The organism is Lysinibacillus sp. FSL L8-0126, from assembly GCF_038630385.1.
Taxonomy (GTDB): domain Bacteria; phylum Bacillota; class Bacilli; order Bacillales_A; family Planococcaceae; genus Lysinibacillus; species Lysinibacillus fusiformis_D.
This window is the reverse complement of record NZ_CP152028.1, coordinates 3,228,318-3,285,988: the sequence shown is the minus strand read 5'-3', so window position 1 is coordinate 3,285,988 and position 57,671 is coordinate 3,228,318. Positions and strand designations below refer to the sequence as shown.

Sequence of the window (57,671 nt, the reverse complement as noted above, 5' to 3'; positions counted from 1 at the left end):
ATCAAAAAAATTTGTGTATATGCGTATATGGCACCATATGAATATAGATAGTTTCCCTGTATTAAATCAACTTCTGGATACCCTTATTCATCAATTTGAGTTCATTAGGCATTCATCAGTTCTCATTCCCACCTTTTCAAGAATTCCCCACTAACATTTTCTGAGTTCAACAAGCCCGCAGAATAATTCTCAACCATTTCTGTTCTTTCATCATCAGAAATTGATATAAATACTGTCATATCATCTTTTTTATGTCCAAACAAGCCTTCATTCCGTAATATAAGTAATGTTTCAGTCATTGTTTCATAAAATTTCTCTTCAAACTCCTTAAAACTACTATCTTTAATGGTTTCTCTCTTCTCAGCTAAATAGTCTGATACTAATTCTATTTCACTCTGTTCAAGGTCGCTATCATCATACTCCCATTCAGTAGGAACCCACTTGACAGTTTTGTATAAGATTTCACCCTTTATATTAAATGACTTCCCTTGAGAATACATATGATATTTTTTTCCATTATTTCATAGGTATTTATCGCTAAAAAATACTGTCATACATTACTGTCAGTTACCAAACAAGTAGCATAAATTCTCTCCTCTCCCATATGTTTAATTCATTTAAAACTTGTTTCATTGGTATACCTGCTAGTCGCATCTCAATAGCTTTCATTTTTAGTTCATATGGATAACTCACTCTTGTACTTATAGAAAAAGCACCTCCTAATTGAAGTTTAGGTTGCTAAACCCGAATTCAATCGAAGATGCTTTTTTTATTTGTCTATACTGTTGGGGTCAGTCCCATGAGAGTACGAAACACTTTCTTTACATATGTTTATAAATTAAATATTGATTAAATACTTTTTAATCTCAATTTTACTTTTAACTGAAATTTTAAAATCTTTAAGAACAGTACTTGCCTAATTTTTTAATGGACTAATTTAACAAAAGAAAACACATGTTGAGAGGATTAGTATCCTTTTAACATGTGTTTTGACTCATGCTAATTAAAAATTTTCCAATAAAAATCAGGAACGCCGTATATTAGCGATCATATGAAGAAAAGTAATGTGGAATATCTTCCAATTCGATAAATCGAATTCCTTTCATATGCCTTTCCTCACAAAGTTGCTTAAACCTTTCTGAACAAAATAGATATCTTGCTAATTTTAAGTCATTCAAACAAAACACGTCTCTATCATTTTCTTTTAATACAATTTTTTGATATTTTTCAACCAAATAATTTAAGTCAAGAATCTTATTTTCAGGAACTCTCCTTTTTGTAAATTCCGACTTCTCGTAATCAACAAAATCCTCTCTATTATAGTACTTAATAAAATAATAAGGTTTTTTTACCTTAGATTTCCCTTTAGAACTAACTACTTGGAGATTCGATATAACATACTTTTGCAAAGTATTTACTTGATTCATCAAAGTAAGAAAATCACAACTGACGATGTGACCATTAAAACTCTCATAATAGTCGAATTCAATTTTATTATTAGTAATTAACCATAAATCTTTTGGCATATCTTGTTTTACGAAAAAAATCTTGTTCCATTCGTATCCCATTCCCTCATTATATTTTGTTTCGTCAAAAGATTCGTGAATAACGCCTTCCAAAAAAATAGGCGATTTTATATTATCCTTAACAATCATATAGTAACTCATTATATCACCCTAATCTTTGACACTTAGGATATTTCCTAGATTGCACAGTATCAAAGTATCCTTCCTGTATTTTGTTTTTTAATTCTATTTGCAGTTTGCGAATATCTGTCCTAGCATCTTTTTCATTTATTAGACCAAGAGAGTATTGATCGGAGATATCAGTCACCCTACTCATGACATAATCACTATACATAGAATGACTAGTATTATGAATCATGCTAAAAGAACTTCCTTTTAATGTGGTAGGGTTGCTAGGCATCATAATACCATTAAATGCTTCGTCTCTTAATCCCCCCCGATAGAATCAAAGAAGGATTGATGTGTTTTCCATGTATTAGTTGTAATAACATGGTGAGCTTGAAATCCTGATATTTTATCTCCAGCCTTTTTTCTGTTTCCAGCAAGAACTTGGCTAGGTGCTCTCGCTAAACCGAATGGATCATTCTCCATGTTTGGATCTTGCACATACCCATAAAGCGTAGGATTCCCACCCGCAAGTCCAATCGGGTCAATTTGAATATAGTTCCCTTGCTCTGGGTCATAGTATCGGAATCGGTTATAATACAATCCAATTTCTACATCTTCATACTGCCCTTGATAACGGAATGGAATGAAATCTTTCTCACCTGTAAATTCTTTCATTCGTCCATAAACATCAAGCTCAGCCGACCAAACCTTATGACCTTGCTCATCATAGGCTTCGACAGGTGTTCCAAGATAATAACTAATAATACTGTAGCTACCTTTATTCGTGATTTTTGCTGAAGGGACAAAGCTATCATTGAATACCCATGTCGCTAGATTATCTGCGATATCGGCATCTGTCTGCGAGGCATTCTCCACTGAATTTTCCAATGTATCAGAATTATCCTGTGACAAATACTTATGCAGAATCGTATTTCCTTCCCATACGAATTCGTCAAAGCTCGACAGATATTATCCATAAAATTGTTTATTTAAATTAACTGTATTATCCAATATTCATATGGTAAAATTAAACAAAAAATATTGGAGGAATAATAAAATGATGCCTTTTGAAGAGAACATGAGAATTCGGAATGACACCTTAGAGGAAATTAGTCATCCTATTTATAAATCTATTTAAATAACTTTCATACGGATATGATTCAAGAAATTTCCTTTAACATCAAAGCTGGTATTGTTCAAAAGGATTTCGATTCAATTATGAATTATTCATTAAAATACATTTTACAATCTCTTTTCATTCAAATTAAAAAGTCAAAAGAATTCGAATTAATGGAATTATTTTTTGGAGATAAAGTATGTGATGAGTTTGAAAAGCTACTTCTTATGGATGCTATTGATATTTCTTACCATATAGATGATTTTATTACTGAGAAAGAAATGGAGGAAGAAGGTATTAGTGTGGACGACTTAGATAACTTTCTTAATATCATTGTGAATTTTAATGAAAAGCAGTTTGCAATATTAAAACTTACTAACTCTGTCTGTGAGCTAGGAGAATTAGCTTTTCTAAATCTAGACACTTCAGATACATTCATTAATGGTAACCATTATAGTGACTATGAAGAGAAATAATTCTCTTCATAGCACTGAGGAAATTCATATTATGAAATAAGAGTATGTTTAAAATATGCTATTCATTTATTAGAGTCAAAGTCCTGTCCCTACTTTCATAAAACGCAATCCATTAATTCCATTTTTTTCAATAAAATCTTTAAAATTTTGTGTACAGAAATAAAAGTTGTTAATTCTAATATCTCTAAAAATAGTTTCATTTTCTATTTTTTCTAAATTAAATCTAATGTTTTCACCTCGCAACATTGCAAGAGATTCTTGCATATCTAAACCATCAAAATTAATTGCTGTTAAAACATTTGTTATATTTATATATGTATAATCCTCTGAAATACCTTTGATTTTTATGGGGAGGGTTTCTATAATTTCTGAAAATTCATCGATAAAAAACTTTTCAAATTTCTTTTTTACTATTAATGTAGCTCCATAACAACGTGAATCAAAATCTAACAATTTTCCTCTATTCAGTTTATCTTCTGAAATACCAAATATCTCTGCGTTCCAATCCAGAGTAATTTTTTGCCCTGTAAAAGTTGAAAAAAGACGAACATAGTCCTTATTTAAAAAGGTTAAATCTTTAAAATCATCATCATTTACAAATCTATATACATTCATTTACAAAACTCCCTTTACCAAATTTTAACGTTAAATAATAAATCCGTCCTAATATTTTCCGGATCAGCTAATACTGCTTCTTTTGCTTTTGCTCCACCAAAACGTTCTGCAGACTCCAACCTATCAGCAACATTTCTAAAATAATCATTAGTATGGATTATTCTATGATAAGCACCAGGTTATATACTATTTGGATCCATGTTTTAAATAAATCCCATTATCTGCACTATTGACATCAATCTTATGCCTTTCTAGAATATCCCTAGCTCTTTGAGCATTTGGATTTGAATGGTCCCCCGCTACAATATGATGAGCTGCTGAACTTTTATACTTATGCCAAGCACGTTTCATGTACCCTTCATTCTTTCTTAACTCACGATTAGCTTTGTTCATATTTTTCTTTAACTCTTTAGTACAAGAAAGACCAAAAATATCTATTGAGTTATTTGTATCTTGTACATAGCCATATAAGACCAAACCTCCATTAAGCCTAATTGGATCCTTTTGCGTATACATACCCTCAATTGGTGAATAATATCTAAATCTGTTGTAGTAAAGGCCAGTTTCTTCATCCTCGTATTGCCCTTGATATCGGAATGGTATAAAATTCTTGTCACAGGTAAACTCTTTTGACTGACCACAAATATCTAACTCATTGGACCAAACCTTATTACCATCAGTATCGTAGGCTTCAGAAGGTGTACCTAGATAATCACTAATAAGGCTTCTTCAACTAATCAATCGATCTAATAAATTCCTTAAATTGATATATTATTTACACCACACTCATCAATTTAAAGTCTTTCCATACAAAGTTCACATAACTAATTCTTTTTTAGCGTCGGCCTTTTATTCATATATCTTACCTACATATAGCATAATAGATAATAGTTTCCAGTCAATATTTTTGGGAGTATCTAAACCAGAATTTTCATAAAATCCTTCCATATCTTCCATCCATCCCTCAATGGCTTGAAGAAATAAATCTATAGATTTATTCTCCCATTCATCTATATTTTTTTTATAATCCGCTGATAATAAATTTACAAATTCTAAGAATTGTTGCTTGTTTGATACGTTTTCAATTTTGTTATACCAATCCATATTATTCACACCTCTCTATTTCAACTATTGACTCTATTTTTTCCTACAAATCACCTGTCTAGATCCATCTTCCCTCTTTAAAACAATTGATGTTCCACCATTTTTTGTTGACATTTTAAACCATTGATTCTTCACTTGTTTTTTACTTGCCCAGTTTACTGGAATTTCATCAATACCTGCGAGCCTTCTATGATCCAACGTCCATATTTTACCGTCTGTATCCTTCCAAACATTAACTGTAGGTAAGTCACTTACTTTAAGTGAACCATTCTTTAATGATTCAGCATTTTCTAAAACTGTAAATGCACCCGTACTATTCTTGATATTACTCTGCATAAAATGAATTTCATTTGGATCTAACGAAAGAGGTTTATTTCCTGATAACTCAGCACAATTAAATTCAGGTTTTGGCTTTAATCCAAATGGATCATTTATAGCATTCGTATCACTAACATACCCATAAAGCGTAGGATTCCCACCCGCAAGTCCAATCGGATCTATTTGAGTATAATTCCCTTGTTCTGGGTCGTAGTATCGGAATCGGTTATAATACAATCCAATTTCAACATCCTCATACTGCCCTTGATATCTAAATGGAATAAAGTCTTTCTCACCTGTAACTTCTTTCACTCGTCCATAAACATCAAGTTCAGCTGTCCAAACCCTATTCCCTTTTTCATCATAGGCTTCAACAGGTGTTCCAAGATAATCACTAATAATACTATAATGACCTTCACTCGTAATCTTTGCAGAAGGGACAAACCCTTCATTAAATACCCATGTAACTAGATTATCTGCTATAGCAGTATCGGTTTGTGAAGATTTTAGATTGTCTAAAGTATCTGCAGCATTCTGCGTGGAATACTCATGCAGAATCGTATTACCATCCCATACAAAATGCGTTGCCTTATCCTCAGAACGCTTCTCTATTCGCCTACCTAATGAATCATACTTGAAAGTAACTTCCGTATTATCTGGCCTAATGACCTTCGCCATCATTCCATTGCCACAGTACTCATACTTCCACGTATCACCATTCTTTTCGACTTTCTCTATGAGATTGCCTTCTTCGTCATAGGAGAATCTGGCATCTTTCGTTTCTAGTAATCTACTACCAGCGCCATAAACACGATCTTTTTTGTCTTTTGTTTCATACAAATTCCCGACATCGTCCACGCTACGGTATAAGAAATCAAATTGACCGCCTTGATTAGACCATACGAGGTTACTAAATTCGTCGTAACCATACGTCACTTTTATACCCGTTAGCTCCTTGACCATGCTGCGTAATTGGTGATTCACATCCCAATTGTACACGCGTCTTCGCGTACTCGCGGTTTTGACTACTTACGCGATGGTGTGTCGGTCTACCAGTTATATCATATTGCCATTTACTAATGACATCGCCTGGCAGGATACGCTCAATCTCTTGCCCAAGTTCATTGTACTGCATCGAGGCTGTCCACTGGCCTTGCTCGGAGCGAGAGGCTGTCATTTGCAAGACATTGCCCAGCTCATTACGCGTGACATCGATTTTAGCACCGAGGCTACTTGTTATTTGGGAGCGATTGCCTAATTCGTCATAGCTACTGGCAATCCAATGGTCATTTTGCCACTCTTTGATAACTTGGCCGGATAGGTCTCGCTCTAGCAGTTACATGCTCGTTTTCCGTTTCTAGTAGCGAACCGTTTTTGTCATAGGCAAACGTTTCCCAGGTGCCATCGTAGTAATCTGATTGAATGACATTCCCTAGATTGTCATGCTGATACGCTGTCCAGCGATTTCCTGGACGTTGAATGCGCTGAACCAATCCTGCCAGACTACGCTCATACATTTTTTCCATGTCATCAAAGCCAATTTCCTTGATGATATGGCCTTTTGTATCACGTTCAAACGTATACGCTTCGCCTTTTTCATTGATAACAGCGGTTAATTGCTCCTCTGTATCATAGGTGAATTGTACTTTCTTGCCACCTTGTTTTCGAGACGTTAGGCTGCCTAGAATCGTATAATCAAAGACAACTTGCGTATGACTATCTTTTGCAAAAATAATATCGTCATAGGCATTGTACTTTAATTGAACATCGTTACCATCGGAAAGGTTGGCTCGTACAAGGCGATTCAAGTTATCATAACGAAACTAAATCCGCCACTTAACCCAATCGGATCTATCTGTGTGTACGTGCCAGTGCATGGGTCATAATAGCAGAAGCGATTATAATACAAGCCACTGCTCAAATCGTGATACTACCCTTGATAACGGAATAGAATAAAGTCTTTCGTCCCTGTGAATTCTTTCTATTAGCTTTTCTCCTGTATAACCACCATGACATAGACAGAAAAAGCAGTCCCTGACTTAAAAAACCTACGTAAAAAGGGGTTTTATACCTCTTCATACGTAGGTTCTAAAATTATATTTTCTCTGCAATATTACAATTAATTACTAATTATTATTTGAAGTTCACCGAATACTACTCACTAAGATTTCCCTCACACCTTTAGGTTTTGATAAATTCACCCCAGCCATAACTAATCACCTCATCTTCAGTTGGAAAATCATATTTTGCATATGTGTTAAATGGCAAACATTGTTCCTGAGTTATTTCATATGGACTTTTCCATTCAGATTCACATTCTTTACAACACAAATACAGATTTAATGTTTGAATATCTTTTACAATTATGACCCAGCCTTGATCACACAATGGGCACCAATCAACTTTATCTCACATTCATTTAATCCAAAAGGATCGGTCATTCTGTTTGGATCTTTTACATAGCCATACAAAGTGGGATTCCCACCCGCAAGTCCAATCGGGTCAACTTGCGTATATTCCCTTGTTCTGGGTCGTAGTATCGGAATCGGTTATAATACAATCCAATCGCTACATCTTCATACTGCCCTTGATAACGGAATGGAATGAAATCTTTCTCACCTGTAAATTCCTTCACTCGTCCATAAACATCAAGCTCAGCCGACCAAACCTTATTTCCTTGCTCATCATAGGCTTCAACAGGCGTTCCAAGATAATCATTTATAATACTGTAATGACCTTCACTCGTAATCTTTGCAGAAGGGACAAAACCATCATTGAACACCCATGTCACTAGATTATCAGCTATAGCAGTATCAGCCTGTGAAGATTTCAGATTTTCTAAAGTATCCGCAACATTCTGGGTGGAATACTCATGCAGAATCGTATTGCCATCCCATACAAAATGGGTAGCCTTTCCTTCCGAACACTTCTCTATCCGTCTACCTAGTGCGTCATACTTGAACGTAATCTCTGTCTTATCTGGCTTCATGACCTTCGCCATCATGCCATTGCCATAGAACTCGTACTTCCATGTATCTCCGTTATGTTCGACTTTCTCTACGAGATTGCCTTCTTCATCATAAGAGAATCTGGCATCTTTCGTTTCTAGTAATCTACTACCAGCGCTATAGACACGGTCTTTTTTCTCTTTTGTTTCATATAAATTGCCGACATCATCGACACTACGATATAAGGAATCAAATTGGCGACTGACAATAGACATCATGTTTTTTCTCTGATAACTTAAATGACCTTTAATATTATGAGAATTTGTAAAATTAACCAAACAGAAAGAGTAGCAAAAAATCCCTCAAATAGGGATTCTTGCCACTCTTTATTTTTCCTGATACATAATCACTCTTCAAATTTGAAACCTCGATTTTAAATGAAACTATAGTTAATAATAGGATTTACATTCTCTATCCTTTCTTCACTTCTTTCAAGAATATACATTGGAATTAATTCATTTCCGAGTTCACCTGACCAAGTACATAAAGAAAGATCAATTTTTTCACCAGTACCCTCCAAACGAATGATTGGCCATTTTTTTTCAAGACATGCAGGCCATGTAAGTAATTCGTCACCAGGAATTACAGATAACTCCTTTATCTCATTTTTTATTTTGTAGGTTCCTCTAACTATGCATTCATCAAGTAGAATTGAATTATTCATTGCTTGAATATAATAATGCCAAGGCTTAATCCCCCAAGTAATAATTAATATTCCCTCTTCAAAACATTTATCAACTAAATTGGTTGTAGTAAATAACTCAACAAGATTTAATGGCTCATCGCCAACTTCAGTTCTTATTAATTCACTAAAAAGTTTTAAATCCACCATAAAAAACCCCAGACTTCCCAAACTTCCATAAACTGAAGAATCAAAAACTTTATTGTTCTTTTTAATATCAGTTGTGTTTTTGAATATTAGCACATAGACAGTGACTGTTTCAATTTTTTGTTCATAATCCGTTAGAAACGGTGGAGATTCCGAGGATAAAAATTCAGGCTTATGAACTCCATGTCTAAAAACTTGAATTTTAATATTGTATTCCCCATATAATTCTATACAATCCTTTCGATAAGAAATTTTTTTAAGTAATACATTATCTCTAAGAGCTTGTTGAATAGTCTCATTTTTATTTTTTTTTATTAATTCCAAATTATTTTCATGTGTATAACAAATAAAATCTTGTTCAAAGAAAGATACATCTTTATATATTTTTTCTGTTATTTTTTTACCTAATATAGCAGAATCCAACAATAGCTGATCTTCATTTTTCACTTCTTCAACAATTAGTTTAAATCTACAAATATCGTATTCGCTTATAGTTTCATTAATAGGGATTTCTAGTGCTAAATTTTTAGTTTTCAAATGTGCATCTTTTATATGGCTAGTACAATAACCTTCTTCAAACCATAAAGCTGTATTTTTCATTAATTTCACCCCTGACAATTTATTGGATATCCTTTTTGAGACGCCCATTCCTTTGTTTCTTCCCAAGCTAGTGCAGGTGTGACATCCGCCTTTAATAACTTCCCTTTTGTGCCATCTGAATTAATAACATGCAAATCTCCTTTAAATTTCTGAATTTCTGAATTATTATAGTGATTTTGCAGACTATCTATCCATTCTTGATTTGTTAAACCTGACTTTTTAAATTGATTTTCTGTAAGTACAGGTTTTGTTCCTGCACCAAGCTCATTATAGCCATGCATCGCAGAATGATTAAGTCCTTCACCTTCTAACCATTGCTCTGATGAGAAATATAAAGCAGGCACACCTGTTTGAGAATTAAATGGTTGGATGCCTAATTTAGTGGCAAGTGTATGTGGAACCATGTGATGTCCTTGATTTACAGGGTTCGATAAAGGCATTAACCCAAAAACATCTATCTGTCTATTCGTGTCACTAACATACCCATACAATGTTGGATTATTTCCTGCCAGTCCAATCGGATCAGATTGGGTATATATCCCCTCACTTGCCGAGTAATAACGGAATCGATTATAGTAGAGTCCTGTTTCTTCATCTTCATACTGTCCTTGATAACGGAATGGAATAAAATCTTTTTCCCCAATGAACTTCTTAACTCGTCCATAAATATCAAGCTCACAAGTCCAAATTTTCTTTCCTTGTGTATCATATGCTTCAACAGGGGTACCAAGGTAATCTCTGATAATACTAAAAACACCTTCTCTTGTGATTTTAGCTATTGGATTAAATGATTTATTATCGTATACCCATGTTATCAAGGATTCATGTATATTTGATAAGTCTTCTGAACAATTGTTCCACTCATGCAGAGTCGTATTCCCATCCCATACAAAATGAGTAACCTTATCTTCAGAACGCTTCTCTATCCGCCTACCTAGCGAATCATACTTGAACGTAACTTCTACCTTATCTGGCTTCATGACCTTCGCCATCATTCCATTGCCATAGTACTCATACTTCCACGTATCCCCATTCTTTTCGACTTTCTCTACGAGATTTCCTTCTTCGTCATAGGAGAATTTGGCATCTTTTGTTTCTAATAATCTACTGCCTGCGCCATAGATACGATCTTTTTTGTCTTTTGTTTCATACAAATTCCCGACATCGTCCACGCTACGGTATAAGAAATCAAATTGACCGCCTTGATTAGACCATACGAGGTTACTAAATTCGTCGTAACCATACGTCACTTTTATACCCGTTAGCTCATTGACCATGCTGCGTAATTGGTGATTCACATCCCAATTATACACGCGTCTTCGCGTATCGCGGTTTTGACTACTTACGCGATGGTGTGTCGGTCTACCAGTTATATCATATTGCCATTTACTAATAACATCCCCTGGTAGGATTCTTTCAATCTCTTGACCAAGTTCATTGTACTGCATCGAGGCTGTCCACTGGGCTTGCTCGGAGCGAGAGGCAGTCATTTGTAAGATATTGCCCAGCTCATTACGCGTGACATCGATTTTGGCACCGAGGCTACTTGTTATTTGGGAGCGATTGCCTAATTCGTCATAGCTACTGGCAATCCAATGGTCATTTTGCCACTCTTTGATTACTTGACAAGATGGGTCTCGCTATAGCTTTTGGTTATATCCTCATTTTCCATCTCTAGTAACGAACCATTTTTAGGCAAATGTTTCCCAAGTACCGTCATAGTAGTCTGATTGAATGACATTCCCTAGATTATCATGCTGATACGCTGTCCAGGGATTACCTAGACCTTGAATTCGCTGAACCAATCCTGCCAGACTACGCTCATACGTTTTTTCCATGTCATCAAAGCCAATTTCCTTGATGATATGGCCTTTTGTATCACGTTAAAACGTATACGCTTCGCCTTTCTCATTGATCACAGCGGTGAATTGCTCCTCTGTATCATAGGTGAATTGGACTTTCTTGCCACCTTGTTTGCGGGAGATTAGGCTGCCTAGAATCGTGTAATCAAAGGCAACTTGCGTATGGTTATCTTTCGCAAAAATAATATCGTCATAGGCATTGTACTTTAATTGAACGTCGTTACCATCGGAAAGGTTGGCTCGTACAAGGCGATTCAAGTTATCATAACGAAACTAAATCCGCCACTTAACCCAATCGGATCTATCTGTGTGTACGTGCCAGTGCATGGGTCATAATAGCAGAAACGATTATAATACAAGCCACTGCTCAAATCGTGATACTGCCCTTGATAACGGAATGGAATGAAATCTTGTCCACCTGATAATTCTTTTACTCTGCCATAAATATCAAGCTTAGCCGACCAAACCTTTTTACCTTCTTAATCATAGGCTTCTACAGGCGTTCCAAGATAATCACTAACAATACTGTAGTTACCTTCACTCGTGATTTTAGCTGAAGGTACGAACCCATCATTGAACACCCATGTAACTAGATTATCATTTTCTAGTTCAGTTGAATCATTCTCTGAGAAACACTCATGTAAGATAGTATTCCCATCCCAAACGAAACTTGTTGTCTTTTCTTCAGAACACTTCTCTATCCGTCTACCTAGCGAGTCATACTTGAAAGTAACTTCTGTGATGTCTGGTCGGATGACCTTCGCCATCATGCCATTGCCGTTATATTCGTACTTCCACGTATCATCGTTCTTCTCAACTTTCTGAATCAGATTACCTTCATCATAAGAGAATGTTGCCTCTCTCGTTTCAAGCAATCTACTTCCGGCACCATAGACACGATCGGTCTTTTCTTTCGTTTCATACAAATTTCCGACATCATCGACATTGCGGTGTAAGAAGTCAAATTGATCGCCTTGATTGGACCAGACGAGGTTACTAAACTCATCATAACCATAGGTAACTTTTACACCTGTTAACTCGTTTACCATGCTCCGTAAGCGATGATTGACGTCCCAATTATACACGCGTCTTCGTGTATCTCGGTTTTGACTACTTATTCGATGGTGTGTAGGTCTACCTGTCACATCATACTGCCATTTACTGATGACATCTCCTGGTAGGATTCTTTCAATCTCTTGACCGAGTTCATTGTACTGCATTGATGCTGTCCAATGCGCTTGCTCTGAGCTAGAGGCTGTGATTTGTGATACATCTCCCATTTCATTGCGAGCGACATCGATTTTTGCACCTAAGCTACTTGTAATCTGGGAACGGTTGCCTAATTCATCATAACTACTCGCAATCCAATGGTCATTCTGCCACTCTTTGATCACTTGTCCAGATGAATCTCGCTCAAACTTTACTGTCACATGCTCATTTTCAGTTTGAATTAACGACCCATTTTTGTCATAGCCAAACGTTTCCCAAGTATCATCATAATAATCAGCACGGATGACATTCCCTAGACCATCATGCTGATATGTTGTCCAACGATCGCCTGGACGTTGAATTCTTTGAACCAATCCCCAAGACTTCGCTCATACTAGGTCGGCACCCTATATTAAACCTAAAAATGTGGCGTTTATTTCACATGCCGTGCACTTAAAAAGCCCTTCTGTCACAGAGGACAAAAGGGCATACAAAACAAAAATATTATTAGCCTTAAAATATCACGTAACCCTTTTCAGCCTTTGTAAACTATATTCTTGAAGGCTAATCTCTTCTTCGGTTTTCTCGCTTTTGACGATTGAAAGTCGAGCGTTCTCTATAATGCAAATACAATTGATTTAGTCACCTTTTTTATATGGGATATTTTCTGGATCAAGAAGCATTCGGTGCTTATCTCTATAGTCTTTAATTGAAGAATGATTTACAGAACTAATACGCTCTATATCATTTTCCGATCCGCCATCATCCTCCCACATACAGACGCGGCACACTTCATATTCGCCTCGAGTTGAAAGAGTAAGATACCCACAGCATGGACATTTATATAAAACTTCCTCATCTCCAATTATATTTACTTCGTCTTTAAAACAATCTTCAAGAAATTTTTTTAAAAAGTTATTTGATATTCCAACAAGAATAGTAGTAGTAAAATGGCCAACTAAAAAGTTTTGAACATTTGGAGAGTAAACACTATCATATTCTTTTGTTTCACCTTCCTCATCCAAATAATCGGAACAAAGGATATTATCGATTTCGTTTTTGGATAAAGAAGAGATTTTGTATATCGCGTAACTTGTTAACGCAAGTTCCCTACTAAATATTAACATTTGTACTTAACCTCTGACTTTGATAGTTTTGTTTTTTCAAGCGCGTAATTAACTGCATCTGTAAAAGGATCCTCTACAACGAATTCAGGAAGTGCTATATAAAACGAAAGAATCTTTCCATCTTTAGCATGTCCCGCAAGTACTCGATTAGTAGCTGGATCAACTTTTATAAGTTGGTTTCCAACTTTAGCTTGTTTCATACCCGGAGATTCATCTGCTAGAAATTGCTCCATAAGATCATGATATTCATTCTGAGAAATATCACCAAATTCGCCTTGTTTTACTACATGTTTGTTATAATGAGTACCTAATTCCCCGCTTTTCCATTTATTTTTTCCTTTTTTCCACTTTACATCACTAAAAAACAATCCAAGCGGATCGATACTAATGTTGGGATCACCAACATAACCATACAAAGTCGGATTTCCACCCGCTAGTCCAATCGGGTCTGACTGTGTATAAATTCCCTCAGTAGGCGAGTAGTATCTGAATCGGTTATAATACAATCCTGTTTCAATATCTTCATACTGCCCTTGATAACGGAATGGAATAAAGTCTTTCTCACCTGTGAATTCTTTCATTCGTCCATAAATATCAAGTTCTGCTGACCAAACACTGTTGCCTTGTTCATCATAGGCTTCAACAGGCGTTCCTAGATAGTCACTAACTATACTATAATTACCTTCATTCGTGATTTTAGCTGAAGGAATGAATCCTTCATTAAACACCCATGTCACTAGATTATCTGGTATTTGAGACTTATTTTGTGAAGAATACTCATCTAGATTTTCAAATATATCTGAATTATCCTGCGAGTAATACTCATGCAGGATATTATTCCCATCCCATACGAATCTCGTTGTTTTTTCGTCAAAGCTCTTCTCTATACGTCTACCTAGCGAGTCATACTTGAATGTAACTACTGTCTTGTCTGGGCGCACGACTTTCGACATCATGCCATTGCCGTTATATTCGTACTTCCACGTATCGCCGTTCTTCTCAACCTTCTGAATCAGATTACCTTCTTCATCATAAGAGAAGGTTGCTTCTCTCGTTTCAAGCAATCTACTTCCGGCACCATAGACACGATCGGTCTTTTCTTTCGTTTCATACAAATTTCCGACATCATCGACATTGCGGTGTAAGAAGTCAAATTGATCGCCTTGATTGGACCAGACGAGGTTACTAAACTCATCATAACCATAGGTAACTTTTACACCTGTTAACTCGTTTACCATGCTTCGTAAGCGATGATTGACGTCCCAATTATACACGCGTCTTCGTGTATCTCGGTTTTGACTACTTATTCGATGGTGTGTAGGTCTACCTGTCACATCATACTGCCATTTACTGATGACATCTCCTGGTAGGATTCTTTCAATCTCTTGACCGAGTTCATTGTACTGCATTGATGCTGTCCAATGCGCTTGCTCTGAGCTAGAGGCTGTGATTTGTGATACATCTCCCATTTCATTGCGAGCGACATCGATTTTTGCACCTAAGCTACTTGTAATCTGGGAACGGTTGCCTAATTCATCATAACTACTCGCAATCCAATGGTCATTCTGCCACTCTTTGATCACTTGTCCAGATGAATCTCGCTCGAACTTTACTGTCACATGCTCATTTTCAGTTTGAATTAACGACCCATTTTTGTCATAGCCAAACGTTTCCCAAGTATCATCATAATAATCAGCACGGATGACATTCCCTAGACCATCATGCTGATATGTTGTCCAACGATCACCCGGTCGTTGAATTCTCTGAACCAATCCGGCTAGACTTCGCTCATACGTTCTTTCAATCTCATCAAAGCCGATTTCCTTGATGATATTCCCTTTCGTATCGCGTTCAAACTGATACGCTTCGCCTTTTTCATTGATGACAGCGGTTAACTGCTCCTCTGTGTCATAGTTGAATTTGACTTTCTTTCCACCTTGTTCTCGGGATATTAAACTGCCCAGAATGGTGTAGTCAAAGGCTACTTGCCTATGATTATCTTTCGCAAAAACAATATTTTCATAGGCATTGTACTTTAATTTAACATCGTTACCATCTGATAGATTTGCCCGTACAAGGCGATTCAAGCTATCATAATGGTATTTTTCTGTGGCCCCTAGCGGATTGGTCGTTGTTGTGCAATTACCACGGTGGTCATATAACCATGTTGAACTTGTCCCGTCTGGCAATGTCACTTGACTCAAATTCAGATCAGCATCATAAGCTAAGCTTACCATATGACCTTGCGCATTTGTCACTGTTTCAATCAAACGATGCTCATTATAGGAAAATTCCGTCTTTGTACCATCCTCTAAAATAGTTGCCTGTAATGTACTGTCCTCATTATAGATCCATTGACGACTTCCACCCTCTGCATTCACTGCCTGAATCAATCGATCCTTGTCATCATGCTGCGAGGATAATGTACTACCATCTGCAAAAGTCACCTTTATCGGGTTTGCCCATTCATCATAGCTGAATGTTGTTGTGCGGCCATCTTCATCTACTTCTTGCAGTAATTCAAAGTCCTCATTATAGTCATAGCTAATCTCACTGCCATCTGGATGAACAATTTTTGTACAGAGATTATCTTCATTAAAATAATAATAACTTTTATGGCCTAAGCTATTTGTAATTTCGTTATAGCCCTCGTGATATGTAAGCTCACCTGCAAGAACATTGCCATCTCCCCATGTTTTGACTACTCGTGCCCCTGTCGTTGGACCATCATAGCGCCAGAAGAAGCTATTTTTATTGCGATCTGTTTTTTGCATCATTAAGTGATTAACATATTTAATATGCGTACTTTGCCCTAACGCATCTTGGATTTCGATTAAATCTTGGCCATCATTGTAAACGTAACGAACTAAGACTTCACGGCTCATCTGGTTGCGTAAAGCAACCTCTGTCATTCTGCCTACCTCATTGGTCGTAACCTCAAGCACTCTACCAGCACTGTCGGTTACTTGGAATAGGAAGCCTTTCAGGTTATAGGCAAATTGAATATGATGCGCTTGCTCATTTCTTACTTCTTTTAATCGGTATGTTGTTTCTGTTACTTGTTCAAATACATAAATCAATCGTGTATCATGCTCAAATAGATGATACTCCTCACCTGTATTTGTTAAGGTCATTCTTTCACGTTTGTTAAAATACGGCAAGTTTATTGGTAAAATTGGAAATCCAACAGCGCGACCATCCGTCACAACAATCCCAATCAGGTCATCTTCTTCAAATATCTCTAAGGCTAGATCGTATGTAAAGTGCATACCATGACCTGTTAAGCCAATCCGACTGCTATCACTGTACCAAGCGCGTTCCCATGACAGTGGGATAGGTCCAGGTAGTTCGAAATCGACACCTTCATAAATCATACGCCCTGTGATTAAATCAACAGGTTCAAAGCCTCTTTTACAGAACTTTTTACTTAAGCCTTGTGTACAATTAAATTTCTTTAATACTCCATGATTAAATTTCGTTAGCCCAGCTTTCGCCATAGCTTTCATACCGTCTACTGCCTTCGACGCAGCGAGCAATTCATCCATCGAAGAAATGACTTTATCTGCGGCCGTCTTCACAGCTTTAGAACTCATGCCGTGCTCATTAAAGCAGCCCTTCTGTCACAGAGGACAAAAGGGCATACCATAACAAGGACTTATTAACATTCAAATATTACGCGTAGCTCTTTTCAGCCTCTCTGGATCGTATTAAGGGAAATTTGTTTCATGATATCAATATCCGCTGTATTCGTGCTTATACATACGAAATTTCGCAAAGACATGTTACTAATCTACTAATCCTTTGTATTTGAATCCCCAATCATAGGAAACGCTCCTTTTTTCACTCCTCAATGTTGTTAGAATGAAATCTCTCAAGATTTTCAAGTAAATAAAAATCTACTAGATTGGTACCATCATATCCAGTTTCTATCAATACTTTTTGTAATTGATGCAATAGCTTGAGCCACTCTTTTATAAATAATTCAGTTTTCATCATGATACTTCTATAGTTTTCACGACTATCCCAATTAATTTTAATATCACATTTTTCAATTTTACATATCCATGTCTCGAAAAATGCTTGACTTGGGAAAGTTACGACAAACCGTTCCTCTCTTCTTTTTATTGCCTCTAACATTTTAATTACATCGCTTATACCATCAGCTATTTGTGTTCCATAATTGATTCTTAATGACGTATCACACCATTTCATTGTGAAATATTGGTTATTAACATGCCTATTATCCAGTGCTTCAGATATCGTTGTATCTTCTGGATCACGTATTCCAATCTTAAAATTTGGATTGATTATTATTTTAAATTCCACTTTACTCACCTCAATGACATTTAACTTTTGCATGACTATCGTTTCTAATTTCTTCTGCTGTATGATCAATAGGGAATCCATGGAAAGTTCCGTTTCCATTATTTCTTAATCTATAATGTGTTGGTGGATGTGCTTTTGGTGCATTAGAATCACCATTAGGATGAAATACAACACTCTTGCTGTCCGGATTTACCGGGAAGTCCTTGAATCCTCCTGGTTCTAATGTGTCCGCTAATTCACCCGCATATGCTAAATCCTTTTTATTTCCCCATTTTCCATGTGGAAGTTTATCATTATTTGAAGTTATTTGAGCATCCTTGTCTGATAGCTTCAATCCATGCCTTTTCCCTCTTAAATAACCAGGTTCTGGCTTCAAAATTAATCCAAATGGATCAATCTGAATATTTGTATCATACACATACCCATACAATGTTGGATTATTTCCACTTAAACCAATCGGATCCTTCTGTGTATACATCACTTCAGTTGGAGAGTAGTATCGGAATCGATTATAATACAATCCTATTTCTACATCTTCATACTGCCCTTGATAACGGAATGGAATAAAGTCTTTATCACCTGTGAACTTCTGCGTTGTCTGGTTTGATGACCTTCGACATCATGCCATTGCCATAGTACTCGTACTCCCACGTATCACCGTTCTTCTCAACTTTCTGAATCAGATTACCTTCATCATCATAAGAGAATGTTGCTTCTCTCGTTTCAAGCAATCTACTTCCGGAACCATAGACACGATCTGTCTTTTCTTTTGTTTCATACAAATTCCCGACATCGTCGACACTGCGGTGTAAAAAGTCAAATTGACCGCCTTGATTGGACCAGACGAGATTACTGAATTCATCGTAACCATAGGTAACTTTTATACCCGTTAACTCGTTGACCATGCTTCGTAAGCGATGATTGACGTCCCAATTATACACGCGTCTTCGTGTATCTCGGTTTTGACTACTTATTCGATGGTGTGTAGGTCTACCTGTCACAACATACTGCCATTTACTGATGACATCTCCTGGTAGGATTCTTTCAATCTCTTGACCGAGTTCATTGTACTGCATCGAGGCTGTCCACTGGGCTTGCTCGGAGCGAGAGGCAGTCATTTGTAAGATATTGCCCAGCTCATTACGCATAACATCGATTTTGGCACCAAGGCTGCTTGTTAATTGGGAGCGATTGCCTAAGTCGTCATAGCTACTGGCAATCCAATGGTCATTTTGCCACTCTTTGATGACTTGCTCAGATGGGTCTCGTTCTAGCTTGACGGTTACATGCTCATTTTCCATTTCTTGTAATGAGCCATTTTTGTCATAGCTAAAAGTTTCCCACGTACCATCATAGTAGTCAGAGCGAATAATATTTCCTAGCGCATCGTGCTGATACGCTGTCCAACGATTTCCTGGCCGTTGCATCCGTTGCACGAATCCTGCGAGGCTTCGCTCATACACTTTTTCCATGTTATCAAAGCCGTTTTCCTTGATAATATTGCCTTTGGTATCGCGTTCAAAGGTGTATGCTTCACCTTTTTCATTGATAACAGCGGTGAATTGCTCCTCTGTATCATAGGTGAATTGGACTTTCTTGCCACCTTGTTTGCGGGATGTTAAGCTGCCTGCCAAGAATCGTATAGTCAAAGACGACTTACGTATACTGAGTCTTCGAAAAAACAACAAAAAATTAAAAGGCCTGATTCAGGAATATTATCCGAATTCAGACCTTAGCTTCCTTCTTGATTCATTTTTGCTGAACTTGAGTGTTACCCTATTCCCTTTTTGATAAAATAAATTCCTCTATATTTTAGTTTCTAAAGAAGACAATATAATGGTTTATTTCTGCTCAATTCTTACTTTTGCACCTAAAGAAATAAAATATTCAGCTAAAACTAAAGTATTTTCCCCATATCCCTCAGCTATTAGAAAACCATTATTATTTAATCGGTTTCGTATTTCAACAAGTGATAGTCCTGTTTCTTTTTTTAATGCTAGGATCACTTTTGATTTATTTTCACCTGGATCTTCAAGATACACAAAAATTTTTTTCACTTTTTCTATAATTCTTTGTTCAGTTGGAGCAAAATTCTCTTTTGATTTCTCAATAGGGAGAAACTCGCATATGTTCTTAATTTCTCCATCACTTAACTTTGCTTTCCACTCTTTCTCCATTAAATCAAAAAAGTTTGATTGATATTCACCGCTTTTATAGTATCTATCATCATGTTTATCAAGCCAAACAGATAAAAAATAGTCAAATTTTTCTAGTGAATCTACTAATAGTTTTGGTGAAAAATCTCCTCCAACATAATCGTAATAAATTGGAGTTTCAACTTTACTTATATCGGCAATCACTGGATTTCCACTCCAACTGGAAATAATAATCCAATTTTCATTCCATTTCATTGTCTTTGAAACATCTATCCAACCTTTATCTTCTCTAATATACCTGTAACCTTCTAAAGCAACTAATAGATTTTCCATACCAAATATATAGAAATCGTTAGTCCAATAAAACATTATGTCTTTAGATTTTGGTAAATCACTATACCATTTTAAAAGTCCTGGGCTTAAAATTGGGAGTTTGAAAATTTTTCTTAATTCCTGTTTTGTTTCTGTAGATGTTCCTAAACATTTTATCTTATTGGCATTTTCCAGCTTAGAAATTGAACGAGCTAGGTACTTCATCGTTTTTTACAGCTCCCTTCACTGTTATATCTATCTATCATTGCTTGGCGATCAATTAGTCTACCAGTAGTAGCATTGGTATAACTTCCTCTATGTCCTCTCTCTCCATATAAATGTTCATTGTATCCTCCACCATGTTTAGCATTAGGTAAAAATCTAATATTTCTTGGATCCCCCTTCCAAGCATTCCCTAAAGCACCGTTTTTATGATTAGTAATATGATGCCCTGTATAACCACTCACTTTTCCACGGCTTTTTAGTTCTTCTATTTCTGCTTCATTCCAAGGGTGAGTTCCATGCCCTGTTTTTCCAACCAAATCTTTTTCTAATTCCCAAGCACGTTCTATCCCTTGATAATACGATCCATTTATCGGTGTTACTTTTGTAGGTTTATACATAATTAAGTTCAATTCTGATAAATTCACACCTGGTAGCATTGGAAATTTTGGGGCTAAACCAAATGTATCAATTGAATTATTTGGGTTCCCGACATATCCATACAAAGTAGGATTCCCACCCGCAAGCCCAATCGGGTCAACCTGCGTATAATTCCCTTGCTCTGGGTCATAGTATCGGAATCGGTTATAATACAAGCCAATTTCTACATCTTCATACTGTCCTTGATAACGGAATTGAATAAAGTCTTTCTCACCTGTAAATTCTTTCACTCTACCATATACATCAAGTTCAGCTGACCAAACCTTTTTACCCTCTTCATCATAGGCTTCAACAGGTGTTCCTAGATAATCACTAATAATACTATAATGACCTTCACTTGTTATTTTTGCAGAAGGGACAAAGCCATCATTAAATACCCATGTGACTAAATTTTCACTGTCTAGTTCAGCCAAATCATTCTGCGAATCAAACTCATGTAGAATCGTATTCCCGTCCCACACGAATCTTATCGTTTTTTCGTCAGAACTTTTCTCTATTCTTCTACCTAGCGAATCATACTTGAAAGAAATTTCTCTCTCGTCTGGACGAACGACCTTCGCCATCATTCCATTGCCATAGTACTCATACTTCCACGTATCACCATTCTTTTCGACTTTCTCTACGAGATTTCCTTCTTCATCATAAGAGAATTGGGCATCTTTTGTTTCTAGTAATCTACTGCCAGCGCCATAGACACGATCTTTTTTGTCTTTTGTTTCATATAGATTGCCGACATCATCGACGCTACGGTATAAGAAATCAAATGGACCACCTTGATTAGACCATACGAGGTTACTAAATTCATCATAACCGTACGTCACTTTTATACCCGTTAGCTCATTGACCATGCTGCGTAATTGATGATTTACATCCCAATTGTACACGCGTCTTCGCGTATCGCGGTTTTGACTACTTACGCGATGGTGTGTCGGTCTACCAGTTATATCATATTGCCATTTACTAATGACATCCCCTGGCAGGATTCGCTCTATCTCTTGCCCAAGTTCATTGTACTGCATCGAGGCTGTCCACTGAGCTTGCTCAGAGCGAGAAGCTGTCATTTGCAAGACATTGCCCAGCTCATTACGCGTGACATCGATTTTGGCACCGAGGCTACTTGTTATTTGGGAGCGATTGCCTAATTCGTCATAGCTACTGGCAATCCAATGGTCATTTTGCCACTCTTTGATGACTTGCCCAGATGGGTCTCGCTCTAGCTTGACGGTTACATGCTCGTTTTCCGTTTCTAGTAGCGAACCGTTTTTGTCATAGGCAAACGTTTCCCAGGTGCCATCGTAGTAATCTGATCGAATGACATTCCCTAGATTGTCATGCTGATACGCTGTCCAGCGATTTCCTGGACGTTGAATGCGCTGAACCAATCCTGCCAGACTACGCTCATACGTTTTTTCCATGTCATCAAAGCCAATTTCCTTGATGATATGGCCTTTCGTATCACGTTCAAACGTATACGCTTCGCCTTTTTCATTGATCACAGCGGTTAATTGCTCCTCTGTATCATAGGTGAATTGGACTTTCTTGCCACCTTGTTTTCGAGACGTTAGGCTACCTAGAATCGTGTAATCGAAGGCAACTTGCGTATGGTTATCCTTCGCAAAAATAATATCGTCATAGGCATTATACTTTAATTGAACGTCGTTACCATCGGAAAGATTGGCTCGTACAAGGCGATTTAAGTGGTCATAACGGAACTTCTCTGTGGCCCCTAGAGGATTGGTTGTGCTAATGCAGTTACCTCGACGATCATATGTCCAGGTTGAGCTTGTCCCGTCTGGCAATGTCACTTGGCTCAAGTTCAGATCAGCATCATAAGCTAAGCTTACCATATGACCTTGCGCATTTGTCACTGTTTCAATCAAACGATGCTCATTATAGGAAAATTCCGTCTTTGTACCATCCTCTAAAATAGTTGCCTGTAATGTACTGTCCTCATTATAGATCCATTGACGACTTCCACCCTCTGCATTCACTGCCTGAATCAATCGATCCTTGTCATCATGCTGCGAGGATAATGTACTGCCATCTGCAAAAGTCACCTTTATCGGGTTTGCCCATTCATCATAGCTGAATGTTGTTGTGCGGCCATCTTCATCCACTTCTTGCAGTAATTCAAAGTCCTCATTATAGTCATAGCTGATCTCACCGCCATCTGGATGAACAATTTTTGTACAGAGATTATCTTCATTAAAATAATAATAACTTTTATGGCCTAAGCTATTTGTAATTTCGTTATAGCCCTCGTGATATGTAAGCTCACCTGCAAGAACATTGCCATCTCCCCATGTTTTGACTACTCGTGCCCCTGTCGTTGGACCATCATAGCGCCAGAAGAAGCTATTTTTATTGCGATCTATTTTTTGCATCATGAGATGATTCACATATTGTATATGCGTACTTTGCCCTAATGCATCTTGGACTTCGATTAAATCTTGGCCATCGTTGTAAACATAGCGAACTAAAACTTCACAACTCATCTGGTTACGTAGGGCGACTTCTGTCATTCTGCCCGCTTCATTGGTCGTAACGTCTAATACTCGCCCTACACTATCCGTTACTTGAGATAAGAAGCCTTTCAGGTTATATGCAAATTGAATATGATGCTCTTGCTCATTTCTTACTTCTTTTAATCGGTATGTTGTCTCTGTTGTTTGTTCAAATACATAAGTCAGCCGTGTGTCATGCTCAAATAAATGATATTCCTCACCTGTATTTTTCAGGGTCATTCTATCTTTTTTATTAAAATATGACAAATTTATTGGTAAAATTGGAAATCCTACTGCGCGACCATCTGTCATAACAATCCCAATCAGGTCTTCTTCCTCAAATATCTCTAAGGCTAAATCATATATAAAGTGCATACCATGACCTGACAAGCCAACACGACTACTATCACTGTACCAAGCACGTTCCCATGATAGTGGGATAGGTCCAGGTAGTTCAAAATCGACACCTTCATAAATCATACGCCCTGTGATTAAATCAACAGGTTCAAAGCCCTTTTTACAGAATTTATCACTTAATCCTTTTGTACAATTAAACTTCTTTAATACCCCATGATTAAATTTCGTCAGCTCTGTTTTGGCCATAGCCTTCATACCGTCTACTGCCTTCGAAACGGCAAGTACTTCATCCATCGAGGCGATAACTTTATCCGCGGCTGTCTTCACACCTTTAGAGCCTTTGTTGGCTAATGCCGAAACTGTATCTAGCGTTTGTGATACTTTTGTATAGGCCGCTTTCATCCCTTTTACTGCTTTTGAGGCATCCACTGCCTTATCCGCAGCCTTGGCGGTTTTACTTGCTGCCTCTGCCACTTTTGCGGCTTTATTGACCTTGTAAGCAGTTTTTGCTGCATCGCCCACTATTGGAACTGCGCCCACTAAGTTCATGGCTGCTCCCATATAGTCTCCTCTTGCCAAGCTAATACCTGCATTCGCAATATCTGCAATGGTCCCGATACCCGGAATAAATCCAGCGACATCTAACGCTAAACTAACATTATCAAGCAGCTTACTAAAGAAGCCTTTTTTCTCTTTCTTCTGCTCTGCTTTTTGTGGGAAAATGACGTCCACTTTTGTTGTAGCTTCGATTGCTTCTTCATTTAGCTTCGGTGGTTGGCTTTGCTTCTCCGTACCCTCTTGATCAATAAGTGTACTAATTAACTGCGTGTCAGCTGCAAGGATTACATGACTTTGCTCCTTCGCTGAAATAGCAATCCATTCCTCCGCCTCTACAGATAGCTCTTTCATTCCACTTATTTCAAGTGTTTCATCTGCCGCTAGCATGATGGTACTGTTACTTTGAAATGTTACACCTTCTCCATCATCCATCTTAAGGTCCAAAACGCCATCTACTGCACTAAAGGTAATATCTCCAACACCTAATGTCATATCTTTTCCCGCGTTGGTCGCTAATGATTTCACGGTCGTGTCTGCCATTTTCTTCGTTTGTTTTTGTCCACCCTCAGGTGTGGCTGGATTAACGCGTACCGAGCTAATCACAATGGCATCTTCTTCCACAGCACTTGGAAAATGTAATTGGGCACGTGCACCTTTTTGCGGCATTAAATACATCACACCGTTAGCATCTGCTGAATAAGCAAACCAGTGCGCTTTTTCTTTATCCTGTTTTTTATCGATATCTAAATGAATTTTAACGGTGTTTTGCGTGACATCAATAATCTTTCCTGTAAAAGCTGCCCCAATCAAATCTAAATTGCGTACCAATCGTTGGCGAATACTTTTCTCTGGTTGTGCAGTATATTGAAACTTTAATACACCATCATCAAGATGGACTTCTCGAACCGTTATAATATAGGGCCTTCCCTTTAATTGCACCGAAGTGCCTAGCTCAAAGGCCTCTGTACTTTCAAACTCACAAAATGTATAATCAGCTTCGCTTACATCCGAACCATCATTTTCTGTAATCAACCGATACGTATCGACATCCATACGTAATATGGAAGGAAGATGATCAATCGTTATGCTTTTCCTGCTTTGAGGTGTACCAAACCAGAATCGTGGACCCTTCCCTTTTAGATCAGGAAAAACAACCGCATGTAGATTGGAGGCCATTCTTTTAATAAATGCCCAATCCGTTTCCAAATATTGAATCGCAATATGACCAATGGTTTGACTATTAGAGGCATGGTCAATGTAATCTCCATGAGGATAGACTCCCACAATGTTATCCATTAACTCCACATATGTCATATTTGCATCTTGAAAAGAACGTGAGCGCTTCTCAATATCCAGATTTGCTGTAAATGACACTGCCTCTACTGTGACCGTGTGCACACCTTGAGATGCCTGTAACTCTGCATTTTCAATTCTTCCTGAGAACAATATGCTCTTATCTCGTCCAAATTTCACAACAATCTCATCTGTATGACTAACTCGCTGAATATACTTTTGCGCTTGCTCTTCAGCAATCATTCCGGTAAAGGACAACCTCGCATGATCATTACCTTTATGTTTTATTGTTAGTTTGTCTAAATGAATAAGTGGATACGGCCATTCGACTACAAGATCCTCATACGTACTAATCATGTGGACTTCTTTTTCTCCTAGCGCTTTCATTGCTTACCTCCTTTCAATCAATCTATTCTTTAAAAACCTTGTTTCGGTATTTCTAAGTCCTCTTGCCCATCATGAACAATATCGATTTTGCCTCCGCCTGCAGAGCATTGCGTATGACAACGATTAAGTAACGCTTGCTTCCCCTCGATATTGACATTTTCCATCCCTTCCATCCAGTCGATGGAGCATACAGGTGTACATGGTTTTTTCAACTTTAAGCAAACACCAAAGGTTGGGATGTTATCAGGGTTTCGATCCCCAACATTCATTACAGCTTTCTCTTTAATATAAACACCATGATCTTGCGGCAAATTTAAATAATTGAGGTGGCTACCATGCTCACAGGCAATGATTGCGCCATGTACTACATAACTAAATTGCTCTTGTTCCGAACCTTCTGTCTCCAAATTTTCTACAACTTGAGCCATTAAATATCCTTCCCTTCCTATCATTTGTAATAAATTTCCGCTTTAACAGTACATAGCAACAAATGATTTATTAAAATTACTTACTTTCCAATCTTACTCGCTGCAACTGAATCCCAAGAAAGGGGCGTCGCAATATACTTTCTGCTACATCTAAATTGATGACGGTGAAAGCTTCCTTTTGGCCTGCGACTTCAAAAATACAATCCAGTTCCACTTTCTTGGGGTCTATCACTAGCTCTTTTATTCCTCCGTCAGGATAATAAGCGGTTTCATGAGAAATACAGTCCTTTTTCACTATATCCATAAGCCAATACACGCGCTGTGTCCCTTTCTTGACATCCGTAAAGACAATAGCTGTAAAACCTAAGTTATCCTCGTATTTCATTAACAGCGCTTTTAAATCATCAGACACGATTCTTCGAGGCTTGTCTAAATAATCTAGATATACCGCATTCTCTTTTTCTACCACTTCCCCGAATACAGAAGAACAGACAAAGTTTTCATCGAGGTCCGTTTTCAAAGGGATGATTGGATTGAGAATGCTTAGATCTTGCCGAAGAATAAAATATTCCATCTTTTCCTCCTGTATCTATCAGTGCTAATAAATCCAATGAACATCTTTCATCTGTTCTGCGCTAAATTGATACTTCTCTTGATCACGTTTAAAGAAGGTAGCCCCCTTTAAATTAGCACCTGTAAAATTGGCACCTTCAATCTGCGCAAAGTCAAATCTCGCATTTTCCAAATTGGCATTACTGAAATCAGTACCGAGGTAGCATGCCACTTCCCCTCCGGAAAGCCTTAGCGTTTTTCCTTGAGCATAACTAAAATTAGCGCCTACCAAATTGGCATTTCGAAAATCAGTATCTTGAATAGCTGCATAGGAAAAGTCAACATTCTCTAAACCACAATCTACAAAGCTAGTACCAACACAAATACTTTGCTTCAATGAAGACCCTGCTAAATCACAACTGTTAAAAATTGCGTAGGAAAAATCCATCTGGTTAAAATTTTTCTGTTGTAATGGTAGGTTTGAGAAGTTTTCGAATGTATACGATTTGTCCATCTCTTTTTGCTCTAACCATGAGAGAAGGTTTTTATCCACCCGTTCTCGTTCGTCAATGATAGCAACATCCTCACTAACCCCTTTGTACTCACCAACACGAAATCGCAAGCACTCTGCTCGTTGAAAATGGAGTTCAGGTACGCTTTCCTTTTGATAACGAAAAAGATAGCGAACCAATTGAATGATATACTGATGAAATAGAACTACTATCTTTTGAATAATCCCTCTAACATCAGCTGCTTGAATCATGAGATACGGTTTTCTTTCTTTCTCAAGTATCTTTTGTAAATCAACCATTGCCTCACTAAGCCATGTTGCTTCATAATGTGCTGTACATTCGACCCAATCGAAGTACCATGCTTCACCATATGCCTCTAGCAAATACGTACACTTGTTTTCTAGTAATGAGGTTCGCAGCAAAGAGAGATGAATAAAGGCAATTGGTGCTAACTTTCCCTGTCTTTGCTGATCTCTAATATTCGCAAACAGCTGTTCAAGTGAGTAAATGATTGGCTGTAGCAAAATTTCCTTGTTTTGGCGAAACTGTCGATCAACTTTCTCTTGCAATCGGCTGACATGAACTGAAACGCATTCATCCATAAAATGCTGTAATGCTTCTTCTCGTTTCATACATTCACATCCTCACTAATTTGCTCGCACTTCTGTTCCTTTAATTTCCATTTTATCTTCCATCTTGATTGAATTTTCTTTACAGGTCATCTCAATTTTCTCGTTCGCATTAATCATTATTTGTTTGGCATTAATGACCACTTTATCTGTAGCTTTTAAGTTAATATTCTTATCACTTATTATCGAAATACCATTATCATCCATCAGTGAAATCATCAATCCTCCACCCGATATGACGATCCGATCAGGTGCAAGTAGAATTTGTTTTCCATGCTTTGTTCTGAGTGTTTTTACATCTGGATCAGCCATACGTCCTGGATCTTGGCGACTATCCTCTGGTGGTGTGGCACTTGACCCGCCACCCCCATCTTGACTAGTTGGATTAGTTGCTGCTAACATCGTATTTGATTGTGGAGGCGCTTTTGAAACAGAGCTAATCGCAATCCCTTCATCCTCATGATTGCTTGGAAAATAGATTCTTACATTATCAGATAGCTCCGGCATAAAATACCATCCTGTGTTATCTTCTGATGCATAAATTGTTGAATATGGAAACCAATAGGCCGTATCCTTTTCTTGCCCCTCATCGAAATCGACATGAATACGAATTTTGTCCCCGGCAACATCAATTACCTTTCCTTGAATGGAAGCACCAATAATAGCTTGATTATAGGTAGTGTGGACACTGAAACCGTTCCGAGGTGTTAACGTATAAATATGCTTGAACAGGCCATCTTTTAAAGTTGAAAAAATTTTATAAACATACAATTTTTTAGATTGGAAAGTAACTTCATTGCCTATTTTGAAGGATTGCAGCGATTCTACTTCATAATACATGTAGTCACTATCAGTAATACTTTCGAGATGATTTTTACTTGAGATAAGAAAATTGCCAATAGCCTTTTTAACCCGATAATTAATGGCCTCCATTTTCTTTGTGCTTCCAGCTTGAAATGGAATACCAAAATAAAATTTTGCAGATGAATGAACTGTATCTGGCACTAGACCTGTATGAAAACGCGAGGCCATTCGTTTAAGAAACTCCCAATCTGTCTCTATATATTGCATTGTAAAACGACCAATACTAGCTCCCTTTGTGACATGATCTATGAAATCTGCACCTTTTTGATCGGCAATACACACATCGATTAATTCACTGTATGGCATACTAGCATTTTGATAGGTTTGATTTTTTTTCTTAACATCTAGTAAATACGTATGTGAAACTGCTTTAACTTCCAAATAGTAAGTGCCCATCACCGATTTCACTTGTACATCTAACGCTAACCCATTAAAAATAGGCTTCGATTGACCATTACCATCTATTTGCAATACCTCTATAGATGTTTCTGCATCTGTCATATATACATAGGAATCTTCAAGTTCATCTGGAATTACACCCGTTAAATGCAATGTAGCATGATCGTTCATTTGTTGCGTAATTTCGATTTGATGGACGCGAATGTTATAGGGCATCACGATCATATCTTTATATGTTAAGGCTGTTTCATTTTTTATCCGATCCATCAAACAACACCCTCTCCATCTAATTTATTTTGGATTGAGATAGTTTCCATCATCCCATAAGCAATAGGTTTCCAAATATTCATCTCTTTCTTCAAACAATTTATAGAGCCCATCGTCACATTTTCGCCTACTATAAACAAAAACATTAAATTATAAATCTTGTTATCTAGTGCAGGTGTTATGAAATCAAAGTAACCAATTTGGACATCGTTCACTTCATTAAAGCCGATATCCAACATTTTTGTTGTTGGCTGCATTTTTTGAAGTATCTCCATCATAGTCTGTGTGAAATCTTCTAATTCCTCTGCTTTTATTTGTTGTTCCATGATTTTCAGCGTGACATTAATAGATGTACTTTCACTTGTATAGATGTAATCGGGTCTTCGGCTGGACGGATATTTAATATCCATTAAATCAGATTCCATTACTTCAAAAGCGGCTGGAATACGCATTTGGATTTGACCATCATAAAAGTCCATTTTCGTAAATTCGATTGTTTCATCTTCGATTATTAGCTGACCATCTTTAATCGCTTGAACAAGGTCCGTATGTAACAATTGTTTTTCTATGTTTTCCAATCGTTTCTTCTGCCTTGCTTGTTTCGTCATCTCAATGACTTCTTCATCCATGAAATTCATCTTTTACCACTCCTTTTCGTTCAACTCCTGTTTATGCCTAAACGTTGTTCACCAACTGGATTTTAGTTAATCGACTATCATACGCTTTGGTCGGTCTGGACTATGTCCTCCTCGACGACCACCGTTCTTTGATTCAGATAATATACGGTACAAATATTTATGAATTTGACTATTGGAAAACGCTTGAAATTCTAACTCTAATCGATTGCAAATATACATTTCAATGACATCCCGCTGTACCCGCTCCTGATTCAAACACTCAAAAGCAAAGGTAATATCATATACATTGGTTGGGCGATTTTTTAATAATTCCTTTGCGTAAAACTGTAAAACTTTAGGGTGGTATGTGCTTTCTTGTATACCTGCATACTGACAGTGCAGATAATTCACTGTATTGTATTCCGTGGCAAAATCTAAAAAATTATTTGGCTCGGATCGCAGCCTTGCTCCAGCCTTTAATTTAAAGCGGGCTATTTCTAATTCGTCTAGGGCAAGATTCAGAGACTCATCGAGAAAAATAGTGGCTGTAAAATCCGTGAAATCTAATTTATTCACTGCTTCAGCAAACTTTATTTTTATAATGGTTTCTTGCCCTGTTGCCTCATATGGAAGTTCATAGCTATTATGCAGTAGATAAAGCCTATTATTATGTTTAACGATCCCTTTTGTAATATGGATAATAGTATCTGCAATCGTAATATTGGCACCTGCTATAATGCCATTTGAATAATCCTGGAAATATAAATCTAAAAATTCCCTTGGATAATCGCGCAAGTTCTCCAGCATTTCTCTTTTTAAAATTCTGCCTTTTTGAAAATGTGGATATTGATTGGTAAACATCTGTCACTCACCTCTTTTATTTTTTGGCAGATGCCTACTTACTTTAATCCATCAAAGAAATCTAGCTCTGATAAATCTGTTTCAAAGGCAAAGAATTCCTTGCTCCCGATCATTAGCTGCTCCTCTTTCCTAGCCACTGGCACGACATGGAAGCCCCAATGATCCTCTCCTGCAAAGACAAAGAATTTAACCTCCCCATTGACGATTGAATCTGTTTCGTCCTGTGGAATTTTATCAAAATAATTCGATGCAATACTTTCATATAGCACAGGGACAAAATCCTCTTGACGATTAATATAAGTATACTTATATGCTGCTTGAGGATCGCTTCCAGTTAGGAAAAATTCAACCTCTGTGACGCCCCATGGACGGGAGATAGTTCCATGAATTTGATTCAGTCTCTCTAGACTACTAATCAGAAGCTTTTCCTGACGATTATGAGTAAATGCACTAACCGTATACGGTACAATAGGTGCAGCATTTGTTACTTCCGTTTCGATCATGCCAATCTTTTTCGCATTTAAGTAGCGTAATGCGCCTCTTAAACAAGCGAGCTTTAATTCTGGCACTTTTCCAACGTTTTCAGCCTTTTGTCTAAATTCAATGCTACGACCTGGTACAAATTCCTTTAAAGCCTCTCGAAAAGCGTCAATTCTACAGGATTGTCCTGTCAGCTTAATAATGGAATATTCCCCAAGCATGCCACTTTCATAAAAACCTTCTAAAAACTCTCGTACAATATCATAAATATCCGCCTTGATTAGGTGGTTAATTTCTTTAATATTGAAATAAACGTTTGGATAGTCATAAACATCTTTAAATTGGTGGTTTTCTAATAGGGATAAACACCAACGATCTACCGTTGTGATATTCAAATCACTATCTTGCTGTATATCGCTTTCTGAGTAAAAGCGACTCCTAAGAATGCCGGTTTTTCGGAAAAATTCTTTCTTCATTTCCTCGGCCATTTCCCATAAGAAATAATGATTATTACGAACCCTTAAATACTCATCACGCGTATGATTTTCATATTCTTTAAAACGTGTAGGGATAATAGACTCAGCATCCTCAAATGCCTTTTCAAATTGCTTGTACACCGCCTCGACCCCATAATCATCCACATACCGATAAATATCCTTCCCTGGAATATCAATTAACGCATCGATGTCATAGGCATTTTTCCCACGACTATAATAATTCGCAAAGACAATTTTCATAAATTGAAAAATTCGATACGTAATATTATTACCACCAAAATTGGTATCCCCATTTTCATAGGTTGTATGAATATCAATTTTGTAGGAAATATGTCCGTCCTCTATTCGAAACTTACAGGATGAGAGGTCTGTTGTTCCCCCTCCACAATCGATTACTAGAGCCTTGTATTCCTTGCCATCCATAAAGCTCTGATTCTCTATTTGATTGGCTATCGTATTATAGAGCACTGCCATTCCTTCATCGAGAGCATGCTCAATTTCAATTTGATATTCAGGTAAAATGGCATGAAACATATCTAAAAATTGAGTTTTCAGCTTAACAGGGCTTGAAATATGCAAATGTTTAAAGCGACATTTAAATTGATGCTCAGCCATTTGAATGATATAGAGTAAAAATTCTCTTAGGATTTGACTACGTGGGATAACCGCTGTATTCCCATTCGCATCCATTATTTCCTCCAATTTGGCATAATTACTAACCCAACGTTTGATGCCCTGAAATTTAGTGGCTAATGATGTATAGCTATTTTTTTTCATAACCTTCAAGGCTTCATAGCCGAAATGATAGTTTATGTGATCAGCGTTTGAGCAATCTGCAACCGCAACCACTGTAGGCACAACTTCAATCCAGTCATTTTGGTGTAGTGGGTCTGGGAATTGTACAAAATTGATGCTATTGAGTGTAATTCTCTTATTTAAAAGATCATGGCTACAAGGTGATGAGACATAATCGCTATCCAAAAATACACCAGCTGTTGTATTGGTTGTGCCAAAATCAATGGCAAGAATGGCATTGGTTGTCTCTAACTGTTTCATCTCTAAATCTGGTATTGGCACTTTGTAGTAATGTAGATTTGTTGGTGGGAGTGGCGTCTCCTGATAATATGTTTTATAGATGTACTCTGAGTCTTGCTTTCGCAAAAAAATAAAGCTATAATTCTTATTCTTTGTCTCGCGTATCCCTAGCGCTTGATCTGCTACTAAGTAATAGCAATTCGCTTTTTCATCGTCTTTTACGATATTTAGAATGCCACATAACTCAAAATGCTCATTTACTAGTAGCACATTGGATTCTACAAGAAAGCCACCTGTTTCAATGAGGTATTGATCTGGCTTATCTATTTTCATGCCTTTATAGAGATTCATTTTGGCAGGTATTTTAATATCACCATTATCTGAAAGTGGTGTTTTTAAATACTTTTGCAGTGCCTCCTCGACTCTCTCAAAGCCCCCATCTTGATTTTCTTTAATCAATAGATGTTCTTCCGCTCCACGGTATCTTAAAATCTTCTCGATTAGTTCGTCCCTAGTTAGCGTATTAATTAAACCTGTTATGAGCTTTTCTTTATAACAAATATTTCTAAGCTGAAAAGTGGTCATCTCCATCAACTCTACACGTGTATAGGTCATATATTTCTTTTCTGTAAAACGCTTATTCGCATAAAGCTTATATGAATATTTGGTCGTCAATTTATACCCCTCCCCACTTTTTAATAAAGAGCTATTCGATCTAGCTTCATCGTCTCTTCTACGTCAATGATGCCAAAATGGTATTGCCAGTAAACCTCCATCTGAAAGCCAATAGGTAAAAAGATTTCTTGGATTAGCTGAACTTTATTGATATTTTCTATTGTCTTTTTTTGATGAATGTAAAGCAGTAATTCATCATTTTCCTCTGATTTCACATAAATAAAACAATTTCTAAATATATTTTTCAGCGTGTCCTTTATCAGATATAATGCTTCTCCTGTTTGATAGAGTCTGAGCATATTAAGCGCAATAATCTCTTGCTCTTTCTTTGAAAAAGATTTGATTTTATCGCGAACCAGTTTTCCAAATACATTTGCTTCAATGTCTCTCAGCATAAAGCGAATATAATATTCCTTTTTATTCAAGCCTTGCATTCGATCAATTTCAGCTAAAAAATGCAATGTAATATCTAATAAAGCGTCTCTAAATGCTTCATCAGTCGTATGATCAGGATGAAAGAGATCTTTAAAAATATCGAAGTACCGATAATAGGGGTTTACTTCCACATGTTGCTCTATTTCCTGTGAATTTAATAGTTGTGGACTAAGTTCCATATAAGGTGAATAGATTTTGGCAAGATGAAAGTAAATATCCTTTGTTAAAAAGCCCTCTTCTTCAGCTTGTATAAGTAAATCCCAAATATAGTTCATAACCATTTACCTACACATTTATATTCAGTGAAATGCCTTTGGACTTCAGCAAGGAGAAAGCTTAAGACATCATTCGTCATAAAATCTCGCTCTTGTTTTGATAGGAATTGTAATAGCATCGTCTTTTTATGACTGGCATCTTCTGTTGCGTCTTTTAAAAATGGATGCACGAAGTGACGATTCTCTAAATGCCCTTCCAAAATATCTATTCTCAAAAGTTCAAGATTGTCTGCTGCCTGAAAGGAGTTTATCAGTCTAATTATTTCTCCTTTTGTTGAAACATTGACATTATATTTACTAGAAAGCTTGTGCATAAAGTGTTCATTTCGCCGATTCGAGACTAGTTCATAAGTCAATTTACCTACTTGTTCTTTTTCTACTTTAGCAACTTTAAGTAGCTGCCATACTCCTGATTGATCCTGAGGTGAAACAATGGTTAATTCGCTATCTGAACGTTTTATATATCTAATATTGTCTTCTTCCGCATCAATGAGATAACCATGTTGAGTACCTGTTTTTCGTAACGATAAGACATGCTCATAATTTATTCGATCGATGGCCGGAAATGGAAAACCGCTATTCTTAACCTCGTGACGCTGAACATTCCAAAGCGGAACCATATTCAATCGTTTTTGCTGCTCATATTCCTCTAAATCAATCGTAACCTCGAAAATTTCTACATCCTCATTTAATGGTGGACAGCCTATCAGTATGACATCAATGAACTTACTCACAAAAGGATGATTGATTGTTTTCCAAGGTAGGCCATTTCTTTGGAAGATTGAATAAAGGTCTTTAATTTTTTGCAAATAGCGATTATTTTTGGTAAGACTCAGCTTTATTTCGACCAATCCCTGCGATGTAGCAAGATGACCATTGAAAATTCGTTGCTGTGCAAGTAAATGCTGTATTTCGATAGAATCACACTCTAAAAATAATGTCTTGAGTATGGCAGGTTTATTATTTTTAATGGATTCAAGAAGCTTCTCCATGTCTATTTTTGTCTCTTCCAAATCTGTTGGACATATCGGAAACAAACAATCATGAATGGGGTCGACATCTTCTCGGGCACTAAGCGTTGTGTAAATGTCATATCTATTCTCGTAATCATCGATTTCATTAAAAATACGTTCTTCAAGCTTTTTGTTCATATCTTCTTGATAATCAATTAGATTTACAAAAACGCCACTTACAATATCCTTTAGTAATTGACGTTGCTCTAGATTTTCTATTTTTCGTAAACGTTCAAACATGAGCTCTTTTAACAATTTACTTTCCTTCTTTCATGACTCAGGATTTGAATGCTAACTGGCATCAGTTACTTCATCTACTGGAGGTTCTGCTTCATTAGGAAGTGCATTATCTGCTGGTTGAACCTGTGGAACAGGGTTTAATTTATCATTTGCATTCATAATCTTTCTCTCTAGTCCAAGAACTTTTGCCAGTAATTCTGTTTCTTGATAAATCTCCTGCGCAAGCGTATAGGACTCTATCGCTTGAACGTATTCCTGACGGGCATAGCTCTGATCCCCACTTTTTTCTAACCCTTCTGCCTTTAATTCTTTTTGAACCTTCTTCAATTCATTTATTTTTTCTTCTGTATCTTCAATTTTTGTTTTAATTTGTGTCTCTCCAGTAAATGAAATGGCGAGTGCTTTTTTTCTAGCTTTCTCATAAATGGCTAAAGCCCCATTGTAGTCCTCTGCCTCAAAACGAAAATCTGCATCTTTTATAGCATCAACAATCTCCACAACGGAATCCATGTTGGCAATTCTTTGCTCTACTTCTTCCTTACCAAATCCATTAATGAGTTTGCCCTCTTTTTTAGCTTTTTCATAATGTTCTAATGCCTCTGTAAATTTTCCAGTTTCCGCTGATTTATCACCATTGATAATTAGTTGTGTCACTCTTAATTTTCTAGCTAGTAAATTTCTATGTATAGGATCTTTTAATTTTTTTGCTGCATTTCTTCCCTCACTATATGCAAGTAACGCTTCATCATAATTTCCGTCTTGAAAGTAAACATTTCCACTCTTTTCATGGTCCTTCATCTCGACTGTTAACTCTGCTAATTTTTTTGCTTGTTTTACTTGATAAAAAATCGTGCCGCCACCTACAACCAAGGCTAAAACTAATGCAGCAGCAATCATTTTTATATACTTCATCTTGTTTTTGTTCGTTTCTTGATACACCTTGTTCACAAATATGGCAGCAACCGTATAATTTTCTACAACTTTTCTTTGTCTACTCAACAATATTTCTTCCAACAAATCTGTATATTGTTCAGAATCCTTGACACCTTCCAAAGCGTCAGCCATCTCAATCTCACTGACATCTCCCCAAAAGCCAGCTGTACAAAGTAATAGGACATCACCATCAGTAAGCTTCATTTTTTTAGACACAAAGGGTTGAAATTTGTTTGGTTTACCTAGATAATTCAACAAATTCCCTCTTTCTTCATGCTGGCTAATATCTAATGAACGGTTCTGACTGTTTACTATTTCCTGTGCTAAACTTTGGTCTGTACTTTTGTAGGTTAATGTACCGTTTCGGAAGTGATACAGTCGCGAATTCCCCGCTACTCCAACAATCATTTTTGAGTAGTCGGAAACAACTATGACAATACTAGCCTTTAATCTTACTCGTAAGCTTTGCGCTTGTAGTATATTTTGTGCATGTCTAAGGTATTTATTGATAGCTCTCCTTGACATAGCTGGCTTTTCCATAAACTTTTCCAATATAGCCTTTACGGCAAGCTCTGCACTACTAATTTCCTGATCTGCATCCAAGCCCTTGACAGCTACCCAACAAGCTACATCGTCGAGTTCTGTATAGGCAAAATAGTCTTTATTTTGCAGAAAGGACCCTGCTTCAGATAAAAAGCCCGTTTTAAAGTCGCAATTTTCCTTTCTCATACGTCTCCTCCTTCTCTATTCCCTATTCATCGTCACCAAGTTTTTTCTAAAATCACGATGGTAGCATTATCTTGATTTTTTAAGCGTTTTTGTTCAACGGCTTTTATCATGCTTTGTGCTAAATCATAGGGTGGAGCTTGCTGAGAGAGAATTTTTTCCATTTCAACCTCCGTTAAAGCATCATAGATTCCATCACTAAAAAGACATACCTTGTCCCCTCTATTTAGCTGAATCGGATTATTTCCTGTATCCAAATTTTTAAAGCCTGCATATCCTAAATAATTGATTAATCTCTTTTTTAGAGGATTTTCCTGAACCTCAAGTTGCGAAATTTCACCTGAAATATATCTTTCGGTTAAAACTGACTCAAAAATATGTTTTTGGTTAATCTTTAGAAATTCACCATTTCTAAAGATCGTGAGAACACTATCCCCTACTGCCCCCCAATGAAGATAGCCTTCACTATCAATAACGGCCGTGACTAATGTTGTTCCTCCATTGGAGCCATTTAAGTTTTCCACAATCATATGATTGCTTGCTATAGCAGCTTCCTTAAAAAAGTTTTGTAGATTATTTAAGCTACTAAGCTTTTTAAATTCTTCTATGAAGGTTGTCACTGCGATCGTGCTAGCCATCCGACCATTGGCTAAGCCGCTAATTCCATCTGCAAGCACCGCGATTGTGCCATATGTCGTTTCGGCAGTTGAGAAATAATCATCCTGCTCATCACGTCTTCCGATTGTTTGACCATTTCCAATATAAATTTTCCCTTTATCCATTTTTTGAGCAAGTATACTTCTTATTAGCAGTAACAAGATAAGGACAATGATAAAGATTAAGGTAATTATGTACGGCAATAACTTTTGGTCCATATGTCATCATTCCTCACTTTGATTGTTTTCCCATTCAAAGTGAACACCACAAAGTGGAATAAATAAAAATATACTTCTCCCTAGCTGTATCACATCATAGGCTGCTAATTCCGTTGGTGTATAAACGGCCTCATTATTTAGATAGGCTAATCCTGATGCATCTCCTGGCAGTAAGTAAAAATTACGTTTTTTAGGATCATACACAATGACTGCATGATTTCGCTTAGAGATGGAATTGTCCCCTGCAATGCGGATATGCATATCTTCTGCTCTACCTATAAAATTCTTTTCAGATAAGATACGATAATCTCTACCCATTTGCGGCCCTTCAATACAAACTAACCATCCTGTTACAGGATCTATCCCATCCATTTCTCCTAAGTAAGGCAATGTTTTATCATCTGCTTCAATGACAGGTGAGGAAGGACTATTTTGTCTTTGCTCCTGTTCTACCATCACGTTACAGTAAGGACAAATATTGCGATGTCTCCTTGAACTAAACATATGACCATTTGTACATCTAATCAAACTCATTTCGATATCCCCCATCTTTGTTACGAATTTTTTTCTCTATTTAACCAAAATTCGCGTATTCGCTATGTATATTGTGTCTCCATTACCTAATGGGTAAGGAATCTCATGTTTTAATCTATTTTTTACGCGCTTATTAGCTTTTTTTAAGCCAACACCATTAACCGAATCTATATCCTCTAAATACCAAATTCCAGCTACACAATTTAGTACAGCATGCTCATAATTCACAAGAGATTCATACTCTGTTCCACTTAAATCAATATCCGCCTTGTGTTCAGCTGAACTTTTTCCAATAAGCAATGAAATTTGATCGCCAAGTTCCCATTCATCTATTTCTACTCCACGTTCATTAAGAAGAACAAGCTTAGAAATGTCCTTCTTAGCCATCACTTGAGTGATTGCCTTGGCTTCGTATTTAAGCGATACGTATATAATGGCGAGTATGACTATTACCGTCCCAATAACGAATTTCAAAAGGACATCCTGATTCATCACAAAAACATATAAAATGAAAAAGAAGGCGATTGTGACAATAATGATATCGATAATTTTTATAAACATTTTTTTTCGTGTATTTCCACTGTAAGCATCAGCTGAAAATGGCTCATACATATAATCACACTCCTCTCTTTTTGCCATAGCTTATTTATTAAAAAAACGTTCAAATAAATCCGTTGTATCCAATGGATTTTTCTTCGTTTTTTTATGAAGCGTTGAGGACATCTCCTTTGTTTTAGGATTGAAGCCAAAGAAATGTTCAAAGTTTTTTTCAATATTATTTATATTAAAATCTGGCTTTTTCTCTGTAGACTGATGTCCGTTTGAATGCTTTTCATTTTGTTGTTCATTTTGCCAGCTGGTACCTTTGCCATCGAGACGGGCATCGTAAGTCTCTTTCAGCGCTGGATCCTTAAGCACCTTATATGCCTCTTGAACCTCTAAAAAAATTTTCTCTGACTCTTGATTTCCACCACTCACATCAGGGTGATGCTTTTTGGAAAGCTTTCGATAAGCTAATTTTATTTGCTCTTGTGTTGCATTTCGGTCTATACCCAATGTTTCATAATGCGTTTTCATGTTTTCAACCCCAATTTAGGATTATTAAAAATAATCTAAGGAACTATAAAAGTTCCTTAGATATAGTAGTGTTTTATCGTGCTGCAATCTTAGACAGCGTAGCCGCCTTCGATTTTTGCCAATTCTGTTTTGTCTTTCTTTTGCTTAATAAATAAGAAGAACTCACCAATACCTTCCGTGTCACCATATCTTTCTGTATAGTCCACAACGAAAGCATTTGGGAAATGAATTTTTCTTACTACTTGATCAGCTGAGATCACTTCAAGTGTCACTTTGCGGTAGCAATCAGCTTTTTCAGCTGGTACTAATGACCATAATCCTAATTTCATCGTATCATCAGAATTATCACCATCAGTGGCAGTTAAAATTTTACCTTTTACTTTTAAAGTTGCCCCAACATCTGTAGAGCGCGCGTTAGAATCATTCGGTGTATCTGTCTCATATTCGACAGTCATGATGCTTTCTAACCCTAATTCAATTGCTTCTGATCCTTCTACTTTTAATACAAAACCCATTTTTAGTACCTCCTAAATTTTGTTGAATCGTAACTTCTGACTGTTCTAATGAAATAAATTTAAGTACAGCTATTCATTTCACAGGGCCATGTTTCATACCGACACGATGAAATATGTAATATTTTTCATTTTAGCAATTAGTCGTTCGATTCATATTTATGTTAAAAGATTTATGAATGATAAATCTTAAACACCCTACTTAAATAATTGAAAATGGTGATAAATAAATTGTTAGGCTTTAACAGCACTTGTCCCTTTAGTAATCGTGACCTCAAGATTTTTAACATTACCGTTAAATACAAGATCGATCTGACATAAGCTTGTTTTCTCATCAATGATGTAGCCAATATCATCTCCGTCATGAATGATAGAGTTTACATGACCTTTATCATTCAGCCACTTACTTTTTTGACTACTTGGATTATTACTAAAGAAGCGAACGATATTCTCGTGCTTAAAGTCACCAGATTGGAATCGAAGTATTCTTTCAATATACGTACTAACTTGCGTTTTATAGATTGAATCGAATCCATCTTCTTCCATTGCTAGACTTCTTGCTTTATAAACAGTAATACGTCTAATATCTTTATCCTGTAGTTGGGCATTTTCGGAAGAGAATACAAAACCGAAGCTTCTGCTGTTAATAGCGTCTTTAATATTATTCGTAAAACCTGAAATTTCCTTCGCCATCGTAGTTACAGCCCTAAGTGAGTTGTCTCCGGCTTCAATATCAAATCGAACTCCAGGGTAATTACGTTTTACATTTTTAAATGATTCCTTTAAATACTCTGGGCATTGGTAGGCGGAAACGATACCTGCTGCTACATAGCTAGCACCTACATAAACGCCTTCTATCCAAAGCTTTAAAATATCTTCCTTTTCTTTCGATAGACGAGCTCCATTTTCGGTAGTATGCATTCTCGTATCAATAACTACGCCTGATTTATCTTTTGGAATAATCGTAAAGTTTGGTAGGCATGGTATCGCGAACTCACTAAATTCTTTTCTGACAAGAACCGAGCATTTATCGATCAGGCGATCAATCCCAGCAGTTGCGATGCCGTTGAAGGTAGTTTCTTCTTCAGCCATAAAGTTAAAGAAAATTTGAACCTTGTAATCTTTTACCGTATCTAAGAGGATTGATAAAGATTCCATTGTGTTACCCTCTTGCTTTGTAACCTTTTCATTCCCTTTGAATCTTGATCGGCTAACTTTCATTTTTCCAGAAGATTCTAATTCTAGAGCAGGTACAATGCCATACCATACAGTATCTGTAAAATCATTTTTAGCGTTAACCGTATTTAAATACGTGCGTAATCTTGGTAGATTATTACTTTTCACAAGCATATCGAGCTTCGTGTTTGTCACTAATAATGACGGCTGCATACCTTTATTTTTCGTAGCATATTGATCGAAGTACATTTTGACACCTAATAGCTTTTCGACTAAAGGCTTGACCGTTTTTACAAATTCATCCTTTGCATCCTTATAGAACTCTAGGTATGTATTGTAATTTTGAACTTCTGTTTCAACATCAAATTCGGCTTTTACAGCTGGTAGAGGTGAGAACGTTCTCACAACTAAATCTTTTACATAGGAAGACGGCGATTCTGTAATAGCCTCATAGTCTTCTTCGAAAACTGTACTCAAGCCGTAATTACTATTTTCTTCAATGACCATCAGTTCTGAACTATTCGTTTGAGGTGCCTCAATAATTTTCAATTCGCCATTATCACCAATAGTAAGCGTACCTATTTGTAATTTTTCGGACTCATCCTCATCTTGACTAGCACCTAATAATAATCTTGTTTTAATATCTTCAATTGCTAAAGGCAGCATCGCCATTACATTGTTGTAGTTTCTACTAGCTACTTCAAACATAAGATTTAGCTTGTCACCAGTATCTAATTTTTTCGGATCTCCCTCATCCAGCTTGTCATACTCACTGTATAGGTAATGAATTTCCTTACGAACTTGGCGAATATCATCCATGACTTTTTTAGGAGAAATCATGTCTAGTAAATTTTCAAATTTAAAATCTACATTCGTGATGCCCTGACTTCTTTTTGTATCAATGAGCGTAAATAGCATCTTTAAAAAATCGTTATTTTGGTCGATTGCTATTTCAGATATACAATCATCTTGAATTCCTTCAGGCTTTTTCAAGGTATACATAACCTTTTGATTTGCCGCGTTATAAAATGAATACACAGTAGGTGAAAACTTATCTAAAAATTCGTCGAAGCTTTTTACAAGAAGATGTTGACTAATTTCTTTGATCTTTTCATCACTTAGACTGTCGATTCCTTTTACATCGCCAACAAGCGTAATTAAATCCAATTTCTCTGGGTTTATTTCTTCAAAGAGCATTGTTCTGTTCGTTTGACTAATAATCTCCATTCATTTGGCTGTATATTACTACAGCCATCCCTCCTTTAGATAACGAATTTCGAGTAAGCATAAACATTAGTGCGTAAAAAATACAGAATTAGAATTGTATAACTACTTGAATCGAGCATCTTAAAAGAACATTTAGACACTTAAATTAAGTCGATATATACATTTAAGATAAAATTTTACAATAAAAACAATAATGTACTGAACTATGTACGAGAAGCTCTAATTCAACTTTATGCATTTTTTATACAAAATTCACTAATGGTTTTATGTATCACAAAAGTAACTATACAATACCTAAAATCAATGTCAATATTTTCTATAGAATATATTGTAAGCAAAAACATTTTAAGGACAGTTTATTAAAAATATTACATGGTAATAATTATGATATTTTTTAGGGGAATAGTGGATAAATCCTATTTTTTTATAAAAAAAACAACTAAAGGTCCGATTGCTATTAGGCCCTAAGTTGTTCTTTTGAATATCATACTTTTAAGACTAAAATGAGTAAAAAGTATTAAAAATATAGTAATTTTGGTCTTTTAGAATTAATTTATTTAAAATAGTTCTTTATACATTTGAATTTTCTTTCCAAAATAATCATGTATTTAATAAAAGAAAGGGAAGAACATCTTTTTTTATGCTGCACTTGCAAGCCCCATAAAATAGTCAATGCCATAGGAATGCTCACTTTTCTATTATATTTTCTCACATTTGCAAGTTTATCCTCGATTACTCTTTGTGAAACATCTAGTGGGACTTCGTTTGTTAATGCGAAGTATAAAGTTGCCATCAAACTATAAATATCTGTATAAATGCCTTGCTCTCCTTTAACGGAATACTGCTCAATAGGTGAGTATCCCGGTGTAGTAAATATTGGATATTTTTCCACCGTTTTATAATAAATTGCTGAACCGAAATCTAATAAGCAAGGTTTCCCTTGCGTATCAATTATAATATTATTCGGCTTTATATCCCGATGAATAATGCCTTTACTATGTAAATACGAGATGGCATCAATTAAGGGAAGGAATACTTCTTCATATAGATGATGCCTTTCGTGAATAGCATATTTATGTATATATTGGTCCAGTAATATCCCTTCATAATAATCTGTAATCATATATATAGAACCGTTTTCAGTAAAATGATGTCTATACTTAACAATATTTTGATGGTTCAATTGTTGGATCATGAATGCTTCACTTAGAAATCTTTCCTTTAATTCCTGAAATTTTTCCTTTGTTGAGGGTACACGATTGATTACTGATTTGTTATCCAAATCTCGTAACGCTATTTCCATTGGGAAAAATTCCTTAATGATTAGTTGCTCTCCAGTATTTATATGTTCAGACATATACACAAAGGATAATTTACTAGTGGCAAGAACTTGCGTTATTTTATATGTATTATGTAATAGACTGTTTATTGGTAAGCTCAATTCAAATATTGCTGCCTGCATTTTAATCTCCCTTCAAAAATCGAATATACAAATTAATGTAATTATATCAATTACTATATTTTTATGTATAGTTTGTACTAGCCTAAAGTGCGCAAACAAAAAACCGTTCAATATGAAGTGAACGGTTTTTTGTGGATTATGCTTTTTGATAGCGCAGCACTGGTGTACGAGCAGCGCGTGTTTCATCAAGACGAGATACGACAGTTGTATGTGGTGCTTCTTGCACGATAGATGGATTTTCTTCTGCTTCTTTCGCAATTTGAATCATCACATCACAGAATGCATCTAATGTTTCTTTTGATTCTGTTTCTGTTGGCTCGATCATTAATGCCTCTTCCACGTTTAATGGGAAGTAGGTTGTTGGTGGATGGTAGCCAAAGTCTAACAGACGTTTTGCAATATCTAATGTGCGAACGCCCAATTTCTTTTGACGACGACCTGATAAGACAAATTCATGTTTGCAGTGACGGTTATATGGTAAATCAAAGAATGGCTCTAAACGACGCATCATATAGTTTGCGTTTAATACAGCGTATTCTGTAACAGCTTTTAAGCCATCTGGACCCATTGTACGAATGTACGTATAAGCACGAACATTGATACCAAAGTTACCAAAGTAAGGTTTTACACGTCCAATTGATTGTGGACGATCGTAGTCGAAGTGGTATGTGCCTTCTTCTGTTCTCACTAGTACTGGTTTTGGTAGGAATGGAATTAAATCTGCTTTTACGCCTACTGGACCAGAACCTGGACCACCGCCACCATGTGGGCCTGTAAATGTTTTATGCAAGTTTAAATGCACGCAGTCAAAGCCCATATCGCCAGGACGTGCTTTACTCATAACGGCATTTAAGTTCGCGCCATCATAGTAAACTTTCCCGCCTACAGAGTGAATAAGCTCCGCCATTTCGATAATGTTTTCTTCAAATAGACCGAGTGTATTCGGGTTTGTTAGCATTAATGCAGCTGTATCAGCACCAACGACTTTACGAAGGTCTTCGATATCAACCAAGCCATTTTCATCGGATTTCACAGTGATTGTTTCAAAGCCTGCTACTGTTGCTGAGGCTGGATTTGTACCGTGAGCTGAGTCAGGAACAATAACTTTGTTACGGTGACCTTCACCATTTGCCTCATGGAATGCGCGAATCATCATTAATGCTGTCCATTCACCATGGGCACCTGCTGCTGGTTGTAATGTTACTTCATCCATTCCTGTAATTTCTACTAAAGAAGTTTGTAAATCATAGAGAAGCTCCATCGCACCTTGTACTGTCGATTCATCCTGTAATGGGTGAACATTCGCGAAGCCTGAAAGACGTGCAACTGCTTCATTAATTTTTGGATTATATTTCATCGTACAAGAGCCGAGTGGATAGAAGCCAGAGTCTACCCCATGGTTTCTACGAGAAAGTGCTGTGTAATGACGCATAATATCAAGCTCAGACACTTCAGGTAACTCTGCAGCTTCCGTACGAACTAAGCTTGCAGGCAGTAAATCTGCTAGGTCTACTTCAGGTACATCAAGTGCTTCTAAGCTATAGCCAACGCGACCTTCTTTTGAAATTTCAAAAATGAGTGATTGATTTTCGTTATGCATTAAGAGCCCCCATTTCTGCAACAAGTGCATCAATTTCTTCTTTTGTGCGTAATTCAGTTACTGCAATAAGCACATGATTTTTCAGAGAGTCATAATTTTGCCCTAGAGGATATCCACCGATTATACCCTTTTCGATTAAGCCTTTATTGATTTCCTTCACACATTTATTCGTTTTCACAACGATCTCGTTAAAGTGTGCACCTTGGAATGCTACTGTAAAGCCAGCTGCTTCAAAGGCATTTTTTGCATAACGTGTTTTGGCAATATTTTGCGTAGCCATTTCACGAATACCTTGTTTACCTAAAGCTGTCATCGCTACAGATGCAGCAAGTGCTAAAAGTGCTTGGTTCGAACAAATATTAGATGTTGCTTTATCACGACGGATATGTTGTTCACGTGCTTGTAATGTTAATACATAACCACGGCGCCCTTCACCATCCACTGTTTCACCAACAAGACGACCTGGTACTTTACGCATTAATTTCGTTGTCACTGCAAAGAAACCACAGTGTGGCCCACCAAATGCTTCAGAGATACCGAATACTTGCGCATCCCCTACACAAATATCAGCACCTAGCTTACCAGGAGGCGTTAAAATGCCTAATGAAAGTGGGTTAGAAGAAACAACAAATAAGCTTTTCGCTTCATGTGCAATATCACTAATAACTTGAATATCCTCCACTTGACCGAAGAAGTTTGGATATTGAGCAATAACAGCTGCTGTGTTGTCATCGATTAACTCTTTTAATGCTTCGACATCTGTCACACCATCTTTTTGTGGGATTGTCACGATTTCAATGGATTGACCATAGGCATATGTAGCAACAACATCGCGATATTCTGGGTGCACTGCTTCAGACACTAATATTTTCTTACGACGCGTATGACCTGCTGCTAGCATACCTGCTTCTGCTAATGCTGTACCACCGTCATACATAGAAGAGTTTGCAAGATCCATGCCAGTTAGCTCGGCAATCATCGTTTGGAATTCAAAGATTGCTTGTAGCTCACCTTGTGAAATCTCTGGTTGATAAGGTGTGTACGCTGTATAGAACTCTGAACGAGAAATGACATGGTCCACGATTACTGGTTTATAGTGATTGTAAACACCTGCACCTAAAAACGATACATTAGCATTTGTGTCCTTATTTTTTGCAGAGAGTGCTGTTAATTCTTTTAATAAAGCAGATTCTGATTTTGCTTCCTTAATATCATAAAGGCCTTTAAAACGGACTTTCTCAGGAATATCCCCGAATAATTCATCAACTGAGGATACACCGATTACGTCTAACATTTCTTTTTGATCTTGCTCCGTCATTGGTAAATAACGATGTTTCATAAATGTAGGTCCCTCTTTTCAACTATTATTTTGAACGCTTGTAAAACGGTGTTTCTACTGTTATTACCTTTAAGTGTTTCCCACGAATTTCGATTTCTAGCTCAGTTCCGATTGTTGCGAATTGACTGTCAATTAAAGCGTGACCAACATTACGTTTAGATGAAGGAAGCTGTGTACCCGTTGTCACTTCACCGATTTCCTTACCGTCCTTGAACACTTTGTAGCCATGACGTGGAATGCCTTTATCAATCATTTCAATGCCTACCAATTTGCGTGTAAGACCATTTTCCTTCTGCGCTACTAATGCTTCATGACCAATGAAGTCTTCTTTATTTAATTTCACAGCAAAGCCAATCCCAGCCTCAAGTGGAGAAATTGTTGCCGATAGCTCTTGACCGTATAATGGTAGCCCTGCTTCAAAACGTAGTGTATCGCGGCATCCTAAACCTGCCGGTACTACGCCTTTATCATGACCAGCATCTAAAATTTTACCCCATAGTGCTTTAATATCTTCTGGAGCACCGTAAAGTTCAAAGCCATCTTCTCCTGTATAGCCACTACGAGAAACTAATACTTGATGACCCGCAACTTCAACGCCCTCTTGGAAGCGGAAAAATTTAATGGCACGAACATCAGTCGAAGTAAGGGATTGAAGAACTTCCTCTGCTAATGGTCCTTGAAGAGCAATTTGTGCATAAGCATCGGACTGGTTATCAATCGTCACATCATATTGATGTTGATTTTCCATCATCCAATCATAGTCTTTTTCAATATTGGCTGCATTGACACATAATAAATAGTGATTATCAGCTAATTTATACGTTAATAAATCGTCAACAACGCCTCCATCTTCATAACACATGGCTGTGTATTGCGCTTGGCCATTAACAATTTTAGATACATCATTTGATAAAAGATTTTGTAAAAAACCTAATGCATCAGGACCTGTTACTAAAATTTCTCCCATATGTGATACATCAAATAAGCCTGCACGATGACGCACTGCATCATGTTCTTCTTTAATGGAAGTAAATTGAACAGGTAGTTCCCAGCCACCGAAGTCTACTGTTTTTGCACCGTATTTCGCGTATTCTTCAAATAGAGGTGTACGTTTTAATTCATTCGTCATTCTTTTTTGCCCCCTTATTGTTCGTTACATTTTTACTGGTAGTAGTTCGTCTGCTTTTGTATTAATACAGTCAGTGCGTATCGTTTCCAATCTTTAAAGCACCTGTGGACATAAAAAAAGACAGACGAACCCCTTTTCGGGATTCTCTGTCCTTGCACCTGAAAGTTACACCAGACTGGCTCGCAAGTTTTCACACTGCCAATCAGCCGGCTTTCCCCTTTGGTGGCTGTTATTGTTATACTACAGCTCTCTCCAGAGTTGCGTCTTGTACGAGTCCTTTTACCTGAGAGATTCATAGCCATTTACTACTTGCTCCTTCGGTGGCGTCTACACGCGCTCTCCCCGCACAATCATCCGCCCAAGATAGTTCTTGGTACTATTTAGTAGTCAATGAACATTTAGTTACTTATTTGTCTATATCCTAACATTAAATGCATTGAAAAGGCAATCATTTTTTAAAAGATAATAAAACACGAACATAATTTATCAATAACACAATCATCGTTCGTTTTTCAATCTTTTCACTTGAAATACTAAATACTCTAGAATATGACGGATAGTTCTACCTTCTGTCAATACTTGGATATGTCCTACCTCACGGTAAAACTTCCTTCTGTAATGATACAGGCTTTCTAGCTCTTCCTTTGTAGAGCTCTGTACAATGGGTCTGTTTGGATCATGCTGTATTCGTTTATAAATATCTTCAAAAGACGCATCTAAAAAAAACACTAATCCACTACGTCTCATAATTTTTCGATTCTCAGCATTAATGGCAACGCCACCACCTGTAGAAATAATACAAGCCTCATCTCTGAAATTTTTCAAAAATTCTGTTTCTATTTCTCGAAAATGGGCCTCTCCGTATTTTTCAAAAATCTGTGGAATTGTCATTCCCTGCTGGCGCACAATCTCACGATCCATATCATAATATGGCATCTTTAATAAATAACTTAAACGTCTTCCTAACGCACTTTTCCCACTGCCCATAAAGCCAACTAAATATATTTTTCGCAATTCGGATCACCTTCTTATAACTACGATTCTACACTGTCTGACAAAATTTGTCCTAATAAATTTATCGTAGTTTGAACATTTAATTTTTCTAGCCCATCATATGTTCGAAACTGCATTTCATAAGACATACAATACGCAAGAACAAAAGTAGTTACAAAAAATAATAATGCAATTGCGATCAAAAAAATAGCCCCTCTGTCATTTTTCAATAATTGGCACATAGAAGCTTCGCTCCTTTTGAATACCGCTAGTCATTTCGACAGCTACCGTCAGCATGTTTTCTGTATAGTTAAATTGGCATTTATTAATTCCGATTAGCATGGGAACATGTCCACCATTTATTTGCTCACGAATAATATTAGGATAGCAATCAATGTGATGGATTGTATTTGCAGTTTGAAAGCTCACTCTTTTTCGATCTTCCCGAATAGCAAACGCAGAGACATTCTGTAGAGAATGATTTACATCATAAACAAATAGCTCCCACTTTGTTTGTTCATCTGTTAGCATGGTTGATTTCATTTCAGCAAACCACAGCATAATAAGAACAAAAAGATGAGATACAAGCACAAAAACAACCAATTGAAATATGGCTTCTATTAATGTATAGCCTTTGTCATTCACGGACTTCACCTGTATCTTGTATACATTTTTGGCGCAGTTCACGCATGTTTTGAAAACGGACACAAATTTGTTGTCCATCAAATTCCCAATGATACTCTACTTGTTCAATGGTCCTAGAGCCTTCTGTTTGCTGTACTGCCTGATATTGCTTTAAACCTTCATAGGCAGTTTCAGCTGCGATGAGTTCTAGTTTTTTATTTGTAAGATTCGTCTTCATTGTATAGGTAAACGGTATTAACGACATACACAATATTGTTAAAATCCCCATAGCTAAAATGGTTTCTACAAAAGAATAGCCTGACTCATTCAACTCTAGCTCTCCCTCGTCCTAATGTAATAACGACCTTTTTCTTTCCTTGAGGGGTTTTAAAGGCAATGGTTCCAGCTGACATAACATTTCCTTTAGTATTATAACTAAGTGTATGAATAGAACTTTCTGCGTTCAAAAACTCCACTCCTTTTGGAAAAGGACGTTCATATAAAATGGTATAAAAATCTTTTTGAATAACATAACGATTACTGGGACTTATTATTTTCATTGCTATATATTGCCGTTCATTCATGCTATAGGTTTGAATATACTGAATATCTAGTTGCATTTGCGTAAAAAATCGTTCCAATTCCTTTGCTTCTGCTATTTTGAATGAAAATTTACTAACAATCGCTGTTAAACTCATAACAAGAAACAAAACAATCAGTATTTCAAGAATTGTAAAACCACCATTTTTATTATGTTCATCAGCTATTTGACCCTGTTTCCAAATCTGCATTGGCTAGTCGTACCTCTCCCTCATTCGTGATGACTATTTCGGCTTTATTTGGGCAAGTCGTTTCATGTTCTTTTAAATAGCCTTTCATCACTAGATCATCTAATGTTGGATAGGTCATAAAATCTACTCGATAGGCCTCGACCTGCCCTTGTACCATAGATATATAAGCCTTACAGCCCTTCTCATCAATGGTAGCAAAATGCTTCGTAACATTTGGAATCGTAATTAAAATAAGGATTGAAATGATTAATAAAACAATTAGCATCTCGATTAAAGTGAACCCTGCTTGTTCGTTGATACGTTTCACCTTTTCCCTCCTAAACTAATTCAATCATGTGATAGATGGGTAATAATAAACTGACATAGGCAGCTACTATACAGACTGCTATGAGGATAAAGAAGGTTGGTTGTACAAATGCTAATACTTTTTGCAGAAGTTGTTCCTGTTTTTCCAGTAATAATTCGCTATACAACACTAATTCTTTTCCTAAATAGCCGCTTTGCTCACCGTGCTCTACAAAAACAGGAAAATCCTTTTGAAAAACAGCTAGTCTCATTACGGCAAGTGTTAGTGACTCTCCAAAAATAACCCTTTCTTTTATGCGCTGCGAAAGAATTTGCAGAAAAGGTTGAAGTTGTTGCTCTTCTAAAAGTTGGAGGCTGGCTTGTAATGAAAATCCACTTTGCAGTAAGCTTCCTAAATAAGCAGCAAACTGTCTTGTTAATATCAGTCGCATATAGCGTTGAATAAAAGGAATCTTGAATAGGATGGTGAGTTGATGTGCAGTAGGCTGTCGATTGAGATAGAGACGAACAATAAATAAACTGCCTGTTGCGATGAAAATGGTGAGGATGACTACATCAGGAACATGTAATAACGTAGTGGACAACGTAATACTTGTTTCTGTTTCTGCGGTTCGGCCGGCTACCAGTCTTTCGATGTTTGGTAAAAAGATGGTACGAAACACCAAAAATAATAACAGCAAAAATACGATCAGCGTGACAGGATAGATCAGCAGCTTTATGAGCTTTTTCTTGGTCATTTCACTTACCTTTATTTGCTTAGCTACACCTTGTAAAGCTTCTATCATATGACCATTATTTTCTGCTACCTTGATGGCCATTAAATAATGCTTGCTCAGCTGTAAAGTTTCAAGTATCCCTGCAACCCCTTCCCCTTGCTTCAGTTTTTCATCAATTTGCTGCTGCATATCTTCATGCGCCTTTATATGATGAGGCAATAGCATTGAAATGGCCTGAGGAAATAAATATCCTTCTTGCATTAACACACATAATCGATTAAAAAATTGTGCCTGCTCCCTTACTCGCCATTTTGTCGCCCTACTATAATAAAGCAAAACATTATGGATATATGTTTGTAGGTGCATAAAAGCTCTCCACTAATTCTTTTTGTCCCATTAATGTTAATTCATAAGGGAGTTCATAGTTGACCTTTTCTTTAATCGCAGAAATGGCTCTTGTTAAATGAACATCCTGTAAAATTTCATATACCGCACGGCGCTCATCTTGTACTGCTGAAGTCTGAACAAGTATTTGTGCCACAATACCGATAATCGTTTGATGAAGCTCCTCTATCGACACATCTAAGTCCATTGTAATCCTTCACGATATTTGAGATTGATGTGTATGTGAACCCTTGATTTATCAACATCAAAAGTCATAGTGTTGAGACAGGCATTCACGAAGTTTGAGATGCAATGGAGTCTCATCAAATAAATTGAGATAGGAAAATTGAACTTCACAAATAGTGAGATACGGATTCGAAGGATTTTAGTAAATAGATGGGAAACTGTTATGATAACAGCTTTTTTTATGCAAAAATCCCGAATGAACAATTCATTCGGGTTCCGCCGTGGTAATTGCATAGATGCCCTCTTTCTCAGCAAATTTACGCAAGCTTGTTTTAAATATGACATGGTAAAATTTTCGTGTGTGGCGATTATAGCAAAAGGGTCACACCTTGTGATCCAATAGAGAAGTTGAATGTTAAGAATAGAACAAGCCAACTACTTTTTTTCTTAAAGGGAGTTGGTGATTGAGTACCAGTACATTTTTAGTGCAGTAATTTTAGTCCAAGTTTTAATTTCAGGAATTTCATTCTCCGTTATTTTCAAAATAGCGGCCCTAACTGCACAATCAACAAACAGGAACGATATGAAGACTTACATTTATATCGCCTTCGCAATCGGTTACCTAATGCTATTGGTTCTTATCAATTTAATGACTGAACCGATTTACACCCTGTAACAGAGGGTATATGTAGTAACTTGTAAAGCAATTGGGTTGGCGTGTTCATAAGGAAAAATGTGAATAAATCTGGAGTTGATACTTGCGTTAAGGTTATAATTGGAAAAGAATAATTCAAAGGAGTGAAACTGATGACAGAAATCAAAGTCCCTCGTGTATTTATTTCATACAGTTGGACAACCCCTGAGCATGAGGAATGGGTATTGGACCTTGCCACCCGTCTGCACGCAGACGATGGCGTCGTAGTTACATTAGATAAATGGGATCTAAAAGATGGCTATGAAATCTATGCCTTCATGGAATCGATGGTGAAGGCCGACGAGAACGGAGAAGGTATTGTCGATAAGGTCCTATTAATATGTGATAAGGGATATCAACAAAAAGCCAATAATCGTAAAGGCGGAGCTGGCGTAGAAGCACAAATCGTTTCCCCAGAAATATACCAAGATATCAAACAAGAAAAATTTGTTCCCATCGTTGTTGAAAAGGATGATGAAGGGAAACCCTATCTGCCTACCTATTTAAATGGACGGAAATATATCGATATGTCTTCCGATGAGGTATTTGAACAAGGTTATGAACAATTGTTGAGAAATCTATATCAAAAACCCCAATATAGTAAACCGAAAAATGGAACTCCACCTTCATGGCTTTTTGAGGAACAGATTCCTCATTTTAAAACAAAAAATTTAACAAAACAACTTCGGGATGCAATTGAAAAAAACCCACGTAGAATAATTGGTTTAAGTGAACAATTCAAAGAAACCTTTTTCGAGCAATTGGACGAATTCCAAATAAATAAGGAGGTTCTCCAAAAAGAAGACCCCCTAGATCAATTGGTTTATGAAAGAATTCACAGTTTTCTCCCCATGCGAGATGATTTTATTGAATTTGTGGAGATCCAATGTACAAATTCAGAAAAACTTGATATCGACTTCTTTGTTGACTTTTTTGAGCAGTTATATCGATTTACTGAAGCACCAAGAGAATGGACATCATGGAACGATCTCCAATTTGACCATTATAAGTTTTTATTACATGAACTCTTTTTGTATCTTAATACTATTTTAATTAAGAAAAAAAGATATGGGGATTTATCTATTTTGTTGAACCGACCGTACTTTTTCCAAACAAGAAATGGTATGGAATTACAACAAGGCTCCTTTATGTATTTTTATCAATATATCTCATCACTTGAAGAAATGAGAAAAAGGCGATTAAATTTAAACAAATTAAGTATTGCCGCTGAATTGCTGATTCAACGAACAACGAAGAAATATCCAAAAGAGAGCATTGTTCAAACCGATATGCTTTTATATTATTTTGATAAAATCAAAATGGATAATGCTTCATACTATAATTGGTTTCCTAAAACGTATCCTTACGGTACATATACAAAAATTGAATTGTTGCAGCGTTTAGTTTCCGAAAAACATTTTGAGCAAGTTAAGCAATTGTTCAATGTCGAAACCCCTAATGAGTTAAGAGAAATCATTATAAAAGAAGGCCAATCGCGTACAAGAGGATACGAAGGTGGTGCCTCTAGTATTCCTAGTATTAAAGCTCATATTAATCCTGAAAATATTTGTACCGTTCCTTAATGTTTAGAAAAGAGATTTTTAAAAGACACATTATAGCAGATTGGTAGTCAAAACAGTATATTTATTAGTTAAATAAGGCTCGATATACATATTCACGTATATGAAGCCTTATTTTTCTAGGTGCACATATTTGAAATAAACGGTATTTGCTTTAAAACTAAACGAAAAAGAAATAACGGTTTTTATTAACTAATAAGTGGATTTTGAATATTTTTTTACATTTCGATAAAATTTCCGTTCTCTTTGTCGTAACCACCTTCAACATATGCTTTTTCGGCCGCTTTAACAACAAAATAAGTCGTTAAAGCACCAATTGTATCAACAACAACTACCCCTTATACTGAAATTATTTTACCTAAATTAATCACATCTTTTTCAAAATATTATAATTAATCTTAATCCAAAAAAAGAGAGCCCTTTGATACACAAGTAATCATAAAGAAATACATTTTTCATGCACGTATTGAGTAGAGAGACCAAATTTTTTAGAAATTTAATTATTATTATGAACAAAAATATGAGATAATCGCTTATTAGATGATATTAGGGGGGGCATATTAAATGCAGTTAGATCAATTAAAATCTCATATTAAAAATAAGTTCAATGTCAACGGGCATTGGATAAAAGACCGTGAAGGAAATGATGATTACGAACTTCTTATCGTTCCTAAGGGTCTAATGCCCGATGTTGATCTCGAAATAAGAAAAAATGGTTTTGTAACTATCGATAAAGGCAGTTGGGTTGAGGATGAAAACTATCTTGTTATTCAAATTCTAAAATAGACAAAAAATCTCGGTATATTATTATGCCGAGATTTTTTGTGTAATAATATACAAACTCAGTGAACTTCAGCTGAGGTCCTGAACTTGTTTTACTTGCCATTTATATTGCTCATTTACTGTTGAAATAAATGCTTATCAGCTTGTCATTTACAATATTATTAGCGTTTTTCTCTCCTTCAATTGAACCCGTTATATCAACATCAGTTTTTTTATTCAAAAATCCCGAATGAATAAATCATTCGAGAATTCCTTCTGACAATCAAATATTTGCAAACTTTTCTTCCATTAATTCTAAATAACGTTTTGTCTCAGTTTCAGTCCATTCGTTTATCGCGATTAACATGTCAATCACTTGTTTCTTATTTACATAGGAAATCACGATTTTCCCTTTCCTTTCTGTATGATTTATTTGCAACTTCCCTGTATCTAACCATTTATTCAATACCTGTGGTCGAATCCTAAATATTCTTTGCAGTTCTTGTTTTGCATAGCCTTTTTCCTCTGCGAATTTACCGAAAGATTGTGCTCTCATCTTTTGAATTTCTTCTATTGAAAAGTAAAGTCCTTCAATGATGGGTTTTGATTTTAAATTGGCTACGTTAATCTTGTTGTTCATGACTAACTGAAGCATTTCAATAAATGAGATTTCCTCTTTTGCTATTCGATCCTTTGCGGTGTCCAAGGTTACCCAATCATCATTAACTACTGTAATCGTCTTACATTTGCTCCGCAATAATTTGTCTAAATTCAAGACATCTTTTCTACTGACATAATACCAAGGAAAACCATCTATTGAGGGTCCGTGAACTTGCTTTATCATCTTCGCCTCCATCAATTCTCGATATTGCCTGTGGTTAACCCCTAAAAAATGTCTTACTTCTTTTGTGGAGATAATTTCATCCATATGCTTTTTCCATTCGAAAAGGCTTTCTTTCTCAATTAATAAGACTTTTTTCCCATTTCTTTCGACAGTTTCATGTTTTAAGTGATTCAATTTACAAAGGTTTCGGATAAAATGTTTACTCGTCCCTATTAAACGTTCGGCATCTGTAATCCCTACATAGTTTTTTTGCAATGGATCAAGTTTCACCACGCCGTTTCGATGAATATAATCCTTTTTATATTCGAAATTGTATTTTGTGAAAAATTCAAAGTAATAATCACCTTTTGGTAGTTGAAATAGTTCCTTTAAAAGGAGCGATTTTTTCCATGAGGCATTTGAACCACCATTTCTATTTTTTAATTCATCCTTTAATGCAAACAACGTCAATAATTCCTTCTCGGGTTGAATGATTAATTCATGGATTAACTGCACCATGAAAGTCATATATTCGATTTCGTACCCCTTTATTTCAGTCATGTTTGAACAGAAGTGATGGAAATTTGAAATAGTTTCGCTTCGATTAAAGTCTTTTATTGGTAAATATTTGAGCAAACGAAAAAATACACAAAAAAAACGAAGGTATTCTTTACCGTCTAAGTGACAATTATCACTTCTCTTTACTTTATTTAGGTAATCAAGTAGGGCGTCTAAAAATACTTTTTGAATTTTTATAATGTTTTTTTCTTCAACCGATACATGTGGTGAATCAATAAAGTGATAGCCACATTTGCACTGACGGCCTAGCAATGAATGTAAAGGGATATGTTTTTTACATTTTAGGCAATCCATGATTAATTGAACGTTGTGCTTTGTACAAACCGTTAGAAAAGAAACGTCCCAATAGATTCGATGATAATAATCTTCTTTTAGGCAAGCGGGGCAATATTTTGTGCAATTTCGTAAA

52 protein-coding genes and 1 riboswitch (1 of these 53 only partly in view) are annotated in these 57,671 nt (G+C 36.5%); of the genes, 3 read left to right on the top strand and 49 right to left on the bottom strand.

Going from position 1 to position 57,671, the window contains the following annotated elements; translation table 11 throughout:
* Positions 1-122: 122 nt before the first annotated feature.
* The 3 genes from MHI34_RS15985 to MHI34_RS15975 all read right to left on the bottom strand — a co-directional run bounded on the left by MHI34_RS15985 (position 123) and on the right by MHI34_RS15975 (position 2,522).
* On the bottom strand, positions 123-500 hold the full coding sequence (locus MHI34_RS15985) for a DUF4303 domain-containing protein (RefSeq protein WP_342503656.1): 378 nt from the start codon (positions 498-500) through the stop codon (positions 123-125).
* A gap of 540 nt (positions 501-1,040) precedes the next feature.
* Positions 1,041-1,655, bottom strand: coding sequence for an Imm43 family immunity protein (locus tag MHI34_RS15980; protein ID WP_342503655.1), 615 nt, complete (start codon positions 1,653-1,655; stop codon positions 1,041-1,043).
* A 297-nt stretch (positions 1,656-1,952) separates the two neighbouring features.
* A complete protein-coding gene (locus tag MHI34_RS15975) occupies positions 1,953-2,522 on the bottom strand; it encodes an RHS repeat-associated core domain-containing protein (protein WP_342503654.1) in 570 nt (189 codons plus the stop codon).
* Between the two features lie 330 nt (positions 2,523-2,852).
* On the opposite strand from MHI34_RS15975, the gene MHI34_RS15970 reads away from it, so the two are divergent.
* Positions 2,853-3,227, top strand: a complete 375-nt coding sequence (locus tag MHI34_RS15970) for a hypothetical protein (protein WP_342503653.1) — start codon at positions 2,853-2,855, stop codon at positions 3,225-3,227.
* 75 nt (positions 3,228-3,302) lie between these two features.
* Here MHI34_RS15970 and MHI34_RS15965 read toward each other — a convergent pair whose 3' ends face one another.
* The 45 genes from MHI34_RS15965 to MHI34_RS15745 all read right to left on the bottom strand — a co-directional run bounded on the left by MHI34_RS15965 (position 3,303) and on the right by MHI34_RS15745 (position 52,846).
* Positions 3,303-3,842 carry a DUF1629 domain-containing protein gene (locus tag MHI34_RS15965; protein ID WP_330493192.1) on the bottom strand — a complete coding sequence of 180 codons (540 nt, stop codon included), beginning with the start codon at positions 3,840-3,842 and terminating at the stop codon, positions 3,303-3,305.
* A 186-nt stretch (positions 3,843-4,028) separates the two neighbouring features.
* A complete protein-coding gene (locus tag MHI34_RS15960) occupies positions 4,029-4,445 on the bottom strand; it encodes an RHS repeat-associated core domain-containing protein (RefSeq protein ID WP_342504476.1) in 417 nt (138 codons plus the stop codon).
* 246 nt (positions 4,446-4,691) lie between these two features.
* The gene (locus tag MHI34_RS15955; RefSeq protein WP_036127392.1) at positions 4,692-4,946 is read right to left on the bottom strand and encodes a hypothetical protein; all 255 of its coding nucleotides are present in this window, start codon (positions 4,944-4,946) and stop codon (positions 4,692-4,694) included.
* Between the two features lie 33 nt (positions 4,947-4,979).
* A complete protein-coding gene (locus MHI34_RS15950; RefSeq protein WP_342503652.1) occupies positions 4,980-6,200 on the bottom strand; it encodes an RHS repeat-associated core domain-containing protein in 1,221 nt (406 codons plus the stop codon).
* Complete coding sequence (locus MHI34_RS15945) at positions 6,175-6,399, bottom strand: hypothetical protein (RefSeq protein WP_342503651.1); 225 nt, start codon at positions 6,397-6,399, stop codon at positions 6,175-6,177. Before MHI34_RS15945 ends, MHI34_RS15950 begins: the two co-directional genes overlap by 26 nt.
* Before the next feature lie 151 nt (positions 6,400-6,550).
* Positions 6,551-7,072 carry a hypothetical protein gene (locus tag MHI34_RS15940; RefSeq protein ID WP_342503650.1) on the bottom strand — a complete coding sequence of 174 codons (522 nt, stop codon included), beginning with the start codon at positions 7,070-7,072 and terminating at the stop codon, positions 6,551-6,553.
* 647 nt (positions 7,073-7,719) lie between these two features.
* Positions 7,720-8,490 carry an RHS domain-containing protein gene (locus MHI34_RS15935; RefSeq protein ID WP_342503649.1) on the bottom strand — a complete coding sequence of 257 codons (771 nt, stop codon included), beginning with the start codon at positions 8,488-8,490 and terminating at the stop codon, positions 7,720-7,722.
* Positions 8,491-8,645: 155 nt separating this feature from the next.
* Positions 8,646-9,701 carry a hypothetical protein gene (locus MHI34_RS15930; protein WP_058844143.1) on the bottom strand — a complete coding sequence of 352 codons (1,056 nt, stop codon included), beginning with the start codon at positions 9,699-9,701 and terminating at the stop codon, positions 8,646-8,648.
* 5 nt (positions 9,702-9,706) lie between these two features.
* Complete coding sequence (locus tag MHI34_RS15925) at positions 9,707-11,149, bottom strand: RHS repeat-associated core domain-containing protein (protein WP_342503648.1); 1,443 nt, start codon at positions 11,147-11,149, stop codon at positions 9,707-9,709.
* A 243-nt stretch (positions 11,150-11,392) separates the two neighbouring features.
* Entirely contained in the window at positions 11,393-11,539 is a 147-nt protein-coding gene (locus MHI34_RS15920) for a hypothetical protein (RefSeq protein WP_342503647.1), read from the bottom strand.
* Positions 11,540-12,042: 503 nt separating this feature from the next.
* Entirely contained in the window at positions 12,043-13,146 is a 1,104-nt protein-coding gene (locus MHI34_RS15915; protein ID WP_342503646.1) for a hypothetical protein, read from the bottom strand.
* Positions 13,147-13,410: 264 nt separating this feature from the next.
* The gene (locus tag MHI34_RS15910) at positions 13,411-13,899 is read right to left on the bottom strand and encodes a CPCC family cysteine-rich protein (RefSeq protein WP_342503645.1); all 489 of its coding nucleotides are present in this window, start codon (positions 13,897-13,899) and stop codon (positions 13,411-13,413) included.
* Positions 13,893-17,492 (bottom strand): DUF6531 domain-containing protein, encoded by a 3,600-nt coding sequence (locus MHI34_RS15905; RefSeq protein WP_342503644.1) that lies wholly within the window; start codon positions 17,490-17,492, stop codon positions 13,893-13,895. Before MHI34_RS15905 ends, MHI34_RS15910 begins: the two co-directional genes overlap by 7 nt.
* A 247-nt stretch (positions 17,493-17,739) precedes the next feature.
* Positions 17,740-18,225: a hypothetical protein gene (locus MHI34_RS15900; RefSeq protein ID WP_155273232.1), complete on the bottom strand. Its 486-nt coding sequence runs from the start codon at positions 18,223-18,225 to the stop codon at positions 17,740-17,742.
* A 10-nt stretch (positions 18,226-18,235) separates the two neighbouring features.
* Positions 18,236-18,790, bottom strand: coding sequence for an RHS repeat-associated core domain-containing protein (locus MHI34_RS15895; protein ID WP_080717185.1), 555 nt, complete (start codon positions 18,788-18,790; stop codon positions 18,236-18,238).
* Positions 18,791-18,800: 10 nt separating this feature from the next.
* Positions 18,801-19,874, bottom strand: coding sequence for an RHS repeat domain-containing protein (locus MHI34_RS15890; protein WP_342503643.1), 1,074 nt, complete (start codon positions 19,872-19,874; stop codon positions 18,801-18,803).
* A 192-nt stretch (positions 19,875-20,066) separates the two neighbouring features.
* Complete coding sequence (locus MHI34_RS15885; protein WP_036125854.1) at positions 20,067-20,918, bottom strand: hypothetical protein; 852 nt, start codon at positions 20,916-20,918, stop codon at positions 20,067-20,069.
* Positions 20,915-26,455 carry an RHS repeat-associated core domain-containing protein gene (locus tag MHI34_RS15880; RefSeq protein WP_342503642.1) on the bottom strand — a complete coding sequence of 1,847 codons (5,541 nt, stop codon included), beginning with the start codon at positions 26,453-26,455 and terminating at the stop codon, positions 20,915-20,917. The genes MHI34_RS15885 and MHI34_RS15880 overlap by 4 nt, the downstream gene beginning before the upstream one ends.
* A gap of 29 nt (positions 26,456-26,484) precedes the next feature.
* The gene (locus MHI34_RS15875) at positions 26,485-26,883 is read right to left on the bottom strand and encodes a DUF4280 domain-containing protein (protein WP_051891603.1); all 399 of its coding nucleotides are present in this window, start codon (positions 26,881-26,883) and stop codon (positions 26,485-26,487) included.
* A 76-nt stretch (positions 26,884-26,959) separates the two neighbouring features.
* Positions 26,960-27,457: a hypothetical protein gene (locus MHI34_RS15870; protein ID WP_051891604.1), complete on the bottom strand. Its 498-nt coding sequence runs from the start codon at positions 27,455-27,457 to the stop codon at positions 26,960-26,962.
* A gap of 24 nt (positions 27,458-27,481) precedes the next feature.
* Positions 27,482-28,579, bottom strand: coding sequence for a pentapeptide repeat-containing protein (locus MHI34_RS15865; protein WP_058844141.1), 1,098 nt, complete (start codon positions 28,577-28,579; stop codon positions 27,482-27,484).
* 15 nt (positions 28,580-28,594) lie between these two features.
* Positions 28,595-30,106, bottom strand: a complete 1,512-nt coding sequence (locus tag MHI34_RS15860; RefSeq protein ID WP_036120168.1) for a phage baseplate assembly protein V — start codon at positions 30,104-30,106, stop codon at positions 28,595-28,597.
* Complete coding sequence (locus MHI34_RS15855; protein ID WP_058844139.1) at positions 30,106-30,744, bottom strand: hypothetical protein; 639 nt, start codon at positions 30,742-30,744, stop codon at positions 30,106-30,108. Before MHI34_RS15855 ends, MHI34_RS15860 begins: the two co-directional genes overlap by 1 nt.
* 66 nt (positions 30,745-30,810) lie before the next feature.
* Positions 30,811-31,584, bottom strand: a complete 774-nt coding sequence (locus tag MHI34_RS15850) for a DNA and RNA helicase (protein WP_342503641.1) — start codon at positions 31,582-31,584, stop codon at positions 30,811-30,813.
* A gap of 38 nt (positions 31,585-31,622) precedes the next feature.
* The gene (locus MHI34_RS15845; protein ID WP_342504475.1) at positions 31,623-34,211 is read right to left on the bottom strand and encodes a molecular chaperone; all 2,589 of its coding nucleotides are present in this window, start codon (positions 34,209-34,211) and stop codon (positions 31,623-31,625) included.
* Positions 34,212-34,291: 80 nt separating this feature from the next.
* Positions 34,292-34,987 (bottom strand): iron-dependent peroxidase, encoded by a 696-nt coding sequence (locus MHI34_RS15840; RefSeq protein WP_342503640.1) that lies wholly within the window; start codon positions 34,985-34,987, stop codon positions 34,292-34,294.
* Positions 34,978-36,249, bottom strand: coding sequence for a normocyte-binding protein (locus MHI34_RS15835; RefSeq protein WP_342503639.1), 1,272 nt, complete (start codon positions 36,247-36,249; stop codon positions 34,978-34,980). The genes MHI34_RS15840 and MHI34_RS15835 overlap by 10 nt, the downstream gene beginning before the upstream one ends.
* Before the next feature lie 36 nt (positions 36,250-36,285).
* Positions 36,286-37,896, bottom strand: a complete 1,611-nt coding sequence (locus MHI34_RS15830; protein ID WP_342503638.1) for a serine/threonine protein phosphatase — start codon at positions 37,894-37,896, stop codon at positions 36,286-36,288.
* Positions 37,897-37,928: 32 nt separating this feature from the next.
* Entirely contained in the window at positions 37,929-38,768 is an 840-nt protein-coding gene (locus MHI34_RS15825; protein WP_036120181.1) for a protein phosphatase 2C domain-containing protein, read from the bottom strand.
* A gap of 6 nt (positions 38,769-38,774) precedes the next feature.
* Positions 38,775-39,302, bottom strand: coding sequence for an FHA domain-containing protein (locus MHI34_RS15820; protein ID WP_036120184.1), 528 nt, complete (start codon positions 39,300-39,302; stop codon positions 38,775-38,777).
* Positions 39,303-39,338: 36 nt separating this feature from the next.
* Positions 39,339-39,914 (bottom strand): FHA domain-containing protein, encoded by a 576-nt coding sequence (locus MHI34_RS15815; RefSeq protein ID WP_058844136.1) that lies wholly within the window; start codon positions 39,912-39,914, stop codon positions 39,339-39,341.
* A gap of 30 nt (positions 39,915-39,944) precedes the next feature.
* Positions 39,945-40,379, bottom strand: coding sequence for a DnaJ domain-containing protein (locus MHI34_RS15810; protein ID WP_342503637.1), 435 nt, complete (start codon positions 40,377-40,379; stop codon positions 39,945-39,947).
* A gap of 89 nt (positions 40,380-40,468) precedes the next feature.
* A complete protein-coding gene (locus tag MHI34_RS15805; protein WP_036120193.1) occupies positions 40,469-40,894 on the bottom strand; it encodes a hypothetical protein in 426 nt (141 codons plus the stop codon).
* 231 nt (positions 40,895-41,125) lie between these two features.
* Entirely contained in the window at positions 41,126-43,294 is a 2,169-nt protein-coding gene (locus MHI34_RS15800) for a hypothetical protein (RefSeq protein WP_036120196.1), read from the bottom strand.
* Between the two features lie 553 nt (positions 43,295-43,847).
* Positions 43,848-44,756, bottom strand: coding sequence for a serine/threonine-protein kinase (locus MHI34_RS15795; protein WP_342503636.1), 909 nt, complete (start codon positions 44,754-44,756; stop codon positions 43,848-43,850).
* Between the two features lie 136 nt (positions 44,757-44,892).
* Positions 44,893-46,356 carry an aminomethyl-transferring glycine dehydrogenase subunit GcvPB gene (gcvPB, locus tag MHI34_RS15790; RefSeq protein WP_036120199.1) on the bottom strand — a complete coding sequence of 488 codons (1,464 nt, stop codon included), beginning with the start codon at positions 46,354-46,356 and terminating at the stop codon, positions 44,893-44,895.
* The gene (gene gcvPA, locus MHI34_RS15785; RefSeq protein WP_036120201.1) at positions 46,349-47,695 is read right to left on the bottom strand and encodes an aminomethyl-transferring glycine dehydrogenase subunit GcvPA; all 1,347 of its coding nucleotides are present in this window, start codon (positions 47,693-47,695) and stop codon (positions 46,349-46,351) included. The genes gcvPB and gcvPA overlap by 8 nt, the downstream gene beginning before the upstream one ends.
* A gap of 25 nt (positions 47,696-47,720) precedes the next feature.
* Complete coding sequence (gene gcvT, locus MHI34_RS15780; protein ID WP_141905508.1) at positions 47,721-48,824, bottom strand: glycine cleavage system aminomethyltransferase GcvT; 1,104 nt, start codon at positions 48,822-48,824, stop codon at positions 47,721-47,723.
* A gap of 261 nt (positions 48,825-49,085) precedes the next feature.
* Positions 49,086-49,178, bottom strand: a riboswitch (glycine riboswitch).
* A gap of 144 nt (positions 49,179-49,322) precedes the next feature.
* Complete coding sequence (locus MHI34_RS15775) at positions 49,323-49,838, bottom strand: shikimate kinase (RefSeq protein WP_036120210.1); 516 nt, start codon at positions 49,836-49,838, stop codon at positions 49,323-49,325.
* A 198-nt stretch (positions 49,839-50,036) separates the two neighbouring features.
* Positions 50,037-50,462 carry a competence type IV pilus minor pilin ComGF gene (comGF, locus tag MHI34_RS15770; protein WP_330493181.1) on the bottom strand — a complete coding sequence of 142 codons (426 nt, stop codon included), beginning with the start codon at positions 50,460-50,462 and terminating at the stop codon, positions 50,037-50,039.
* A complete protein-coding gene (locus tag MHI34_RS15765) occupies positions 50,455-50,772 on the bottom strand; it encodes a type II secretion system protein (RefSeq protein WP_141905510.1) in 318 nt (105 codons plus the stop codon). Before MHI34_RS15765 ends, comGF begins: the two co-directional genes overlap by 8 nt.
* Complete coding sequence (comGD, locus tag MHI34_RS15760; RefSeq protein WP_051891606.1) at positions 50,765-51,232, bottom strand: competence type IV pilus minor pilin ComGD; 468 nt, start codon at positions 51,230-51,232, stop codon at positions 50,765-50,767. Before comGD ends, MHI34_RS15765 begins: the two co-directional genes overlap by 8 nt.
* Complete coding sequence (gene comGC, locus MHI34_RS15755; RefSeq protein ID WP_036120220.1) at positions 51,201-51,539, bottom strand: competence type IV pilus major pilin ComGC; 339 nt, start codon at positions 51,537-51,539, stop codon at positions 51,201-51,203. Before comGC ends, comGD begins: the two co-directional genes overlap by 32 nt.
* A gap of 10 nt (positions 51,540-51,549) precedes the next feature.
* On the bottom strand, positions 51,550-52,620 hold the full coding sequence (comGB, locus tag MHI34_RS15750) for a competence type IV pilus assembly protein ComGB (RefSeq protein ID WP_036120223.1): 1,071 nt from the start codon (positions 52,618-52,620) through the stop codon (positions 51,550-51,552).
* Entirely contained in the window at positions 52,595-52,846 is a 252-nt protein-coding gene (locus MHI34_RS15745; protein WP_342503635.1) for a hypothetical protein, read from the bottom strand. Before MHI34_RS15745 ends, comGB begins: the two co-directional genes overlap by 26 nt.
* A gap of 785 nt (positions 52,847-53,631) precedes the next feature.
* Between MHI34_RS15745 and MHI34_RS15740 the strand changes: the two genes are divergently transcribed.
* Complete coding sequence (locus MHI34_RS15740; RefSeq protein WP_342503634.1) at positions 53,632-55,101, top strand: toll/interleukin-1 receptor domain-containing protein; 1,470 nt, start codon at positions 53,632-53,634, stop codon at positions 55,099-55,101.
* A gap of 561 nt (positions 55,102-55,662) precedes the next feature.
* Positions 55,663-55,884 carry a hypothetical protein gene (locus MHI34_RS15735; RefSeq protein WP_342503633.1) on the top strand — a complete coding sequence of 74 codons (222 nt, stop codon included), beginning with the start codon at positions 55,663-55,665 and terminating at the stop codon, positions 55,882-55,884.
* Positions 55,885-56,143: 259 nt separating this feature from the next.
* Here the strand turns inward: MHI34_RS15735 and MHI34_RS15730 are convergent, their stop codons facing one another.
* On the bottom strand, positions 56,144-57,671 hold the 3' portion of the coding sequence (locus MHI34_RS15730; protein WP_342503632.1) for a TniQ family protein. The gene runs 308 nt beyond the window's last position; the window shows 1,528 of its 1,836 coding nt (coding positions 309-1,836); its start codon lies beyond the right edge, outside the window; its stop codon occupies positions 56,144-56,146.

Bases quoted from the DNA above. Each gene is read 5' to 3' on its own strand.
- gcvT (WP_141905508.1), bottom strand. From the start codon at position 48,824: ATGACGAATGAATTAAAACGTACACCTCTATTTGAAGAATACGCGAAA.
- MHI34_RS15840 (WP_342503640.1), bottom strand. From the start codon at position 34,987: ATGGTTATGAACTATATTTGGGATTTACTTATACAAGCTGAAGAAGAG.
- MHI34_RS15735 (WP_342503633.1), top strand. From the start codon at position 55,663: ATGCAGTTAGATCAATTAAAATCTCATATTAAAAATAAGTTCAATGTC.
- MHI34_RS15805 (WP_036120193.1), bottom strand. From the start codon at position 40,894: ATGGGTTTTGTATTAAAAGTAGAAGGATCAGAAGCAATTGAATTAGGG.
- MHI34_RS15920 (WP_342503647.1), bottom strand. From the start codon at position 11,539: ATGGAAAAAACGTATGAGCGTAGTCTGGCAGGATTGGTTCAGCGAATT.
- MHI34_RS15945 (WP_342503651.1), bottom strand. From the start codon at position 6,399: ATGCAGTACAATGAACTTGGGCAAGAGATTGAGCGTATCCTGCCAGGC.
- MHI34_RS15905 (WP_342503644.1), bottom strand. From the start codon at position 17,492: ATGAGTTCTAAAGCTGTGAAGACGGCCGCAGATAAAGTCATTTCTTCG.
- MHI34_RS15845 (WP_342504475.1), bottom strand. From the start codon at position 34,211: ATGACCTATACACGTGTAGAGTTGATGGAGATGACCACTTTTCAGCTT.
- MHI34_RS15740 (WP_342503634.1), top strand. From the start codon at position 53,632: ATGACAGAAATCAAAGTCCCTCGTGTATTTATTTCATACAGTTGGACA.
- MHI34_RS15800 (WP_036120196.1), bottom strand. From the start codon at position 43,294: ATGGAGATTATTAGTCAAACGAACAGAACAATGCTCTTTGAAGAAATA.
- MHI34_RS15860 (WP_036120168.1), bottom strand. From the start codon at position 30,106: ATGGATCGGATAAAAAATGAAACAGCCTTAACATATAAAGATATGATC.
- MHI34_RS15930 (WP_058844143.1), bottom strand. From the start codon at position 9,701: ATGAAAAATACAGCTTTATGGTTTGAAGAAGGTTATTGTACTAGCCAT.
- MHI34_RS15875 (WP_051891603.1), bottom strand. From the start codon at position 26,883: ATGGCTCAAGTTGTAGAAAATTTGGAGACAGAAGGTTCGGAACAAGAG.
- MHI34_RS15850 (WP_342503641.1), bottom strand. From the start codon at position 31,584: ATGTTTACCAATCAATATCCACATTTTCAAAAAGGCAGAATTTTAAAA.
- MHI34_RS15825 (WP_036120181.1), bottom strand. From the start codon at position 38,768: ATGGACCAAAAGTTATTGCCGTACATAATTACCTTAATCTTTATCATT.
- MHI34_RS15815 (WP_058844136.1), bottom strand. From the start codon at position 39,914: ATGTATGAGCCATTTTCAGCTGATGCTTACAGTGGAAATACACGAAAA.
- MHI34_RS15810 (WP_342503637.1), bottom strand. From the start codon at position 40,379: ATGAAAACGCATTATGAAACATTGGGTATAGACCGAAATGCAACACAA.
- MHI34_RS15885 (WP_036125854.1), bottom strand. From the start codon at position 20,918: ATGAAGTACCTAGCTCGTTCAATTTCTAAGCTGGAAAATGCCAATAAG.
- MHI34_RS15925 (WP_342503648.1), bottom strand. From the start codon at position 11,149: ATGCAGTACAATGAACTTGGTCAAGAGATTGAAAGAATCCTACCAGGG.
- MHI34_RS15980 (WP_342503655.1), bottom strand. From the start codon at position 1,655: ATGATTGTTAAGGATAATATAAAATCGCCTATTTTTTTGGAAGGCGTT.
- MHI34_RS15935 (WP_342503649.1), bottom strand. From the start codon at position 8,490: ATGATGTCTATTGTCAGTCGCCAATTTGATTCCTTATATCGTAGTGTC.
- MHI34_RS15855 (WP_058844139.1), bottom strand. From the start codon at position 30,744: ATGAATTTCATGGATGAAGAAGTCATTGAGATGACGAAACAAGCAAGG.
- MHI34_RS15910 (WP_342503645.1), bottom strand. From the start codon at position 13,899: ATGTTAATATTTAGTAGGGAACTTGCGTTAACAAGTTACGCGATATAC.
- MHI34_RS15870 (WP_051891604.1), bottom strand. From the start codon at position 27,457: ATGGAATATTTTATTCTTCGGCAAGATCTAAGCATTCTCAATCCAATC.
- MHI34_RS15745 (WP_342503635.1), bottom strand. From the start codon at position 52,846: ATGGACTTAGATGTGTCGATAGAGGAGCTTCATCAAACGATTATCGGT.
- MHI34_RS15970 (WP_342503653.1), top strand. From the start codon at position 2,853: ATGAATTATTCATTAAAATACATTTTACAATCTCTTTTCATTCAAATT.
- MHI34_RS15865 (WP_058844141.1), bottom strand. From the start codon at position 28,579: ATGAAACGAGAAGAAGCATTACAGCATTTTATGGATGAATGCGTTTCA.
- MHI34_RS15820 (WP_036120184.1), bottom strand. From the start codon at position 39,302: ATGAGTTTGATTAGATGTACAAATGGTCATATGTTTAGTTCAAGGAGA.
- comGB (WP_036120223.1), bottom strand. From the start codon at position 52,620: ATGCACCTACAAACATATATCCATAATGTTTTGCTTTATTATAGTAGG.
- gcvPB (WP_036120199.1), bottom strand. From the start codon at position 46,356: ATGCATAACGAAAATCAATCACTCATTTTTGAAATTTCAAAAGAAGGT.
- gcvPA (WP_036120201.1), bottom strand. From the start codon at position 47,695: ATGAAACATCGTTATTTACCAATGACGGAGCAAGATCAAAAAGAAATG.
- comGD (WP_051891606.1), bottom strand. From the start codon at position 51,232: ATGCAGATTTGGAAACAGGGTCAAATAGCTGATGAACATAATAAAAAT.
- MHI34_RS15955 (WP_036127392.1), bottom strand. From the start codon at position 4,946: ATGGATTGGTATAACAAAATTGAAAACGTATCAAACAAGCAACAATTC.
- MHI34_RS15880 (WP_342503642.1), bottom strand. From the start codon at position 26,455: ATGAAAGCGCTAGGAGAAAAAGAAGTCCACATGATTAGTACGTATGAG.
- MHI34_RS15985 (WP_342503656.1), bottom strand. From the start codon at position 500: ATGTATTCTCAAGGGAAGTCATTTAATATAAAGGGTGAAATCTTATAC.
- MHI34_RS15965 (WP_330493192.1), bottom strand. From the start codon at position 3,842: ATGAATGTATATAGATTTGTAAATGATGATGATTTTAAAGATTTAACC.
- MHI34_RS15795 (WP_342503636.1), bottom strand. From the start codon at position 44,756: ATGCAGGCAGCAATATTTGAATTGAGCTTACCAATAAACAGTCTATTA.
- MHI34_RS15830 (WP_342503638.1), bottom strand. From the start codon at position 37,896: ATGAGAAAGGAAAATTGCGACTTTAAAACGGGCTTTTTATCTGAAGCA.